The organism is Acinetobacter sp. TAC-1 (assembly GCF_029025845.1).
In the GTDB taxonomy this organism is placed as follows: Bacteria; Pseudomonadota; Gammaproteobacteria; order Pseudomonadales; family Moraxellaceae; genus Acinetobacter; species Acinetobacter guillouiae.
In genome coordinates, this window is record NZ_CP118892.1 from 4,320,882 (window position 1) to 4,378,552 (window position 57,671).

The 57,671-nt window shown below is 38.7% G+C and carries 56 protein-coding genes and 4 tRNA genes (2 of these 60 cut by a window edge); 19 read left to right on the forward strand and 41 right to left on the reverse strand.

From position 1 onward, the window contains the following. The 3 genes from PYV58_RS20205 to PYV58_RS20215 form a co-directional block, all read right to left on the reverse strand. A protein-coding gene (locus PYV58_RS20205; RefSeq protein ID WP_034618042.1) for a PKD domain-containing protein crosses the window boundary here: on the reverse strand, positions 1-1,836 show its 5' portion. It extends 201 nt beyond the left edge of the window; only the first 1,836 of its 2,037 coding nucleotides appear in the window; it begins with the start codon at positions 1,834-1,836; the stop codon falls past the left edge of the window. 401 nt (positions 1,837-2,237) lie between these two features. Beyond that, a complete protein-coding gene (locus PYV58_RS20210; RefSeq protein WP_034618043.1) occupies positions 2,238-2,957 on the reverse strand; it encodes a metallophosphoesterase in 720 nt (239 codons plus the stop codon). A gap of 14 nt (positions 2,958-2,971) precedes the next feature. After that, positions 2,972-4,408, reverse strand: coding sequence for an SEL1-like repeat protein (locus PYV58_RS20215; RefSeq protein ID WP_034618044.1), 1,437 nt, complete (start codon positions 4,406-4,408; stop codon positions 2,972-2,974). Positions 4,409-4,577: 169 nt separating this feature from the next. On the opposite strand from PYV58_RS20215, the gene PYV58_RS20220 reads away from it, so the two are divergent. Next, entirely contained in the window at positions 4,578-5,447 is an 870-nt protein-coding gene (locus tag PYV58_RS20220) for an EamA family transporter (RefSeq protein ID WP_034618045.1), read from the forward strand. 257 nt (positions 5,448-5,704) lie between these two features. On the opposite strand, the gene PYV58_RS20225 is transcribed toward PYV58_RS20220, so the two are convergent. From PYV58_RS20225 to truB, 4 genes are all read right to left on the reverse strand, one after another. Further along, entirely contained in the window at positions 5,705-5,887 is a 183-nt protein-coding gene (locus PYV58_RS20225) for a hypothetical protein (protein ID WP_275059650.1), read from the reverse strand. A 186-nt stretch (positions 5,888-6,073) separates the two neighbouring features. Next, positions 6,074-6,535, reverse strand: a complete 462-nt coding sequence (locus tag PYV58_RS20230) for a hemerythrin domain-containing protein (RefSeq protein WP_034617436.1) — start codon at positions 6,533-6,535, stop codon at positions 6,074-6,076. Between the two features lie 163 nt (positions 6,536-6,698). Continuing rightward, on the reverse strand, positions 6,699-7,466 hold the full coding sequence (locus PYV58_RS20235) for a TSUP family transporter (protein ID WP_004718268.1): 768 nt from the start codon (positions 7,464-7,466) through the stop codon (positions 6,699-6,701). A 126-nt stretch (positions 7,467-7,592) separates the two neighbouring features. Continuing rightward, the gene (truB, locus tag PYV58_RS20240; protein ID WP_034617440.1) at positions 7,593-8,498 is read right to left on the reverse strand and encodes a tRNA pseudouridine(55) synthase TruB; all 906 of its coding nucleotides are present in this window, start codon (positions 8,496-8,498) and stop codon (positions 7,593-7,595) included. 138 nt (positions 8,499-8,636) lie between these two features. On the opposite strand from truB, the gene PYV58_RS20245 reads away from it, so the two are divergent. The 3 genes from PYV58_RS20245 (at position 8,637) to PYV58_RS20255 (ending at position 12,266) form a co-directional block, all read left to right on the forward strand. Further along, the gene (locus tag PYV58_RS20245; protein WP_034617442.1) at positions 8,637-9,671 is read left to right on the forward strand and encodes a lipase secretion chaperone; all 1,035 of its coding nucleotides are present in this window, start codon (positions 8,637-8,639) and stop codon (positions 9,669-9,671) included. A 388-nt stretch (positions 9,672-10,059) separates the two neighbouring features. Beyond that, on the forward strand, positions 10,060-11,034 hold the full coding sequence (locus tag PYV58_RS20250; protein ID WP_004818656.1) for a triacylglycerol lipase: 975 nt from the start codon (positions 10,060-10,062) through the stop codon (positions 11,032-11,034). Positions 11,035-11,297: 263 nt separating this feature from the next. Further along, entirely contained in the window at positions 11,298-12,266 is a 969-nt protein-coding gene (locus PYV58_RS20255; RefSeq protein WP_034617444.1) for a triacylglycerol lipase, read from the forward strand. A 58-nt stretch (positions 12,267-12,324) separates the two neighbouring features. Here PYV58_RS20255 and rplS read toward each other — a convergent pair whose 3' ends face one another. From rplS to ispH, 12 genes are all read right to left on the reverse strand, one after another. Beyond that, the gene (gene rplS / locus PYV58_RS20260; protein WP_004718278.1) at positions 12,325-12,696 is read right to left on the reverse strand and encodes a 50S ribosomal protein L19; all 372 of its coding nucleotides are present in this window, start codon (positions 12,694-12,696) and stop codon (positions 12,325-12,327) included. Between the two features lie 272 nt (positions 12,697-12,968). After that, positions 12,969-13,709: a tRNA (guanosine(37)-N1)-methyltransferase TrmD gene (gene trmD / locus PYV58_RS20265; protein WP_004818651.1), complete on the reverse strand. Its 741-nt coding sequence runs from the start codon at positions 13,707-13,709 to the stop codon at positions 12,969-12,971. A 42-nt stretch (positions 13,710-13,751) separates the two neighbouring features. Continuing rightward, positions 13,752-14,300: a ribosome maturation factor RimM gene (gene rimM, locus PYV58_RS20270; protein WP_004718282.1), complete on the reverse strand. Its 549-nt coding sequence runs from the start codon at positions 14,298-14,300 to the stop codon at positions 13,752-13,754. Between the two features lie 27 nt (positions 14,301-14,327). Then, complete coding sequence (rpsP, locus tag PYV58_RS20275) at positions 14,328-14,585, reverse strand: 30S ribosomal protein S16 (protein ID WP_004718284.1); 258 nt, start codon at positions 14,583-14,585, stop codon at positions 14,328-14,330. Positions 14,586-14,730: 145 nt separating this feature from the next. After that, a complete protein-coding gene (locus PYV58_RS20280; protein ID WP_034617462.1) occupies positions 14,731-15,159 on the reverse strand; it encodes a type IV pilin protein in 429 nt (142 codons plus the stop codon). Positions 15,160-15,164: 5 nt separating this feature from the next. Next, a complete protein-coding gene (locus PYV58_RS20285; RefSeq protein ID WP_034617465.1) occupies positions 15,165-15,698 on the reverse strand; it encodes a prepilin-type N-terminal cleavage/methylation domain-containing protein in 534 nt (177 codons plus the stop codon). Further along, on the reverse strand, positions 15,676-19,614 hold the full coding sequence (locus tag PYV58_RS20290) for a PilC/PilY family type IV pilus protein (protein ID WP_034617447.1): 3,939 nt from the start codon (positions 19,612-19,614) through the stop codon (positions 15,676-15,678). Before PYV58_RS20290 ends, PYV58_RS20285 begins: the two co-directional genes overlap by 23 nt. Before the next feature lie 16 nt (positions 19,615-19,630). After that, a complete protein-coding gene (locus PYV58_RS20295) occupies positions 19,631-20,410 on the reverse strand; it encodes a pilus assembly PilX N-terminal domain-containing protein (protein ID WP_034617450.1) in 780 nt (259 codons plus the stop codon). Beyond that, on the reverse strand, positions 20,394-21,314 hold the full coding sequence (locus tag PYV58_RS20300; RefSeq protein ID WP_227504278.1) for a PilW family protein: 921 nt from the start codon (positions 21,312-21,314) through the stop codon (positions 20,394-20,396). Before PYV58_RS20300 ends, PYV58_RS20295 begins: the two co-directional genes overlap by 17 nt. Then, positions 21,314-21,835, reverse strand: a complete 522-nt coding sequence (pilV, locus tag PYV58_RS20305; protein WP_034617453.1) for a type IV pilus modification protein PilV — start codon at positions 21,833-21,835, stop codon at positions 21,314-21,316. Before pilV ends, PYV58_RS20300 begins: the two co-directional genes overlap by 1 nt. Then, a complete protein-coding gene (locus tag PYV58_RS20310) occupies positions 21,832-22,341 on the reverse strand; it encodes a prepilin-type N-terminal cleavage/methylation domain-containing protein (protein ID WP_051671103.1) in 510 nt (169 codons plus the stop codon). The genes pilV and PYV58_RS20310 overlap by 4 nt, the downstream gene beginning before the upstream one ends. A 141-nt stretch (positions 22,342-22,482) precedes the next feature. Then, positions 22,483-23,433: a 4-hydroxy-3-methylbut-2-enyl diphosphate reductase gene (gene ispH, locus PYV58_RS20315; RefSeq protein ID WP_275059651.1), complete on the reverse strand. Its 951-nt coding sequence runs from the start codon at positions 23,431-23,433 to the stop codon at positions 22,483-22,485. Between the two features lie 134 nt (positions 23,434-23,567). On the opposite strand from ispH, the gene gmk reads away from it, so the two are divergent. From gmk to bfr, 6 genes are all read left to right on the forward strand, one after another. After that, positions 23,568-24,188, forward strand: coding sequence for a guanylate kinase (gene gmk, locus PYV58_RS20320; protein WP_034617459.1), 621 nt, complete (start codon positions 23,568-23,570; stop codon positions 24,186-24,188). Between the two features lie 121 nt (positions 24,189-24,309). Further along, entirely contained in the window at positions 24,310-24,591 is a 282-nt protein-coding gene (gene rpoZ, locus PYV58_RS20325; protein ID WP_004718302.1) for a DNA-directed RNA polymerase subunit omega, read from the forward strand. A gap of 480 nt (positions 24,592-25,071) precedes the next feature. After that, a complete protein-coding gene (locus PYV58_RS20330) occupies positions 25,072-27,183 on the forward strand; it encodes an HD domain-containing protein (RefSeq protein ID WP_004718304.1) in 2,112 nt (703 codons plus the stop codon). Between the two features lie 93 nt (positions 27,184-27,276). Further along, the gene (locus tag PYV58_RS20335) at positions 27,277-27,660 is read left to right on the forward strand and encodes a RidA family protein (RefSeq protein ID WP_004718306.1); all 384 of its coding nucleotides are present in this window, start codon (positions 27,277-27,279) and stop codon (positions 27,658-27,660) included. 187 nt (positions 27,661-27,847) lie between these two features. Next, positions 27,848-28,042, forward strand: a complete 195-nt coding sequence (locus PYV58_RS20340; protein WP_004718308.1) for a bacterioferritin-associated ferredoxin — start codon at positions 27,848-27,850, stop codon at positions 28,040-28,042. A 317-nt stretch (positions 28,043-28,359) separates the two neighbouring features. Continuing rightward, entirely contained in the window at positions 28,360-28,824 is a 465-nt protein-coding gene (gene bfr / locus PYV58_RS20345) for a bacterioferritin (protein WP_004818630.1), read from the forward strand. Positions 28,825-28,935: 111 nt separating this feature from the next. Here bfr and PYV58_RS20350 read toward each other — a convergent pair whose 3' ends face one another. From PYV58_RS20350 to tpiA, 16 genes are all read right to left on the reverse strand, one after another. Further along, the gene (locus PYV58_RS20350) at positions 28,936-30,585 is read right to left on the reverse strand and encodes an O-antigen ligase family protein (protein ID WP_034617719.1); all 1,650 of its coding nucleotides are present in this window, start codon (positions 30,583-30,585) and stop codon (positions 28,936-28,938) included. A gap of 54 nt (positions 30,586-30,639) precedes the next feature. Beyond that, the gene (locus tag PYV58_RS20355) at positions 30,640-30,987 is read right to left on the reverse strand and encodes a prepilin-type N-terminal cleavage/methylation domain-containing protein (protein ID WP_034617716.1); all 348 of its coding nucleotides are present in this window, start codon (positions 30,985-30,987) and stop codon (positions 30,640-30,642) included. Between the two features lie 1,042 nt (positions 30,988-32,029). Beyond that, positions 32,030-32,407: a prepilin-type N-terminal cleavage/methylation domain-containing protein gene (locus tag PYV58_RS20360; protein ID WP_034617713.1), complete on the reverse strand. Its 378-nt coding sequence runs from the start codon at positions 32,405-32,407 to the stop codon at positions 32,030-32,032. A 201-nt stretch (positions 32,408-32,608) separates the two neighbouring features. Continuing rightward, positions 32,609-33,175, reverse strand: a complete 567-nt coding sequence (locus PYV58_RS20365) for a TPM domain-containing protein (protein WP_034617710.1) — start codon at positions 33,173-33,175, stop codon at positions 32,609-32,611. Beyond that, entirely contained in the window at positions 33,169-34,296 is a 1,128-nt protein-coding gene (locus PYV58_RS20370) for a TPM domain-containing protein (protein ID WP_034617707.1), read from the reverse strand. The genes PYV58_RS20365 and PYV58_RS20370 overlap by 7 nt, the downstream gene beginning before the upstream one ends. An 82-nt stretch (positions 34,297-34,378) precedes the next feature. Further along, complete coding sequence (locus tag PYV58_RS20375) at positions 34,379-34,969, reverse strand: LemA family protein (protein WP_034617704.1); 591 nt, start codon at positions 34,967-34,969, stop codon at positions 34,379-34,381. Positions 34,970-35,304: 335 nt separating this feature from the next. Beyond that, positions 35,305-35,700, reverse strand: coding sequence for a ribosome-binding factor A (locus PYV58_RS20380; protein ID WP_004718330.1), 396 nt, complete (start codon positions 35,698-35,700; stop codon positions 35,305-35,307). Continuing rightward, positions 35,700-38,408: a translation initiation factor IF-2 gene (gene infB, locus PYV58_RS20385; RefSeq protein ID WP_004718332.1), complete on the reverse strand. Its 2,709-nt coding sequence runs from the start codon at positions 38,406-38,408 to the stop codon at positions 35,700-35,702. The genes PYV58_RS20380 and infB overlap by 1 nt, the downstream gene beginning before the upstream one ends. A 10-nt stretch (positions 38,409-38,418) precedes the next feature. Beyond that, positions 38,419-39,903 carry a transcription termination factor NusA gene (gene nusA / locus PYV58_RS20390; RefSeq protein ID WP_004718337.1) on the reverse strand — a complete coding sequence of 495 codons (1,485 nt, stop codon included), beginning with the start codon at positions 39,901-39,903 and terminating at the stop codon, positions 38,419-38,421. A gap of 34 nt (positions 39,904-39,937) precedes the next feature. After that, the gene (gene rimP / locus PYV58_RS20395; RefSeq protein ID WP_004818614.1) at positions 39,938-40,462 is read right to left on the reverse strand and encodes a ribosome maturation factor RimP; all 525 of its coding nucleotides are present in this window, start codon (positions 40,460-40,462) and stop codon (positions 39,938-39,940) included. Between the two features lie 202 nt (positions 40,463-40,664). Beyond that, a tRNA-Met gene (locus PYV58_RS20400) sits at positions 40,665-40,741 on the reverse strand. Positions 40,742-40,841: 100 nt separating this feature from the next. Beyond that, positions 40,842-40,918, reverse strand: a tRNA-Met gene (locus tag PYV58_RS20405). A gap of 76 nt (positions 40,919-40,994) precedes the next feature. Continuing rightward, positions 40,995-41,071, reverse strand: a tRNA-Met gene (locus tag PYV58_RS20410). Between the two features lie 43 nt (positions 41,072-41,114). After that, a tRNA-Leu gene (locus PYV58_RS20415) sits at positions 41,115-41,199 on the reverse strand. A gap of 53 nt (positions 41,200-41,252) precedes the next feature. Continuing rightward, complete coding sequence (gene secG / locus PYV58_RS20420; RefSeq protein WP_034613616.1) at positions 41,253-41,594, reverse strand: preprotein translocase subunit SecG; 342 nt, start codon at positions 41,592-41,594, stop codon at positions 41,253-41,255. Positions 41,595-41,603: 9 nt separating this feature from the next. Next, positions 41,604-42,398 (reverse strand): triose-phosphate isomerase, encoded by a 795-nt coding sequence (tpiA, locus tag PYV58_RS20425; RefSeq protein WP_034613615.1) that lies wholly within the window; start codon positions 42,396-42,398, stop codon positions 41,604-41,606. A gap of 277 nt (positions 42,399-42,675) precedes the next feature. On the opposite strand from tpiA, the gene pilB reads away from it, so the two are divergent. Genes pilB through coaE form a run of 4 tightly spaced genes read left to right on the forward strand, consistent with a single transcriptional unit; the run spans position 42,676 to position 47,158 of the window. Continuing rightward, on the forward strand, positions 42,676-44,388 hold the full coding sequence (gene pilB / locus PYV58_RS20430; protein ID WP_275059652.1) for a type IV-A pilus assembly ATPase PilB: 1,713 nt from the start codon (positions 42,676-42,678) through the stop codon (positions 44,386-44,388). Between the two features lie 27 nt (positions 44,389-44,415). After that, positions 44,416-45,645: a type II secretion system F family protein gene (locus PYV58_RS20435; protein ID WP_034613611.1), complete on the forward strand. Its 1,230-nt coding sequence runs from the start codon at positions 44,416-44,418 to the stop codon at positions 45,643-45,645. A 5-nt stretch (positions 45,646-45,650) separates the two neighbouring features. Then, on the forward strand, positions 45,651-46,532 hold the full coding sequence (locus tag PYV58_RS20440) for an A24 family peptidase (RefSeq protein ID WP_171077762.1): 882 nt from the start codon (positions 45,651-45,653) through the stop codon (positions 46,530-46,532). A 26-nt stretch (positions 46,533-46,558) separates the two neighbouring features. Further along, a complete protein-coding gene (gene coaE / locus PYV58_RS20445; RefSeq protein WP_034613606.1) occupies positions 46,559-47,158 on the forward strand; it encodes a dephospho-CoA kinase in 600 nt (199 codons plus the stop codon). A gap of 68 nt (positions 47,159-47,226) precedes the next feature. On the opposite strand, the gene PYV58_RS20450 is transcribed toward coaE, so the two are convergent. The 3 genes from PYV58_RS20450 to PYV58_RS20460 form a co-directional block, all read right to left on the reverse strand. Further along, on the reverse strand, positions 47,227-48,138 hold the full coding sequence (locus PYV58_RS20450) for a DMT family transporter (protein WP_034613603.1): 912 nt from the start codon (positions 48,136-48,138) through the stop codon (positions 47,227-47,229). Positions 48,139-48,176: 38 nt separating this feature from the next. After that, entirely contained in the window at positions 48,177-48,932 is a 756-nt protein-coding gene (gene rlmB, locus PYV58_RS20455) for a 23S rRNA (guanosine(2251)-2'-O)-methyltransferase RlmB (protein WP_004818598.1), read from the reverse strand. A 160-nt stretch (positions 48,933-49,092) separates the two neighbouring features. Next, complete coding sequence (locus PYV58_RS20460; RefSeq protein WP_004718357.1) at positions 49,093-49,416, reverse strand: pyrimidine/purine nucleoside phosphorylase; 324 nt, start codon at positions 49,414-49,416, stop codon at positions 49,093-49,095. A 530-nt stretch (positions 49,417-49,946) separates the two neighbouring features. On the opposite strand from PYV58_RS20460, the gene recN reads away from it, so the two are divergent. From recN to PYV58_RS20480, 4 genes are all read left to right on the forward strand, one after another. After that, a complete protein-coding gene (recN, locus tag PYV58_RS20465; RefSeq protein ID WP_034613600.1) occupies positions 49,947-51,608 on the forward strand; it encodes a DNA repair protein RecN in 1,662 nt (553 codons plus the stop codon). Positions 51,609-51,927: 319 nt separating this feature from the next. Further along, a complete protein-coding gene (locus PYV58_RS20470; RefSeq protein ID WP_004718361.1) occupies positions 51,928-52,482 on the forward strand; it encodes a YqgE/AlgH family protein in 555 nt (184 codons plus the stop codon). Then, entirely contained in the window at positions 52,475-52,918 is a 444-nt protein-coding gene (ruvX, locus tag PYV58_RS20475) for a Holliday junction resolvase RuvX (RefSeq protein WP_004818593.1), read from the forward strand. Before PYV58_RS20470 ends, ruvX begins: the two co-directional genes overlap by 8 nt. A gap of 14 nt (positions 52,919-52,932) precedes the next feature. After that, positions 52,933-53,646, forward strand: coding sequence for an SDR family oxidoreductase (locus tag PYV58_RS20480; protein ID WP_034613597.1), 714 nt, complete (start codon positions 52,933-52,935; stop codon positions 53,644-53,646). Between the two features lie 54 nt (positions 53,647-53,700). Here PYV58_RS20480 and PYV58_RS20485 read toward each other — a convergent pair whose 3' ends face one another. The 3 genes from PYV58_RS20485 to PYV58_RS20495 are packed head-to-tail and all read right to left on the reverse strand — an operon-like array spanning position 53,701 to position 57,056. Beyond that, the gene (locus tag PYV58_RS20485) at positions 53,701-54,711 is read right to left on the reverse strand and encodes an HlyD family secretion protein (protein WP_034613594.1); all 1,011 of its coding nucleotides are present in this window, start codon (positions 54,709-54,711) and stop codon (positions 53,701-53,703) included. A 51-nt stretch (positions 54,712-54,762) separates the two neighbouring features. Then, positions 54,763-54,969, reverse strand: a complete 207-nt coding sequence (locus tag PYV58_RS20490) for a DUF1656 domain-containing protein (protein ID WP_004818586.1) — start codon at positions 54,967-54,969, stop codon at positions 54,763-54,765. Positions 54,970-54,971: 2 nt separating this feature from the next. Next, positions 54,972-57,056: an FUSC family protein gene (locus tag PYV58_RS20495; RefSeq protein WP_034613591.1), complete on the reverse strand. Its 2,085-nt coding sequence runs from the start codon at positions 57,054-57,056 to the stop codon at positions 54,972-54,974. A 545-nt stretch (positions 57,057-57,601) separates the two neighbouring features. On the opposite strand from PYV58_RS20495, the gene PYV58_RS20500 reads away from it, so the two are divergent. Continuing rightward, positions 57,602-57,671, forward strand: partial view of an IclR family transcriptional regulator C-terminal domain-containing protein gene (locus PYV58_RS20500; RefSeq protein ID WP_004818582.1) — the start only. It continues 719 nt past the right edge of the window; 70 of the gene's 789 nt are visible here — the first part of the coding sequence; it begins with the start codon at positions 57,602-57,604; its stop codon lies off the right edge, out of view.

The window sequence follows — 57,671 nt, forward strand, 5'->3', positions numbered from 1 at the left end:
TGCACTATAGGTTAAGATCTCATTGCTACCATTTATGTTATATACCGTGATTTCTATATTGCATGACTTTCCAATTAATTCAGGAACAACTTCCCAATTCCCATTGGGCTCAGTGCTCCCATTTAAAGGATCCTCAATCATACTGGTACAGACAATCGGGAAACTCAAGCCTTGATTGCTGACATAAACAACTTCACGATCTGCCAAGATAATATTAACATTGCCTGTTAAACCTGAAGTTTGCTGTCCTTTATAACGCACCCATTGATTGCTCTCAAAAATTAAAGCCGTTTGTGCAGACCAATCCAACTGCCCGTCTGGGTCTTTTATACCTGTGAGGAAACGACCGCCATCTTGCGATATTGAAAAATCCAACTGGTCATTTATTTTGCCAAAACATGCCACGGACGTCCCATTGGGTAGTGTACATTTTACAAAATGATCTGTGGCTGATTTTCCAAGATCAATAATCACATTACCTGATGTTGTCGAAGTTTTTTCACCTAGCATCAAGCCTGTTAGATCTTTTGCAGTCCAATAAATTGAACCACTCGAAGGCATATTCACCACCGTCAATCCTTCTTTAGGAATACTGTTTGATTTGATTAAGGATGAACCATCATTTAAGCTGATTCTTGCAATCACATTGCATGGAATCCCCTCACCATTGGATTGACACTGCACAAAGACTGAACCTGCATTTTCAAATTTCAAATCCCAGTTCCATGTTGAAAAATGCTTCACTGTAGCATGTACTGCAAGGCCTGTAGGTGATTGATTTGACGTCGTCACCTGCCCAATACCCTCTTCAATCCACAAGCCACTCGCTTCATCAAAATACCACATTGGAATTTGTGTACCTGCTTTCATCTGTTGATTATTGATACTCTTTCTCGGCAGGTTCATTTGAAGGTCTGCTGTTTTACCAGCTGCAAGTTGTAATTCCTGACCACCCGCATCTTTAAATGTGGCTGTAATCATTCCCGCACTGATCAAATCCACAATATTGCCTTGTGCATCGCGTGCTACACCATTGGCAGGCATTGCATTTAAATCACGATTGGTAATATCCCATGGAGTAAATTCAACAGTCACAGCGCCGGTAGCAAGACTGCCATCTGCTTTTACAAAAGCGTTGGCGGGGATGCTAATACTTGCACCCAAATTTAAGGATTGAATCACTTGAGCGTCAGAGATCTCTGCCACAGGGACAACTTGTTTAATGGCCAATAAATTTGCTGAGATTGCTTTTAAATTGGCAACATCATAGACAATTGCCTGCGTGATAAAGCCTTCTTTTTCAAATTTAGCCACCACTTTTTGTGTGTTTTGAGGAAGTATTAGATTCAAAGTCGCATGACCATTTTGATCTGTTTTAACACTTTGCCCCTGTATTGTAATATTTGTATTTGGAATCGAAGCGCCATCAACCGTTTGAGCTGAGACTAAAACCTCGCGGTTTATCGTTGTTGGTCCCTGTTTTACTTCTATTTTCTGTGTAGTTGAATCAGTCCGACCTGCTAGGTCTGTTATCGTCAGGCTCACGGTATATTGACCAACTTTTGTATAACTATGTTCAACTGTAGCACCTGTTCCGCTTGAACCATCTCCAAAGTTCCAAGCATAGCTAGCAATTGCACTGGCTTCTTTTGTTTGGTCAACCGTACTTTTCGTTCCATCAAATTTGACAACTTCACCGATATTTGGCGCTGTTGGACTATATTCAAATTTGGCTGTAAGACCCTGTTCAAATTGAGTTGAAGAGTTACAAGCCAACAAAAGTAAGCTTAGCCATGCAAAAAGAAACCATTTTATATAATTTTTCGATCTCATCATTGTCGTCACCTTATTGTTATTTAATTCGCGATATCCATCACGATAACTTATATTACTGTGAATTAATTATTAATAATAGCTGTTTTATTTTAAAAATATTTTAATATCTTTCTCAATCAAACACCGTTGATACTTGCTGTATCAAAGCAAGTGATAACAAAAAATTTGATTGAATATCGATAAATGAAAAAATACTTTTGATTAGAAATAAATTTTTTATTTACATTTCATAATCTTATATTTATGTATTTAATGATTGATGCTTTTATATCTATGTATTTTTTAATTAAAGACTTATTTTTTCTACAACACAGATCAAATTTAAGTAATAGCCATATAAAATTCACTACAATGAATGGTCTGAACGCTTAAAAATATTTAAACAATAGAAAGAAATTAAATCATGACTGAAGGACAAATACTTGTTTTTCTATCGGGCGGTGATGATCTATTTCAACAAGGCTTAAATCACTTCCAAAACAAGCACCCGTATCTAGAAAATAGCAATTATGCTTCTTGGTGACAAAATCAACCACGGTATGACCTAGAAAAACCTGTTCTACACCGACAACCGTTGAATAACGCATAAAGCGCTTATTTTTAATTCGCCCCCTGCCCCATAACGCCAATTCGCGACTTTTAGAACGTGTGGCAACTTTAAACGCATCCCAATCATTTAGATCTATATCGGCATGCACAAAGCCATACTTCTTATTTTGATAAATGACTTCTAATAGTATGGGTAAAGTGTTTAATTGATCGATGACTTGTTGCTGCTGATCCGAACTTAATGCATAAAACCATTCTCCACCATGATGCACATGCATATCTTTCATCATCGGATCGATCTGCGACAATAAGCACATTTCTTCATGATTGCCTAAAACAGCTTTAAACCAAGGCTCTGCAAGCAGATGCAAACATTTCAAACTGTCAGGACCACGATCAACAATATCCCCTACAGCAATCAATAGATCCTTTTCAAAGTTAAATTGAACCCGTTCAAGCTGTTGCATCAACAAATCATAACAACCATGTATATCACCTACCACAAACAAGCGACCTGTCTCATGGGTATAGGTCGCTACATGCGCGAGCTTGTGTTGCGATAATTCAGACATAGACTGATCTTTGATTAAAACTCAATTGAAGCTGCTTCAATATGCTGGTTTTCTTTGGCTAAATCCAAATATTTGCTGGCAGTTTTTTTATTTTTACGTACCCCTATCCCATCTTTATAAATTTTAAATAATTCAAAATAAGAGTCAATATCGCCATGATCGGCAGCTTGTTTAAACAAATCTGCACTTTGGGTCAGATCAGCCTCTACACACTTACCTTCCTGATACATTTGTGCCAATAAGAAGAAAGCACGTGGAACTTTCAACTCTTTGGCCTTGTTTAACCAGAATAATGCCCCATCCGCATTGTTTTGACGTTGCTCAAAAATCGACATACACAGCATGGCCTGAACATGGCCTTTCTCTGCGGCTGAATTTAATAATGGGAGGTGATGTTCATGTTCTAAAGGCAGTAACATCGACAATTCAAACTGTGCATCTGGATGGTTTTGCATTGCGGCGCGTTCTAACCAAGAAATGCCTTGATCAAGATTTTTCTCAGTTCCCATACCATAACGTAAACACTGTGCTAAAGAATATTGAGCTGGAACATTGCCTGAAACAGCAGCATGCGATAATAAATCAAAAGCGAGTGCTGCATATTCTTTCTGTTTTTGCTCAGTTTTGGCATTTTCCGAATTTTTTAACAGTGTCACTGCAGCTAAATAAGCCGATTCGATATGTCCATTTTTTGCAGCTTTAAGTAAAAACTCTTGCACAACTGCCGCATCCGCTTTAGCACTTTGTTGTTCAATAAGTGCACGAACATAGCAGCCAAATGGATCATTATGTTCTTGCGCGATATCGGCATATTTTAAAGCAGCAGCAAGATTGTTCTGTTTTAAATAACTAAACGCCAATAAAGCACAGGAAAAATGGTCTTTTTCAGCAATTTTTAACAATTCATTTTGTACTTTGATCGAATCAAACCCTGAAAACTCTACAAAAAACTTCAGGCTGTTTTGATGCTGGTTTTTTAAATAATTATTTAAAAGTAATAAGTACGCAGACTGTGGATCCTGTGACAATTGTTGTTGTGCATAAACAAAAATTGCTTCTGGATGATTCAGTTGAACTGCCTGTTGCAAATGCATTAGGGCTTGTGCTTTTGTCAATTGATCTGTTGCATTGTTCAAGCCAAGATAAGCAAGTTCTAAATGAGCCAATGCATGATTAAGCTTTGCTGCATGTTGAAAAAAAAGAAGAGCTGACTGCACACTTTGATTTACATAACGGCCTAAAACATGCCACTGTCCTAACAAAGTACTTGCAGGTGCAAAATTCTGATTAGAGGCATTGACCAACAAATCAACACGCGCTTGAGCGTCTTGCTCATTTTGAGCAAGACCTTGTTGTTCTAATTTAAGTACATCGATATACCAAGTTTCTGCTTGTGAAAGTTCTGTCGCATTTAAGCCTAAATTTTCAGTTTTATTGGTGTTTCCTGACATCTTTTATTCCTAACACATGTGCCATTGCAAGTATAATCATTCCCATCTTACAGAGGACTCGGCTGAATCTCAAAGGGAAATGTTGAATCAATATTCATCTATTCGCGAAATACTCAAATAAATCCGAGAAAGTGCTAAAATCTGTGCAATATTTTTCTTCACCTTAGATATGCCAAACTCTCAACTCACTGCTGTGCTCTTCATGGTTTTATCTATAGTGGCTTATCAGATCAGTGCCTCATTTGCGAAACAGTTATTTGAGGTTTTAGATCCGATTACCGTCGTGACCTTAAGATTATGTTTTGCGTCTATTTTAATTATTTTAATGTTCCGTTCATGGAAAATTATCAAGCGTTTACCTTATCTAAGATGGAATGAGCTACTTTACTATAGTGGTTCAGTCTGTTTGATGAACGTGCTGTTCTATGCCTCTTTAGGCAAACTACCTCAAGGTATTGCTGTTGGACTAGAGTTTTTAGGGCCACTGACTTTGGCACTGCTCTCGATTAAACAAAAAACTGACTATATTTGGGTGTTTCTTGCCATCATTGGTATTGCTTTGATGGTGCCTTGGCAAGATGCGACCGCACATAATTTTTCCTATCTTGGTGCTGCTTTTGCTTTGGGTGCAGGTGTCTGTTGGGCAAGTTATATTTATTTTGGGCAAAAAGTTGTACGACAAAATATTGGTATGCATGCACTGAGTATTGCAATCGTCTTATCTGCCTTGGTTATGCTGCCAATCAGTGCTGTACATAACCCAGATGCCTTGCTGCAAACACAGTACTGGGGCAAAGCTTTGCTGATTGCACTTTTAGCAACAGCAATTCCGTATGCCTTAGATCTGCTTGCTTTAAAACAATTAAGCAAAATGAGCTATGGTACTTTATCGAGTCTATCTCCTGCACTTGCCGCAATTTCAGGTATGGTATTACTGAATGAACATATTACTGCTTGGCAAACCGTTGCTTTAATCTGCATTATGATTGCGTCGGTAGGGGTAACATTTAGAGCGGCGAAAAGCTCAAATACCCACTAAAACATGATCAATACTGACCCACTGCCAGTTATATAGAATCCCGACCATATTTACGCGATCTTAAGGAAGAGAAAAAGATCAGCGTAAATATATGATATAGCCAACCTGTCAAAAAACTCAGACACAAAAAGATAATTCCTCTTAATCAATATTGTTAATTAAATCAATATTCTGTAAAAATAAATTGCTTAATTATAAAAAGCTTGCAATGCCACACCTTACATTCAAAGTTTAAATACCTTTGCGTAGGCGATGCCTCACTTTTCAGAGATGAAAAGATGACAAAAATCTTCTGTTTGGCGAGGGGTACGTCCTGTACCCCCGCCCAACGGCGACATCCATGTCGCCTCGCGGTAGAATAACCATCTAGAATTCAAAAGTACAAAAATGGATTGATAGCCAACAGTTTTTAAAAGTTCATAGAAAAACATAAGTTTCATTTATGATCAATGACTTGATGCAAATCACTTGTATGAATAATTAGGTAGTTTGACTATAGAAACCTCTTTAACTAAAAAAAGTAAATATCGTTCAGCTATCTGCTCATCATTCTCTGGGTACTTTATAGCTTCAATTCTATTCAGTTTGCCTTCGTAGACAAGTCAACGAAATACCAGCCAATAGACTTAGCCAACCAAACGAATGATGTCTTTTGCTTTATACTTTTTATATTCGGATAAGTACTTCTTTGCTAGGATTAATTTTTGATTTTCATCTAAAATCTTTAGCGCTTTTTGAAAAAAAGAATGCTCTTCTTGATGAATATGATGCGCGATGATTTCAGATAATCGTTTCGCCAAAACCAACCAGCGAGAGTGGCTAAAATCTGTTTGTTCTAGTGATTGTAATATTTCATCCATCTCATGATGTTCAGCCAGTGCCAAACGGGTAATATTTAAACCTGAATCCGTCATCATTAACGGAATATAAAAATAGCGATCTTCCGCAATCGCATGGGCAAATAATTCATTTTTTAATAAATTAAAAATTTTCCTTCGTTCAGGACTATCGCCTGAGGTATGCGTTAATTGTTCTGACAAATCCTTCTGAATGATATGGCTTTCTCTCAAAGCCTCAAATATATTCATCTAAATCCCTCTTTTTATAATCCTATTTGATATTTACCTTCCATTGCTTCGGTCTGTGATTTTTCGATCAAGAACCAACAATCTTAGAAGACAAATCAAAAAAAAGCCTTACAAAATTTAAGCTTTTTTGTATCAAAAAAAATTAACCAGAGAATCTAGCAAATTACGCGACAAACATTTGATAGGCCAAGCGACAAATCAAAATGCTGACCAAAATCAAAAATAGAATACGAATAAAACCACTGCCATATTTCAATGCCATTTTCACACCAACCAATGAACCACACACATTGGCAACAGCCATCAGCAGGCCCAATTGAAATAACACATGTCCAGTGGGAATAAAGAAACTCAGCGCGGCAAAGTTGGTCATGAAATTGCCAATTTTGGAAAGCGCCGATGCGTGCAAGAAGTCAACTTTCAGATAACGAATAAAATAAAAGATGAAAAAACTACCTGTACCTGGCCCAAATATTCCATCATAAAAGCCAATCAATAAACCGCCAACACCCGCGATCAATAACATTTTACGCGTGATTTCTTGTTGAAAATGGACTTGTCCAAATTGCTTCTTAAAAAATGTATAGATTGCGATCACAATCAGCATAAACAATACAAATGGCCGCAAAATTTCCTGAGGGATCAGTGAGACACAAGCAGCGCCACCAAATGAGCTAATAAAGGCAGTGATACCAATCACTGCCAACAGCTTCCACTGAATTTTGACTTGTTTTAAATATGAAAAAGCAGCCGAAGCCGTTCCACAAATCGAAGCCAGTTTATTGGTTCCAAAAACTGTGGCGGTAGGATAATGCGGTAAAGCACCCATTAATGCAGGAATTTGAATCAGTCCGCCACCTCCAACAGCGGCATCAATTGCCCCTGCACAAAAGGCAAAGAATACTAAACTGAGGATGATATCAAATTCCATAACATTCACTTATCTTTTAAAGGCGTCTATTAACGCTGGGAGACTTAACCGTGCTCTGGCTTAATCCTGCTTTGGCTTAATCAGGCTTAGATTTAAACTGAGTTATTTTCTAACAATGAAACCAAATTAAAGATTTAGCACCCGTTTAGGCACTAAACGCTTTTTATCGGTAATTTCAGCCAAGCCTAAACATTTATCACCATCAAAAACCAAGACTTCAGCTTCGGCAACATGCTCAATATTGCTTTCCATACCGCGGCTAAAATATTCCGCACGTCCTTCAGGTACCTGAACTTTAGGAAAATGATCAATTGGTGCATAGACAGGCAGCAACAAGGCTTCACGCGCTTGTTCAGTCAAGCTTTCCAAATGTTCAATGGTATATTCTGGTATCAAATCAAAATGACCAGTTTGAGTTCGATTTAAGTATGTTAAATGCCCGTAAGTTCCCAATGCTTTGGCAATGTCTTCACCCAAAACTCGAATATATGTTCCTTTAGAACAAGTAATATCCAAGGTCAGGCTGTGCTGATTAAACGCAATCAGCTCAATGGCAAAAATATGAATTGGGCGTGCCTCACGTTCAATCTCAATTCCCTGACGCGCCAACTCATATAGAGGACGGCCTTGTTTTTTTAAGGCTGAATACATTGGCGGAACTTGTTGAATATCTCCGGTAAATTGCGCCAAAACCTGTTGAATACTGTCTTGGCTTAATTCAGGTACGGCCTTTTCAAGTAAAACCTCGCCTTCAACATCACCCGTGGTCGTACTATGCCCGAGCTGAACTGTCGTTTGGTAACGCTTGGTCGAATCTAACAGATAGTGTGAAAATTTAGTCGCTTCACCTAAACAGATTGGTAAAAGTCCAGATGCCAAAGGATCAAGCGCCCCTGTATGCCCTGCCTTTTGAGCGCGGTACAACCATCGCACTTTTTGTAGCGCCGCATTTGAACTTATGCCTAAAGGCTTATTCAATAAAAAAACACCACTGATATGGCGACGCGGTATTTTTTGAGCTTTTGAAGACATATTGGTCTGGATACGGAGAATAATGCGCTATTTTAGCAAAAACCATTCGTCTATTTTTACAAATTTTCTGTTTGAAATTTCGAATTCTATGGCAAATTATTTTTTCAATAAAAAATCTAAAAATAGTAGGAATATTAGATGGATCTATCTAAAAAAATGATTGGGATCATCCTTGGTAGTCTCTTGATCATTCTTTTAGCCGTAATTTTTTGGCTAAAACCCAATACAGAATCGACTGAAACACCGCCAGCTTCAGAAAAAGCACATGAACAACAGATGGGGCAATTGGCTTCAACTCAACTTCCAGCATCCGAAGCACTGAGCTTTGCCAGCAAAAGCCAACAAGACACGCAAATTAATTGCCAAATCCGTGCAGATGCCTCCAATCGTTTAATTGTCAATGAACAGACCAAAGATTGCTTTGAATATTTCATCACCCAATATGGTGAAAAAAGCATTGAGCAAATCAAAACCGATTTTCTCAGCTATACCAAAATCAGCTATAAAGAGCCTCTACTATCGCAGTTAGATGATCTCTGGACACGTTATATTGATTACAGAAGTAAATTAGGCGATTTACAAGCACCCACCGCAGATAAAGAAAGCGCAAAGTATTATCAGCAGATCTTAGTCAATACTCAAAACTTAAGAAAAAAATTCTTCTCGGATTATGAAATTCAAGGCTTATTTGGCACACAAGATACCTATGACCGATATACGGTAGACCGCTTAGAAATTATGGATAATCAAAAATTATCTGCGGCTGAAAAAGCGCAAAAACTCAAAGAACTTTTTGAGCAACTCCCTGAGGACTGGAAAGAGAATTTACAACAACTCAATCAACTTGAAGACTTAAGAAAGTTGACAGCGGAGATTAAGGCACGTGGTGGTTCTGCACAAGAGATCCGTCAAATGCGCACCAATCTGGTGGGACCCGAGGCGACACAACGCTTAGAAACGCTTGATGTACAACGAAATGATTGGAAAGGCAAAGTTAATCAATACCTTGCTGAGCGTGACAATATCCTCAAAAGTAATCTGAGTGATTCAGCCAAACAGCGTGCTGTAGAACAATTGAAATCACAACAATTTGCAAATCAACAAGAGCAACTCAGATTACAAACTTTTGAAACTGTGCATGATCAAGGAGGCAAATTACCCTTTGCAAATTAGCCATAAAATACATAGCACATCGCTAAAATGATGAAAAAAGCGAAAACAAAAATATTTAGATTATGCGTTATAGCACGTTTTATGGCTTGAGTTTGCAAGCCATACTCAAGTATCTCTGTAGATTTATGACTCAGGGATACCTACAAGTCTACTGATACAAAGTGGGAAATAATATTAACAACCACCTATAAGGAGGACGCACACAAACTAAAAACTTGCTCGGGATTGACACGATTTTAATGCAACTTGCACCTTTGGTTTAGAGCAATAACGATAATGATGGTATGCCAATCGCTTGAGACCATAAGGGTTGTAAGCAAATTTTAGCTTGCAACATAGACTTCATGTCAATCAACAATTCACTTAAAAACAACAAGAGTATTTTAATATGAAATTTAAGATCAATATTTTCGCCATGAGTTTAATCATTGGATTAAGTTCGATGACCGCATCTGCATCTGGCTTACAAACTGTAAATCCACGTTATGTCAGTTCAAACTATGCAAAAACCAAATATCCGATTGTATTTAATCATGGGATGTTCGGTTTCACCCGTCTAGGGCCTTCATCCTTTGGCATAGATTACTTCTATCAGATCCTCCCTGATTTAGCTCGCAATGGCGCAAAAGTTTATGCGACACAAGTCTCCCCATTGGAATCGACACAGCTTCGTGGTGAACAGCTCTTACAGCAAGTCGATGAAGTCATCGCACTGACTGGCTCACCCAAAGTCAATCTGATTGGACATAGTCATGGTGGTCCAACAATTCGCTATATTGAAATCGTTGCACCCACAAAAGTTGCTTCTTTAACTGCTGTTGCAGGGGCAATTAAAGGTTCTAAGATCGCGGATGATATTTTAAGTAACCGAGGCGCAAATACGCTTCTGACAGTTTTTAGTCAATATATCTTAGCACCTGTGATTACACTTCTCGAAGGTAATCCATCCCTCCCCCTCAGTCTAAATAACTCTTTACAAAGTGTGAGCGAACAAGGGGCTGCTGAATTTAATGCAAAATTTCCAAGCGCTGCGATTCCCAAAGACTGTGGTAATGGTCAAAAAGTAACAGCCAATGGTGTTTATCATTATTCTTGGACGGGTACAGCTCAATTCACCAACATTTTTGATGTTATGGATGGCGTCATTTCTACACTCGCGCCTTTGTCTTATAAAAATCTAGACAATGATGGCATGATGAATCGTTGCAATACTCATTATGGGCAAGTGATTCGAGACAATTACCGTCAAACACACATGGATGAAATCAATCATGTTTTAGGGCTACGTGGATTATTTTTTGCGCCGAATCCACTTGCTCAATATCGTCAACATGCCAATCGTCTGAAATTACAAGGCTTGTAAATATTGCCGATGAGAGGCGATAAAATGTACTGTTCATTCAGTATATTTTATAGTTGAATAGTAAATGATTCTGGATTCAAATTTTATATTGAACATCGTATTGAATTTCGAATTCCAGAATCTGATTTGATATGAGATTTAAAAAAACAAAGAAGTTAAAGTTTGCGTTCCTGCAAACATGATCAGAATCGAGGCTTTACACTCAATACATTTAAAATTGAGGTATGTAAATCGCCCAATAATAAAATAGATGGAGTTTTAACATGAAATATGGACGTATTATCGCGAGTCTACTGCTGGCGAGTACATTATCAACCGCATATGCATCTAATAATGCGCAAAAAGTGACTGTCAGTAAAGTAAACTCGGACTATGCAAAAACCAAATATCCTGTGGTATTTGTGCACGGTATGGCTGGGTTTATTCGTGCTGGCGATGTTTTAGGACTAGACTACTGGTATCAAATTTTACCAGATTTGGCTCGCAACGGCGCCAATACATGGGCTACGCGAGTATCACCCTTTAATTCTACTGAAGTCCGTGGTGAGCAATTGGCTCAGCAAGTGGAAGAGATTCTGGCAATTACCGGCAGTCAAAAAGTCAATCTGATCGGACATTCGCATGGTGGTCCAACCAGCCGCTATGTCGCAGGCATCATGCCTATGCAAATTGCATCTGTGACTGCTGTTGGTTCACCACAAAAAGGTAGCCCTGTTGCAAACGTTATCTTAAGTATAGAAGGCACGCCACTTCAAGGTCCATTGGTGAGTGTGGTCAATTTATTTTCAAAAGCAATTGTCTGGGCGCAAGGTCTTAACCCGAAAGAACTTCCTCATGATGCGTTGGCAGGTGGGAAAAGCCTCACCATTGAAGGTTCTGCACTATTTAACAGTAAATTCCCGATGGGCGTTGGTACCACGGCTTGTGGTGAAGGGGCTTATCAAGAAAAAGGGATTCAATTCTATTCATTTACAGGCAATACCGCCGTTACAAATCTTCTCGACTTGGATTCTGCCCTACTTGGCACAAGCCTCTTAATTAACGCAGGTCGTGATAATGATGGCTTAGTCTCAAGATGTAGTGCTAAATTCGGTAAAACGATTCGTGATGATTATCGTTGGAATCACTTAGATGAGGTCAATCAAATTTTAGGATTGCGTGCAATTTTTGCACCAGATCCAGTACAAGTCTATCGTGAACATACCAATCGCCTAAAACTACAAGGACTTTAGCAAGAAACAAAAAATGCGCCAAATGGCGCATTTTTTTAGCTGTAAAGCAAAGTTAAAATTAACCTTGTTTACGTGCTGGTAATTTTTCACGAATACGCGCAGCTTTACCAGACAATTCACGTAGGTAATAAAGCTTAGCACGACGAACGTCACCACGACGTTTCACTTCGATTTTAGCAACGATTGGAGAGTGAGTTTGGAATACACGCTCAACACCAACACCGCTAGAAATTTTACGTACTGTGAACGCAGAGTTCAAGCCACGGTTTTTCTTCGCAATAACTACGCCTTCAAAAGCCTGAAGACGCTCACGATCACCTTCTTTTACTTTTACTTGAACGATAACTGTGTCACCAGGAGCAAAAGTTGGGAGGTCAGTTTTTAACTGTTGGTTTTCAATTGCTTGAACTAAAGGATGTTTACCACTCATTGTGGGAATCTCCGTTTTGCGGGACAGAAGAGGTCTGCACAACCGCTGGGGATAGAGGCTAAATCGCGTATCAACCCGTTTATCTTTCCCTTTATTGCTGATGTTATTCAGATCAATAAAGAGCCTAATATAAGTACTTAATCATAAGTATTTTCTCGAAGCCGACTTCTTATGGAACTCACATTCCGCAGGCCAACAATGATGAATTGTTGTATTACTAATAAGAAGTACAGCTTCTGACGTGCGTTGAAACAAACATGATCAATGCTTGCCTACCCTCGCTCATCTTTTAGCCATTTTTTTTGCTGCTTGGTCAACTCAACTTTTTCCACCAACTCAGGTCGGCGTTCTAAAGTGCGTTGATAGCGTTGCAAAAACCGCCATTTCTCAATATTGGCATGGTGCCCTGACTTAAGTACTTCAGGAACATCCAAACCTTCAAAATGATCTGGCTTGGTATATTGTGGGCAATCTAAAAGACCATCCACAAATGAGTCCTGCACTGCTGATTGTTCATCTGACATGGTATTCGGCAAACGTCGAATAATACTATCCAATAAAACCATCGCAGGGAGTTCACCGCCTGATAATACGTAATCTCCAATCGACCATTCCTGATCAACATATTTTTGGATCAAACGCTCATCAACGCCCTCATAACGTCCACACAGCACAATTAATCCGTCATATTCAACAAATTGTTGTACTGCAGGTTCATTTAAGGTCTGCCCTTGTGGTGACATATACACCACAGGAACATGAACTGCACCTGCTTGCTTTGCAAGCTCTTTTGCATGGTGGATTGCTTTTGCCAAAGGCTCAGCCATCATCACCATACCAGGACCACCACCAAATGGACGTTCATCCACTCGTTTGTAGTTACCCTCAGCAAATTCTCGTGGATTGATACAATGAACTTGTACAATGTCACGCTTTGCCGCTCGCCCGCTAATTCCGTACGCTGTAATCGCTTCAAACATTTCAGGAAAAAGCGTAATGACTGCAAAAAACATCGCAGACTCCTCTATTTTCCTGCTGCGCCAATCCTTATCGGATTAGAAATCTACGCCCCAATTGACATAGATACGACCAGCTTCGAGATCAACGCGTTGTACCACATCTTTATGCCATGGAATCATTCGCTCTTCGCCATCGATGCTATCAGCTGTTGCACGAACAACCATGACATCATTGGCGCCTGTTTCAAACAATTCGTGGATTTGACCAAGATTTACTTCCTGTTCTTCTTCATTCAGACCTAATACGATTAGACCTTTTAAATCAGACCAGTAATACTCGTCCACGCCTGCTTGAGGCAGTTGCGATTTTGAAATCCAAACATTCGCGCCAACTAAGCTGTCTGCTGCAGTGCGATCACTCACACTTTTCAACGAAACAACCAAGCCTTTACCATGTGGTTTCCAACGTTTTACGTCTACAATTTGCCAACCTGCTTTGGTCTCAATGTACCAAGGAAGGTAGTCAAATATGTTGCTCATAGGTTCTGTATTGGAATAGACCCAGAGCCACCCATTTAATCCATATGCTGAACGTAGCTGTCCAATCTGAATACGATCTTCGGGCACATTCTGTGCTGGTGTCATGGGCTTACTGCCTAATTAAAGGTTTAATTATGCAGTAGCTGCAGCTTTCTTAGCTTGAGCAGCTAAAGAAGCAACACGTTCAGACGGTTGAGCGCCTTGAGCAACCCAGTGAGCAAAACGGTCAGCATCTAAACGAAGTTTTTCTGCTTTACCTTGAGCTGTAGGGTTAAAGAAACCAATACGTTCGATGAAACGACCGTCACGCGCATTGCGGCTATCAGTTACGATTACTTGATAGAACGGACGTTTTTTAGCACCACCGCGTGCTAGACGAATTACAACCATGATAGAACCTTATAGTTTTTACGGATTATCCTTGCACCGACCATCGATACATTTCAAACCCCTTTCATAGAGGGCAATATTTTACGTTATCTTTGTCATGAAAGAAAGATCAAATTTTATTTATCCACAATTTTGAATTTGATTTTTATTTACCGTCCCAATTTGTGGTTGCTGATGGGGTGCAAGTGGTACCTTTGCTCCAACATTTTTGGCCTTGGCTATCTAATCCGACATCACCATTTCCGGCTTGCTGAGAACCTGCTATTGGAGCAGCATTTAAAGACCAAGTTAAATTATCTTTAGAAACTTCTAATTTAACTTTATATTTTGCTTCTCCAACACTTGGATAATCTTCTTCAAATGCTCCATTTTCCAATTTGGCATCTTTAAATGTCCCTTTCGCCATTTTATAATTGGATAAATTTCGGGCAATTTGAAGCATTTCACTTTGAGCATCAACTCTATTGGTCTTAATTATATAGTCTTGATATGCTGGATATGCTATCGCAGCCAAAATCCCTAAAATTACGACAACAATCAATAGCTCAATTAAAGTAAAACCTTTTAATTTCATACTTTTCACCATGATGTAATATCACTACCTGTACATGCTGTAAAAGTTACACTGTCTTTCGTCTTACAACGAACTCCCTCACTCGTCATGAGTAAATTATAATTTTTAACATCTGTACTTTCTGCCTTTATTGCCCAACCAAATCCTGATGTAGCTGAACTTTTGAGCGACAAAGTCGGATCAGTCAAATCTTTGAGTGTAATTTTGTACTTAACCATATCCCCAGTTGATCCAACAGGTGTTGAAATCTCGTCTGACGAGTTAGAGTTATATAAATCTTTTAAATCAAAATTTTGATAGGTGAGATTCTTAGATTTAAATATCTCCAACTGATTTGCAATTTTCTGCATTTCCTGCTGCGCTTGTGCGGCTGCAGCTCTTCTAACGTGATCCTGATAGTTTGGATAAATAATAGCAGCTAAAATTGCAATGATAACAATAACAACCATCATTTCTATCAATGTGAAGCCATGATTATTTCTGTGACAAGTTTGACTTGTCACATTCTCATATTGATTAGTTATTCTTAGCTTCAACATATTTCTCATACCATCGAATAGGGTTTAAGATTTTATTACATTCCCATTTTCCTTTGCCTTGTTGTAAGCCCAGCAAAGTTAAGGCTCCACAATTATTACCCGTATTACTCCCACCACTAGTATCATCTGGACCAAAAGTAATACCTTGTATACCTGGTCCTAAGACATTTTGATTCTTGCCATCTACAATCTGAAAACCAGTGCTCTTTTCAAGACTCCAATCAACCACGCCTTTTGAATCCAAACAGGCTCCATATGGTAAGCAGAACTGTTGAGTATTACTTTCACCAATAATTCGAGGTTGACAAGGATTCTGTCGATCAACAATACCCGTACCTTCAGGGTCATAAATTGGAACAATTAGTCTTCCCGTCATCGCTACTGGTTCTTCTTCAAATGCTTTCACACCTCCCGCAGTTCGTCCAGATACTGGATTTCCATTCTGATCACTAGAGAGTGAGCGATACCATCCCTGCATACCTGTTTTAGCGTATGGGAAAAAAATCGAAGAAATGATACCTGTGATATTTTGCGGATTTTCCTTAAGATATTTCAAAGTAATATCAACTGATTTTAAGTCAATATCTTTATATGCGCCGGTTTTAGGATCTTTGGTACCTGTAATCAATCCACTATCTGCAATATCACGATCAATCAATCCATAAACTTTATTTGTTGGGCGCCCAGTTAACTCATTTAAAGGCAACATGAGTTCACGACCTTTATTCGGTGAAACATCCAATGGTGTACTACGATCACCAGACGCAATACCAACCATAACAAATGTTGAGCCTGCCTCATCATGTACAGTTAACGTTGGTGGTTGATAAAAACGAGATTGATCTCCATTTGTAATACTTGTTCCATCGGCTTTTGTTGCAAGATTTGCTAAACGAACAACTCTTTTCCCAAAGGATGCGACTGGAGTATTTTTGGCATTATTTAAATCAATACGAAATACTTGCCCACCTAAATCACCAAAATAGAGGTGATCAACTAAGCCATCCCCATCTCGATCCAAAGTACTGATTCTACTAACAATACTATGGGTCATATTTGCATTATTCGTATTAGCACCTGAATTACTTGCCCACCAAATTCTTTCGCCAGTTTTTGCATTGATAATATAAACTGCATTACCATCTGCCTGTGCTTTATTGTTACATGATGTAGATGGATAATCTGTATTGGAATTTGATGAGTTCAATTTAAATCTTGGATTTTCATAGCACATATCATAACCACCCCCCACAATCATCACTCGGGTAATTTGGTTGTTATAACGAATATTGGCTAGTACAGGTTTAGACCAAGTTTGCCCCATGCGAGTGTAGTCACCTGCCCCACCAAGAATACGGAAAAGTAATTTAGGTGCGCTTGGGTTAAGGACATCTAAGCCATAATAGCTTGTTCCTCCCATACGCATACCACCATACACATTCATCTTATTTGCAACGACCGATGTATCCGTATCGCTTCCGCTAGTCACCTTATAGTCTGAATCAGCAATCCATGCCCCATTAATCCCTTGTGTCACACCGTTTACATCAGATTCACCCTTTCTTAAAGCTTTTGATAAAGTACTGTCTTGTAAAATTTCAGCAGGGACAAATACCATCTGCTCTTCACCAGTCAATGAATTGACGATACGTAAGGCACCTTCCATACTGCCATAAAGTACAGACTGATCACGTGTAGACTTTAAATTACCATCTGCATCTAATGTTCCCTTATAAGTCATTTGTACTGGAAAAGAATGAATACTTGCCCCCATAGATGTAAAAGCATCTTTAGGGGTATCTAAGCTATTTGGAAGCTGTGTAGAACTTAGACTTAAGTTATAACCTAGATAATTTAATAACTTTAATTGAATATCTAATGTTAAATTTTTCAATCGACTATCTGTCTTAAACTTATCCAATAAACTAGTTGGGGTTGTTACAGACTGAGTCACTAAAAATAAATCTGAATTTTTATCTGTCGAAGTAATTACACCACCTGATGCCACAGTTTTAATATCTGAATAAAGTGGTCTATAACCATTAGGGCTCGCAAGTGTTGGCAATTTAATTTTTGAATAAACCCCACCCGCTGTAATACCATCGCCATCTGTGAGTGAAGTACTGTTCCAAATATCTTGAGAGCTTGGGTTGAGCAATCCATTGCTTTGAAAAACAAAATTGCTTCCAGATTTCAAAGCTCCTCCTTGAATATTGTATTTTTTTAAGTTTCCTGTCCAAGTAATATTTTGAGTCCCAGGTTTTGGCTCTAAAGCTCTCAAATAACCATACGGTTGGAAAGATTGTGGACTTAAGGCATCCACAGGAACAGAAATTGCTCCTGTTGATAGTGGGCTAATTGGATTTTTCCCTAAGTTATCAATAAACTGGATTACACTATTGGTAATCTCACTAGATTCTTTTGCAATGAAAAATCCGCCATTACCATAACCTGGGTTGGGCGTCTTATAGCTAGGTGCTGTTGGAGAACATTGATCATCTGAAGTCCGATCATTTTGCGTACGGGAACTCAGTCTGCAAGCATTTTCTACATAACCATTACTTAAGTTATTCATCGTTTCACCAAACCCTACAAAAGCAGTTTGAATAGACACACCTGTTGGATTCTGTGCTTTATCAAATAATTTTTTTGCAAACTCCCCCATACAACGCCAGCCTCCTGGATTATTCCCGTCATAACCCTCGGGTAAGCCTCCATTACAACTAAAGTTATTTCCAAATGAGTCCAAAGCATTAGACATTAAGGTACTCGCTTGGTTCTCAGATGTAGAATTGGCCGCACCATCCGAAAGAATATAAACCCCTTGTCCATCACAGCTTTGACGATCAGCAACAGCAGGAAGTGGAGAGTCATATTTTGTATTATCAGCGACTTTTGTATTATCAGCAGATTTTGTAAATCCACTATCTGTATTTGAGAGTAAATAATTACCTGTTTTTCTATAACAAGTCCCTGAATATCGATCTAAAGTACAAGACTGACTACTCATACCACTTATTGCAGAGCTAGACAATTGACCACTTATCCAGCCACTCCAACTACTGCATGAACCACCATCAGAGTCCCAGCCTACACACTGTCTATAGTTGCTAGAATTATAGTAAAAATAAACTGGTGCATTATTTAAATTTACTGATTGTAATGTTTTAGTTCCCATTAAATATGCTGCTGCTTCTGCATACGCATGGGCAGTAGGTGTACCGTTGTAAGCTTTCAGATCTTTAAGCGCATTTTTTAATTCAGCTCTTTGAGAAGAATTCAGTGCACCCAACTCTTTAGCAGGCACTAAAATTTGACCGCTACGACCATCTCCATTGGCAGAATAATTCCCTAAACCAACACGAACCTGTCTTAAAGAAGCATCCTCACTATTTAAGAAAGCAAACATTCCATCTTTTAAACGAGTCAATCGGTCTAAACATTGATAACCTGTTATCTTCCCGCTCGAATTTGTAATTTGCTCACAGCCTGAAACCTCATCTTTAACCGCACTAGTTGCTGAATTAGGAGATACATAACAAAAATTACGATCATAACTAGGCACAGTTCCTGAACTAATACGATACGCTGTATTATTAGAAAGATTTGATAAAGTTGTAGTCAAGGTTGCTAAAGACGTTTGGTTATAACTGATTCCACAGTTTAAGCCGTAATCATCTCGATAGCTAAACCCCTTTCCACTTGCGGGTCCCATACTCCCCGATGTATCCAACATCATGACTAATGTCTTTTTTCCTGCAGTAGGTGCAGCATAAATTTGTAAATCATTCGCTTTGGTGACAGAAGACACTATCAGGAATGTACCGACAAACGTTGTAAATCCAACCATGCCTAAATTTAATTTTTTTTGCTTGCCTGCATAACTCAATGAAGCCGTAAGCTTTTTAGATTTCATTTTACATTCCTCATCATTATACTGGTGCTTTAACCATTTTTATAAATGTTTGCAAATTAAACTCTTGGACTTGACTGTTAACTGGAACACCAAGATTTACGAGACATTGTGCTGTTGTTTGTTTAGCACTAGATTCCGCATCTAAATTATCATTCACATTTTCTTTTAAACATGCTTGAGCCGCAGACAAGTTTTTAGCATAAATGGGCATCACTGCTACTGTCGTCATACGAATACGTTTTTGCTCAGTTACCCCTTGTGGAATTGTTTGTCCGCCACTTACATTAATATTTCTTGCGAGTAAAGCCAAAGGCGGTAAATCAGTGGTATCTGTTGGAATTTTAATAGAAACCTGTGTAACTACCCCTCGTCTTGCACTACCAAAGTCAGTGGTTAAATTACAAAAACTATCTGTACTTCCCTCAACTAACTCAACACCAGTACTCGTATTTCTAAGCACAGCCATGGATGTAACTGAACCAAATCGAGTACTCGCTTTAGGTTTATAACAAAAAACATATTCTTTATCAGGTTCTGTATCTGCATCTTTCAAAGCCTTACCAATAACACTTGAAAGATTCACCTGCTTATTTAAATCCTCTAAAAAAACTTGGTTGATTGGTGTATCTGCAGTTTGACTTGAAAGCTGACCAATTTGCGCATTTGTTGCAATATTCAATGTCGTCATAGAGGTCCTAATCGCCATCACTCCAACTATTGTTAAAAATAACAACATCATCATAACAACGATAATCGTTGACCCTTTCTGCTTGCTTAGGTTAGTTCGATGTTTCATAAATCTTCTCTCCTAAGCCATTTCTTAATGCAATATTTGTTGTATATAAACGTCGTAAATATTTGGTACTTTTATCCGTCAAAGTCACGTCACCATCAGGGAAATTAAAACTTTCTTTAGATGGATCTATATTTTTATTTGTTATTGGATCTTTAGAGCGCACCAAAACCATCATTCTAATGGAGACAACTCTAGGGATATTTGGAGAGGACGCTGCCTTTACTGCTGTCTTAAATTGCTCAATAGTGTAATAACTAAAATTGTTTCCAGCTTTTGCTCCGATGTAAAATCTAACAAGATCCACTCTTGGCATAATCACTTCACCATTATTTGAATCACTTAATCCGGCAATAGAAGGGACACTATTTCCTGGGGTATTTGCATCACAAGCCAATGCCAAGTTACCATTATCTGTCCTTAAGAAATAACGTTGAATAACATACTCACTAGTCTGTACTTCTCTACCTTCACAGTTCATCATTTTATTGGGTGCTTGAAACATAATCGTGAGTTGATCACTACTAGAGCTCGTCCCAGTAGGACCTCCTGATTTTGTTAACAATCCTGCACTTACATCTTTTAATTGTAGATTTGCTTTACCTAAAGCTGGGTCTCCACTGGTAAAAATAATTCCGCCATTGGGTGTTGTTGTATCTAACACTGGATTATTTACATTTCCAAAATTCGCGAGACGGATATCTCTAGCAATATAATCGACACCGAACACCCCGCTATCTTGCAACTCTGCACTTGCTTCTTGCATTTTTGCCGTAATTAAACCACCAGTGAACAATTGCAAAGCTGCAGCGCTAATAATAAGACCAATAGCAAGAGCAACGATCAATTCAATTAGTGTGAAACCCTTCTGAGGTCCCATTATTTCGTGCTTTGTCATGAATCTCATTAATATGCCTCCATCATTAGGCATTTTGCAGTAAACACATACGTTCCTGTGCTACTCATACAAGCACTATAATCACTTGCTTTTAACTTCGATGCAGTTTCATCCCAAGCAGCGAATAAGCATTGCCTTTTAATTGTACTGCCTACCCCTGGGCAATCTGTCATTGTAATACTAATCCCGATTCTTGATGCTGCATCGGCAGCCAAATATGAATCATAATCAGCCATTTCTGCTGGTGTACATGTGGCATTAAAACATTTTTTTTTCGGAGACTTTTCTCCCACACCAATATACCCTTTTACAGCAGCAGGATAACTAGATTGACCATTAGGATTAGCCCGAATACTTTCTGTTAAGCCTCTCAAAATTAGTGTTGCTTGAGATCTTGTAAGCGCTTCACTAGTCGCATCTACAGCCCTTAACTGTAAAGCAGTAAATCCCAAAACCCCGATCGCAAGTAAAACCAGGGCAACCAGAACTTCAACGAGCCCCACACCCAATTGATTCTTCTTATTCTTCATGAGCATGCTCCATTCTTTTCAGAGGATACAATTCCGATAACGGACACTGTTATTTCGGTGAGTTCCTTATTACCGCATATTGTTATTTTTCTTGCCTTTAGGTTTGTACTTGGCACATTATCAAGTGATGACCCAATAGCACTAAAAACAACATATAAGTCACCACCAACACTAACAGCCTTATCAATATTGGCTAAAATGACACGTTTTGCATCAATGAAATTTGAAACATTGGCTGTACTAACTCCTGCTTTGGTTAAACAGAGTGTCTTTGTTATTTCCTGATTCGAGCCATCTTTATTTGGGCAAACGATCACAGACATTTTCATTGATGATGCACGGCTCTTCCCTTCTTTTAGTGCTGTCATTAACTCTTCATTGCTTTTATTCGCCTGATAGGTTGCTAAGAGCTTTGAAAAAGAAGGCGCTGCAATCGATGCTATAACCGCCAAAACAACAATCGTCACCATCAACTCAATTAAGGTGAATCCTCGATTTTTTTGCATTGCCCCCCCCATTGCAACAAAACGCTACCCTATTAAAAATCATAACTTAAATACTTACAAAACCAATACAAGTTGGATAAAAGGCATAAAAAAGCAGATAACTGAAATCTCAGCTATCTGCTTAAAAAATAAAGTTTAAATTTAAGCTTGAGTTACATGAATCCGTAGCTCTTTTGGTAGGCTAAATGTGATATTTTCCTCACGACCATTTAACTCTTGTGGTGCTGTCGCGCCCCAGTCCTGTAAGCGTTGAATCACTTGCTTAATTAAAATCTCAGGTGCAGATGCCCCAGCTGTAACACCGATCTTATGGTTCGAGTTAAACCATTCCTGTTTTAACTCATCTGCATTATCGATCAGATAGGCATGTTTTCCCATCCGTTCAGCCAACTCACGTAAACGATTCGAATTCGACGAGTTTGGAGAGCCAACCACCAACACCACATCACATTGTGATGCTAAATCACGTACAGCATCTTGGCGGTTTTGCGTGGCATAACAAATATCATCTTTACGAGGCCCTTGAATTTGAGGGAATTTATTTCGCAAAGCATCAATTACTTTGGCCGTATCATCTATAGATAAAGTTGTTTGGGTCACAAATGCTATTTTTTCAGGATGATGTACTGTTAATGAAGTTACATCTTCTTCATCTTCAACCAGATAAATTTCACCACCATTCTTTTTGTCATATTGTCCCATGGTCCCTTCAACTTCAGGGTGGCCTTCATGACCAATCAAAATTGCTTCGGTTCCTTCACGTGCATATTTCGTGACCTCAATATGTACTTTAGTGACCAATGGACAAGTTGCATCAAATACTTTTAAACCACGACGTTCAGCTTCTTGTTGAACCGCCTTTGATACGCCATGTGCACTAAAAATAACAATATTATCGTCAGGCACTTCATCTAACTCATCCACAAAAATTGCGCCGCGCTGACGTAAATCGTCAACCACAAATTTGTTATGAACCACTTCATGACGGACATAAATAGGTGGATTAAAACATTCAAGCGCACGATTGACGATGGCAATTGCACGATCTACACCTGCACAAAATCCACGCGGATTAGCCAATACAATTTCCATAAAACCCTCAATGCTCACTTCAATGGTTGGATATATTTTATCGATTAAACACAAACAATGTGTAAAAACAGTTTTGTTTGTCTTCGCTCTACTCTAAAATAGAGAAGATATTTTATCATATCAGGAAAAATATCATGTCGGGTCTATTGTTTGTCGTTTCTGCGGCATCAGGAACAGGCAAAACATCTCTCGTTAAAGCGCTACTTGAGCGTGTGAGCAATTTACACGTTTCTGTTTCACATACGACTCGTGGTCAGCGACCTGGCGAACTCGACGGTGTTCATTATCATTTTACCTCTAAAGAAAACTTTCTTGATCAAGTCAATCAAGGTGGTTTTATTGAGTATGCAGAAGTTTTTGGCAATTATTATGGTACTGCACAAGCAACTGTAAAAGACCAATTGGCGAAAGGCCATGATGTGCTACTTGAGATCGATTGGCAAGGTGCTGAGCAAGTTCGTAAACTTTTTCCTGAATCTAAACAAATTTTCATTCTTCCTCCAACGCAGTTTGATTTACGTCAACGTCTTTCAAATCGTGGCACGGACTCTGTTGAAGTTATTGAACATCGTTTAAGTTGTGCTGTAGAAGACATGCAACAATATGTCAACTTTGAATACATCATCATCAATGATGATTTCAATAAAGCGTTACATGATTTGGAATCTGTTATTAATGCCAATCGCTTAAAAATAGATCAACAGGCAAATCGTCATCAGGCTTTAATTACCAAACTGATTACACCACAATCTTAGATCTAAGTACTTATGATCTAAATGCTTTCTAAATAAGCTTCGATTAAAACTTGAGTCTATGATGAAAGCATTTTATACTGCACAGTCTATTTAAAAAATTTGTATTCAAACGAGAATTCTTATGGCACGCGTAACCGTTGAAGATTGTTTAGACCATGTAGACAACCGCTTTGAGCTTGTACTAGTGGCAAGCAAGCGCGCGCGTCAATTGGCACGCCAAGGCATTGAACCAACTGTTGAGTGGGACAATGACAAGCCGACTGTTGTTGCATTACGTGAAATTGCGATTGGTCATGTGACTAAAGATATCTTGAAGCAACGTGATCAAGATTACCAAACGTCTAGTCTTGACCTTGCTTTATCAGCAAACAATCTTAATCTTGAAGGTTTTTCTTTTCAATAAGCCAGGGTCTGTTGACAGTTCGTCTATGTTTGCGACTACGTGTGTTTTTTAGGCGATACGAGGCACGAGATATGAGATTTAGTCATTCTAAATAAATAGCTCGTAACGACGTAGCGGCAAAAAACACACTAGTCCTGAAAGGTTGTGGCTAAAATTATCTCAGTCTGCGTTATGAAACTCGAAAATAGTCTCGCTATTCTTTTCGCTTCATGCCTTGCCTGCTCAATTTTAGCCTACAACGCAAGCCATTTATGAAATATCAACAGCCCCAGTGCCTTTGAAAAAAGCCTAGTTTTTCAACTAGGCTTTTTTATTTCAATTATTTTGCAAAAAGTTTTGCCAATCAATCGACAAAATTCAAAATATTTGTTAAAAAAAATAGATATATTTGATGTCTAGAAATTGACAAGCGGCTCAATATGCTTTTCATTAAAGCATTAGGAAAAATATTTCAAATTTGTAATTTAAGATAGGTGTTCTATGCCAGGCCAACAGGTCAGCCAATCCAAGCAACAGTTGAATGTAATTATCGACGCGTACTTAAAACCAAGTGATGTCGAGCGAGTACTTGTGGCTTGTGATTATGCTGATATTGCGCATGATGGTATTACACGTAAAAGTGGTGAACCCTATATTTTACACCCGATTGCGGTGAGTTGTATCTTGGCACATATGCGTATGGATGCCGAAACGCTCATGGCAGCCTTATTGCACGATGTGATTGAAGATACAGATTTTACCAAAGAAGATATCACTGAAAAATTTGGTAAAACCGTGGCTGAATTGGTTGATGGGGTTACCAAACTCAGTCACTCCAGCGATAAAGAATATAATAAAGCTGCGTCTTTCCGTAAAATTCTTCAAGCCACCTTACAAGACCCGCGTGTCATTATTATCAAACTCGCTGATCGTTATCATAATATGACGACTCTAGGCGCTTTACGACCAGATAAACGTGCACGCATCGCGCAAGAAACTTTTGATATCTTTGTTCCTATGGCACGACTTGTAGGAATGAATGAGATGGCAGATAACTTAGAGCATCTGTGCTATCAAAACCTAGATCTCGATATGTACAATGATGTACAAGAAAATTTACTCAAAACCAAACCAGAGCGCTGTAAATATCAATCAGTTTGGGAACAAAATTTAGCTGAGTTGCTCAATAACTATAATATTCAAGGGCGCATCAAAAAGAAAAACAACAATATCGAACTGTTACGCCACTTTGTAAAAAATGAAATCGACTTACAAGAACTCACCCATAGCCATGCTTTTGAAATTGTTTTACAAAGCATCGCGGATTGTGACCGCTTGGTCGATGCCTTACGTGAAAATTTCCAAGTCATCGACTATGAAGACCATATCCGTCGCCCATTACCAGGCGGAAATCAGTCTTTAATGATCAAACTCAAAGGTGAACGTACCACGTTATCCTTAACCATTCAAACCGAGTTGATGCGTAAAGCTGCGCGCTTTGGTGTGGTCCTCGGTGAAAATGCGCCACAAGCTTGTCGCTCTGCGATTCAAGCATCGATGAAGAATTTAGATCTTCTTGTCGGTGGTGAATGTGCAAAAACCACATTTAGCGATCTACTTGATTATTTACATCAAGAAAAGATCTGGGTCTACACCCCACATGGACAGCTACATGAATTACCACAAGGCGCCACAGCAGTAGATTTTGCTTATTCAGCGAGTTTATTTTTAGGCAACCATGCGGTAGGTGCTAAAATTAATGGTGAAATCAAACCGCTTTCAACACCTTTAGTCAGTGGTCAGGTGGTTGAAGTCATTACCGATGTATTGGCAACCCCAAACCCAGACTGGTTAAGCTTCATTAACACCCAAAAAGCGCGTCGTGCGATTCAAAACATCTTGCGTGATCAAGATCCAGATGAACAACGCCTAGTGGGGCAACAAGCGCTCAACCGTGCTTTAAAACTGTTTAATCGCTCGACCAAAGACTTATCCGAAGCGGATTGGAAAGATCTATTAGAGTGGCGCCATGTGCCCGATAAAGACACTTTATTTGAGCAAATTGCAGTGGGAGACCTACTACCACAACTGGTCGCCAACCATTTATTTGCCCAATCTAAAGCCACTGAAGAACATGCTTCAAATCGCCTCATCCAAGGTACAGATGGTGTCGATGTAAAATATGCACACTGTTGTAACCCAGTATTGGGAGATCCGATTCAAGGACATTTATCCCGTCGTGGCTTAATTGTGCATCGTGCACGCTGTCATAACTTATTGCATGAACAACATTTACATCCTGAAAATATCATGTCTTTACAGTGGACATCGGAAGAAGAAGACGATGTGAACTTTAATGCTTATTTGAGTATTGATCTTATTTTAACCGATGAACAAATTTCAGAATTGATTTACTTATGTCGTAAAGCAAAAACTGGGGTTGAATCAGTACGCTCTCATGAAGATAAAACCTATGTGAATATCGTGGTGAATAATCGTAAACAAATTGCGCAAATCATTCGTGAATTACGTATGCAATTTGGTTTTCCTCGTATTAGTCGAATGTCTATGCCAGTTTCAATTAATGAGACGCTAAAAGCAAAAGCGTGCTAAATTAAGACCTGTAATGTTTATCGATAATCTTCGATGCACTTTGCATGCCATTCATGCTTTATGATGAAATGATTTGAAATCAAGGAGAAATCAATGTCCCGCCAAGTGATCCATACTGAAAATGCCCCTGCTGCAATTGGTACTTATTCACAAGCCATTTTAGTAGACAACACATTATATCTTTCAGGGCAAATTGGCTTAGATCCATATAGCATGGAATTGGTTGAAGGCATTGAAGCACAAATTCGACGTGTTTTTGATAATTTAAAAGCAGTCTGTGAAGCTGCAGGCGGCTCTTTAGCAGATATTGCAAAGCTCAATATTTTTCTTACCGATTTATCCAACTTTCAATTGGTCAACCAGATCATGGGCGAATACTTTGCTCAACCTTATCCTGCACGTGCAGCATTAGGTGTTGCCTCTTTACCTAAAAATGCATTGGTTGAAATGGATGGTATTGTGATTATTCCTCAATAATAGCAGCCAAAACTAATTGTTTGATTTTAAATAATTTAAAAAATAAAATTAAATACTACCGATCAGGTGGTATTTTTTTATTCAAAAAGCCAATAAAGATTAATGAGATTTCAAATGAATTTCATTGACAAATGATAACAATTATCAATAATATTAGATATCGCATTTAACCTTAGGGTTGAGTTTCATGTACGTTTGTTTATGTCGTGGTATTACAGATCAAGATATCAAAGATGCAATGGCAAATGGTGCAGAGAGCTACCGTGAAGTACGTGAATTATTAGACTTAGGCACGTGCTGTGGTCGCTGTGCCCCTGAAGCAAAAAGCATTATCAATGAAGAGCTATCGCTGATTGCAGCACGTATTTCTGTTGCCGCGTAGTTTTGATTTAAAAATTCAAACATAAAAATAAGTTCAGATTTATAACGACAATAAATAAGTTTTTTAATGATCCCCAGATCATTCTCCTCCCCCGCTTCGACTCAAAGCGGGTTCGTTTTTTCAATCAATCTCTTTTAGCCAAAACGACATCCCTATTGTTTTTGATTGCGATTTTCATTTGCCGTTCCATAAACTACTCGTAACCCTGCAGAAAGTTGATTAATATAGAGCCATATCAAATTACCTTAATCATTAAATTTCAATGACTCAGTTTAAATTCACGTTAAGGTAAAAAATTAGAATGGAGTTTTAACCATATGCAAGGCAATCGAGACGTAATTAATCAACTCAATCAAGTGCTTTATCATCATTTGACTGCGATTAACCAATACTTTTTACACTCGCGTATGTTTAATGATTGGGGGATCGAAAAACTTGGTTCGGCTGAATACAAAGAATCTATTCGCCAAATGAAGCACGCGGATAAGATCATTGAACGTATTCTTTTCTTAGAAGGCTTACCGAACCTTCAACATTTAGGCAAATTGTACATTGGTCAACATACAGTTGAAGTTTTAAACTGTGATGTACGTAAAGTAAAAGAAAACATTGATGCATTAAAAACAGCAGTTGCACTCGCAGAAAGCAACTTAGATTATGTGACTCGTGATCTTGTTCAAGAAATTCTTGAGAAAGAAGAAGAGTTTTGGGATTGGACAACCACCCAACTGGATCTAAGCGAAAGTGTTGGTATCGAAAATTATATTCAAAGCCAACTATAATTTTGAAAGATCACAAAAAATCCCCCAACTGATTGGGGGATTTTTTATTTTATTTCGAAATGTGACGATGCAAAATTTACAATCATCAAAATTCACTTTTATGAAATAGTATTATTTTCCTACAACAGAAACAGGTAATAGATCCTGATATGATTTCTCTTGCCCATGTAGTGTCTTCAGAATCCATAACTGATGTTCAGCTTCAACTTTTTTACCATTAAAAGCCAAAACCTGTGCATATTTCTGAATATCATATGCTGACGCTAAGTTTGCCACCATACGCCCCATATATTGCAACTGCTGATCTGACATTTTGCTATATGGATTTAGACCAATCCACCATACACGTTCTTTAAATTGTGTCAGTAACAAAATATCCTGATTCATCACTGCTTGCTGTGAAGCACTTAATGCTGTTTTCTTATTTACAAATACACTTTGTTGACGGTATAAAATATAGTCTCGATAAATCACTCCCACCAAGACCAAACCAATCACAATAATACTTACTGTAACCGAAGACTTTAAGTTCACTGTAGGCAAACGAGGATACTGAGCTTGGATGATCCCCAATAAGAAACCTAAAGGAAGCAAGAAATATGCATAATGAATTGGATATTCCAATAGAGCATGAATCAAAATGGCACAGACCATTAATCCTGCTGCAATTGAAACTGCATCTTTAATGCCTTTATTTAACCAATACAACCAACATGCCATATAAACAATAATCAATCCACCAATTGGAATCCCATTCCAAATCAGTAAATCCAAAATCACGTTATGTGCAGTTTTATACCATTCATGTGATGGGTATAAATCAAAAGCGGCGATTTGTGCCATACCCGTTTGATTCCAGCCATAACCAAACCATGGCTTTTCTGAAATCGCGACTAAGGCTTGGTTCCACATATCTAACCGCAGATAACCTGAGGTAGCTCGCTCAACCACTGAAGATGTTTGTGTTACTTCTTGGGTTGATACAGATGCAATCCACTGATTCAGCATTGGCAAGCATGTAATCAACGTAATAAACACACCAGACCATGCGAGTAATTTTACAAACCCAAAGCGTTTAGTTTGACCAAATTGCTTGATTGTTAAATAAATCAATGTGAACAAACACACCACCCAAGCAGTCCGTGATTGGGTCAATGCAATGGTCAATAGAAAAATAAAAGTTGATGGTCCGAGTATGTAATTTGGCAGTATCTTCTTTTCATAAAAATATAAACATGCAAATACCCCCATACACATAAACGTCGCCAGATTATTTGGCTGGGCAAAGTTTGCATAGGGACGATTGCCATTTAGCAAATTAACCAATGGTCTGAAATATTCGTTTACGCCTAACCACTGGGTCATTGCAATAAAACTTGAAAGCATCGCACCCGTAAAAACCACAAGGCTAAATACTTTAAAGACTTGTTCTCTTTGACCCTTTTCACCTACTGCCAGGTTATAACCTACAATCAGCATCAGCCAGAACATCGCAATATAGGCGGTGCAAAGCAATGCATTACTTAAATACAAAATCTCGCCAAAGCCCCATTGAATCAATGGGATTGCCAATACAGGCAATATAAGCAGTTGCGGTTTCGGTATTTTTAAGTCTTTGTGAATAAAAGCACTGAGTAGCGTTAGGGCCGATAGAAAAGTAAGTGCTTCACTACCAAAGGTTGTCCAAGGCATTTTATGGATAGGCAAAAGCCACGCAAGTAAAAGCAATACGGCTGAAAGAATGTAAGGAATGGCTTTCATAGGAAAAGTGAAAAGAAAAACTGAGCCTATTATAGCGTTTCTAACATTTTTTGTTTAAGGAATGATTGTACAGTTTGCGCCTTTGCTTAAGTCGCAACGAATATCAACTGCTGTCGAATTTTTACTTTTTGCTTCAATTATAAGACTTGTTGTTAACTCATTCCATGATGAAGCATCTGTAATACTAGAACAAGAATGATAAATCGGCTTTTGCGGATGTGTCTCTGAAGTTTGGTCATATAATAAATAATATGTATCATTAGCATACGACTTGGTTTCAGCTAAACATGCTTTAATCTGAGCATTTTTAACATAAGTTAAATAACTTGGAATACCAATGGAAGCGAGAACTCCAATAATTGCTATAACTATCATTAATTCTATAAGAGTAAAACCTTTCATAGTCAGCGCTTTCAACTTAAATATTTTTATCATTATTATTTTATATTAAGTAAAAAATTATCGTTAAATTAATTTTAAGATAGTAAATTAAGAACATAAAATGACAAATTTGGTCATAAATTATTTTCTTTGTAGTTGATTACATTCAACCTTATACGTACAAAAATTCAAACATAATTAACATCTATATAACTTAAGTTTAACCGCCAAAATTATAATTTTATCTATCTTAGATAAACTATTTTATTGCTAGTTAAAAATCATCTTACTTCAGAGACCTATCGCTAAAACAGATTCAACACTATTATTTAAAATAAATGAGCTCACCTATAATACAACCAACGAATATTCTTACAAGCAAACTTTGCTCAATCAAGAAAGTATAAAGATAAACCTGACTAGAACATTCAATGAATCTCTAAATGTAAATTAGAGATTACGATTGTATCACTATGACTATTCAATACAACTTCACAGTAAAAATTCTATTTTAATTAGAGCTATGAGGTTTGTGCAAAGCCTTATCAAGTTACTAAAAAAATTGGATTACACCAGATAATATGGCTATTTATAGCAATAGATAAACAATATATATTGCTAATAATCAAGTTAATGATCATCGTTAATTTTAAACAGTTGATCAATATTTAATACTTAATTTTTAATCACACTTTCCTATAAAATTCAAATTCAGATTTATATTTTTTCTCAAAGCATAATTTTGAGCAGTTTTTCATTAAAATCTGTTGAATATCCCATAAATCAGATTGTGCTACTATTTTTTCCATATCTAATTATATTCACTACAATTAGTAAAATCTAACATGTGAAGTTTATTCATCACCATCATTTGAACAAATCACTTAAGATCAAAATATTTTGATTAGTCAATTTACTTTTCCAATAATGAAATTAGTTCTCAAACCAAATATTTTTCATCTATTTCCATAACTTCGAACAAAAAATAAAAAAGCCCAACAAAATATGTCGGGCTTTAAAAAAATACTAACTTTAAGTCAATACTTATTTTCAAATATTAATATTATGGCTTAGCAGCAGCAATAGAACAAGAAGCACCTTTTGTTAAATCACAAGTGATTTCACCACCAGTACCTTCTTTTGCAGTTGTTTTAATCGCAGCTAAAGTTGTAGCATTTGTGATGCTATCACCACCTGTTACAGCATTACAGTTTTTAGAATTTGTATCATCAAATTTTGGCTGAGTGCCTGAACGGTTAGGATCTACAGCCCAAGTATATAAAATATTTGCATAACCTTTAACCTCTGACATACATGCACCATCACGAGATTTTTTCGTATAGTCTTGATAAGCAGGAATCGCAATCGCAGCAAGGATACCAATAATCGCAACAACGATCATTAATTCGATAAGAGTAAAACCCTTTTGAACTGATTTCATAACATTTCTCCAATGTTTTAAAAATTTTTATAGCTTTTAGAGCAATTTATATGGCTGTTCTTTTTTGTGGAAAAAATCAACAACCAATCGAGACTCTTTGATTTTAGAGAGAATGTAACGCTTTACAAGTTTTTTTTTGCCGCTTATATTTTTACGTAATTATACGTAAAAAAGTGACATTTATTGTCACCAAAAACCAGACTAATTCACAATGATTGGATTATTTGCTAACTCATTAACATTGGCAACTTGACCATATTGGTTACCATAAAATAAATTTAAAATTTGACCAATTTCTAAGACACCACTGGTAACTGCAGTTCGATAATTTTTATTTTTTAACTCTGAAATCATCACATCGCAAATCTGTTGCCATATTTGTTCTGATGTTGCTTGATAAATACCACGATCTATCACAATTTCGACTGTCTTTTCACACAAGTTTAAATACAGTAACACGCCACTATTATACTCAGTATCCCAAACGCCCAATTCAGCAAACAATTGCTGCGCTCTTAAACGTGTATTTTGATGATATGCCTGATGACTTGGAATATGTCCCTCAATTACCACTTGTATTTCACCAACATGACCTTGTTCAGCTTGCGTCACAGTTTGTGCAATGGCTTGTTGATCTTGCTTTGAAAAATAGCGTTTTGACGCAGGCATATATAAAACGTGTTTTAACCAACGTTTTAAGCTAGGTTGTACCTGTTCCTGTAACTTCGGTTCAGTTACAATTGCTGTTGTATCTGTTTTTGTTACCATGAGCCTGATGCTCCTCCACCGCCAAAACCGCCACCGCCGCCACTATAACCCCCACCACCGCCAAAACCGCCCCCTCCACTACTTCCACCACGCCCACCGCCTGATAGAAACATTTGGAAAATGAGTTGTGCCAGTGATGTAATCAACAAGAAGAATATACCAAAACCCAAAACCAGACTCATCACAATCCCTGAGCCATAAATAAGACCTGCAGCGGTTGCGGTCACACCCGCAACTGCTGCACTTAAACGATTACCCACAATAAATGATGCAAAGATACCAATCACCAAAATCACCATCGCAGTGGTTAAAGTTCGATCCTTGGCCTCTTGTTCTTGCAATGCTTGAGTTTGACGCGCTTTTAGCTCATCTGCGGCTTGTTTGGCAATTTCAGGGTCAAGATTTAAAATACGCTCAATCTCATTGACACCTGCCTGTAAGCCCTGAGCATATTGTCCTTGTTTAAAATCGGGTGTAATTTGATTGCGTATAATTCGACTGACCATAATGTCAGGAAGTACACCTTCTAAACCATAACCTGTTGCAATATGGATTTTTTGATCATTGATTGCGACTACAATCAATAAACCATTGTCTTGTTTTGCTGAGCCTAACTTCCATTGCTCAGCAACACGCATTGCGAAATCAAAAATACCTTCTTGCCCCGTGGTTGGGACAATGATGATACCGATTTGCGCTTTGCCTTGGCGATATATATCACGAATTTGTTGTTCTAAATTTTGCTTTTCAGCTGCAGATAGAACCTTGGCTTGATCAACGACAGGCTGATTCAGTGTGGGAATATTTCGAGTAGTTTCACCCTCTGCCATATCATTGGCAACTTGGGGTAGATTTTGTGAGGTACTTTGAGGTAATTGCTGTGTAGTTGGCGTTTGATTCGTTTGGTTTTGAGTATCTGGTGGTTTTGAACCAATCACATTGGGTAAATTGGCATTAGGAACCACTTTGCCCAAAACAATCGCATCTTGTGCCTCTTGCTCATCTGTGGCTGTCGCAGTTTCAGCCCAGACACTTGATTGAACAGAAAGCATCAGTCCAAGAAATACAAGTAATATTGTACTCATGTTTTTTATTACTGATTTTTCTCGCCATTCAATCATAGGTCACCTTTTATTTAACAATGAATATTCTTAGCCTATCTTTTTCAGCATGCTTTAAAGACAGTGAAATGGAATCACATCATTAATTAAAATTAACTGTTGGCGCTTTAGATGCACCCGCTTCAGCACTAAAGTTTGGTTTGGCTTTCATACCAATCACTTTAGCGGTCATTGCTTGAGGGAATTGACGCACATAAGTATTGTAGTCTTGGACAGATTCTACATAACGTGTACGCGCAGTACTGATACGGTTTTCCGTACCTTCCAATTGAACCTGTAAATCACGGAATTGTTCATTGGCTTTTAAATCTGGATAATTTTCTGTCACCGCTAAAAGTCGCGATAACGCACCCGTCATTTGTGATTGTGCTTCTTGGTATTTTTTAAACAGTTCAGGATCATTCAATACTTCTTTGTCTACTTTTAAACCTGCAACATGGGCACGTGCCTCAGTCACTTCAGTTAAAACTTTTTCTTCATGCGTTGCATAACCTTTAACGACATTGACCAGGTTAGGCACTAAATCTGCTCGACGTTGATATTGATTTTCAACTTCTGACCATGCCGCATTCACAGATTCATCTTTGGCTTGCAAAGTGTTATAGCCACAACCTGAAAAAGCCAAAGTACTTGCCAATGTAAGTGCAACTAAACCTTTTTTCATTGAATTCATTGCCAATTCCTCAGAGATATTTATTTGTATTTGTTGATATCTCTGCATTCTATACAGTTTAAGGCAAAGTTTTGTTTAATTTCTGCTACCCAGCCAAAGACCAGACTATTAAATTTTTGAATGTTTGATAGGCATTGACAAAAAATGCCTTAAAGTGAAACCATTTTGAATGTTGAAAATAATCTAAACGTGTCTCAATTAATTTCGGATTGTGATAGCCAATATCTTGAGCGCGCCGATACAGTAGATCTACCGTATCATCTACCAAGTTATAATTCAGCATAAAAAAGACATAAAAAAGCCACCCTAAGGTGGCTTCTTAATTTTAATTACTTTTATTCTTCGTCTTTTTGCTCAGGTAAATCTTTCACTGCTTCTGCGATTAAACCAAACATATAGTTACCATAGGCATTGGTTTTATCATAATGAAAGCGCAAACGCGGAGTTACACGCGTTTTAATACGACGACCTAATTCATGGCGTAAAAAACCAGATGCTTTATTTAAAACATCTAAAGTTTCTTTATTCGCCGCTTCACTTTGCTCATCGCCAAGTTCACGCCCCATAACAGTAACGTAAACTTCCGCATAACCCAGATCTGGACTGACTTTCACTGCAGAGATGGTCACCAGACCACCTAAGCGTGGATCTTTCAGCTCTTGGCGGATCAGTTCTGACAACTCACGTTGTACTGTATCTGCCATACGCTTAAGACGTTGACTACCCGCCATTAAAGACTCCGTTTAATCAACTGAACATCATACACTTCGATTTTATCAAGTGCTTTGATGTCTTTATAACCTTTTACTGCAAGACCACATTCCATACCGGCACGAACTTCTTCAACCACTTCTTTATAGCGGCGAAGAGATTCAAGCTCACCTTGGAATACCACAACATCATCACGTAGTACACGGATTGGTTTATTACGATGTAATACACCTTCGAGTACCATACAACCCGCAGCAGCACCAAACTTACTTGAATGGAATACTTCACGAACTTCTGCAACACCCAGAATTGTTTCTCGATGTTCAGGAGCAAGTTTTCCGCTCATTGCTGCTTTCACATCATCAATAAGTTGATAGATAATTGAGTAGTAACGAATGTCGATACCATCTGCATCTGCTTTTTGACGTGCGGTATTGTCTGCACGTACGTTAAAGCCAAGAAGTACCGCTTCTGAAGATTCAGCAAGGGTCACATCAGACTCAGTGATTGCACCAACGCCTGAACCAATGACGCGTACTTTAACTTCGTCAGTTGCAAGATCAGCAAGTGCAACATGTAGCGCTTCCAAGGTACCACGTACATCAGTTTTAAGAACAACATTTACAATTGGCACATCTTTTTTGCCCATTGATGCCATGATGTTCTCAAGACGCATCGCGCTTTGACGTTCAAGACGTTTTTGACGCTCACGGTCCATACGCGCATCGGCAACTTCACGTGCTTTTTTCTCGTCATTAACAACAAGAACTTCATCACCCGCCATTGGCGCTTCTGGAAGACCTAAAATTTCAACTGGAATTGAAGGACCTGCAGATTGAATACGTTGACCATTCTCATCGGTCATCGCACGAACACGGCCGTAAGATGCACCTGCAAGAACCAAGTCACCTACTTTCAGTGTACCGTTTTGAACAAGGATAGACGTTACCGCACCACGGCTATTGTCTACACGTGCTTCAATTACAACACCTTGAGCAGCACCTTCTTCAGACGCTTTCAATTCTAACATTTCAGCTTGAATTGAAATCAAATCTAGAAGTTCGTCGATACCTTGACCAGAATGTGCTGAAACCATTGCAACTGGTACATCACCACCCCATTGTTCGGGCACGATTTCTTTGGTTGTCAATTCATTCAATACGCGATCTGGATCAGCTGATTCTTTATCCATTTTATTGATTGCAACAATAATTGGAGTACCCGCAGCACGCGCATGGTCAATTGCTTCCGCAGTTTGTGGCATTACACCATCATCCGCTGCAACAACAAGTACCACGATATCAGTCGCTTTAGCACCACGTGAACGCATTGCAGTAAATGCAGCATGTCCAGGCGTATCAAGGAAAGTAATAATTCCTTTATCCGTTTTAACGTGATAAGCACCAATATGCTGTGTAATCCCGCCCGCTTCGCCTTGTGCAACTTTGGCACGACGAATACGATCAAGTAACGATGTCTTACCATGGTCAACGTGACCCATGATCGTCACAACTGGCGCACGTGTTGTTTGTGCACCACGCGCTTCTTCAGCTGCTTCAAGTAGGTTATCCTCAGCTTGTGTATCAGATACACGTACTGGGTTGTGACCCATTTCTTCAACAATCAATGCTGCAATTTCTTGCTCAATGGCTTGGTTCTGAGTAACAAGCTCACCCATTTTCATGAGTGATTTAATCACTTCACGAACTTTAACTGCCATTTTTGCTGCAAGATCTGCAACAACAATGGTTTCACCAATTTCAACGTCATAAACTTGCTTTTTGACTGGTTTTTCAAAACCATGTTTATTGGCTTGACTGGTTTTTAAACCACGTTTATGCGGATTATGGCTGAAAGATTGCTCTTCCTGACCACGACGACCGCCTTTTTTAGGAGAACGTGTATTTGCAGTATTGGTACCACGTTTGATTTCACGGTCTTCTTTTGCAAATGAATCTTCATATGCTTGACCAACCAAACCAGCAGCCAACGGTGAATCATCAACGACACGAATCGTTGTCGTTGTTTCATCAGAAGAATACTTAGACGCCATTTGACGCATTTGCTCAAGGGTACGTTGTTGAGCTTCTTCTGCTGACTTACGACGAGCTGCTTCTTCAGTCGCTTTCAGTTGAGCTGCTTGAGCTTCACGAGCACGTTTCTGCTCAGGAGTTTCAATGGTTTTTACGGTTGCTTTGGTAATCGGCTTATTGGTCGATTTACGCTTTACAACAACAGCTGCTTTTGGTGTTTCTTTCGCAGCAGTTTGCTGTTTTGCAGCAGCACGCATTTTTTCTAAATTCGCTTTCGCTGAACTTTCAGTTTTTTCAACTCCACTCACTACAGTATTTTGCTGTACTTTTTGAGTTGACGTGACTTGAGCATTTGCTTGAGCTTTCGCCAAAGCTTCCGCTTTGATTTGTTCAGGGTCTGGCTTAGTAAACGTATGTTTCTTACGAACTTCTACGTTAATTGTCTTCGCTTTACCTGAAGTACTCGCAACTTTAGCTGTACTTGTCGTTTTACGTTTCAACGTGATTTGTCCTGCTTGTCCCGTATCTTGACCATGCGCTTTTTTCAAATGGTTCACGAGAACATCTTGCTGTTCAGTAGAAATTTTATCTTCAGCCTGTTTTTGTGGCAATCCAGCTTCACGCACCTGATCAAGGAGCTTTGCAACAGGAAGTCCTACGCTGACCGCTAACTCTTGAATTGACTTATCCGTCATGTATTACCTCCTAGTTAAACCATGATTCACGTGCTTTCATAATCAATTGACCTGCTTTCTCAGCGCCTAAACCATCGATATCAGAGATATCATCCGTTGCTTGGTCAGCTAAGTCATCGATTGTTACCACACCACGTGCTGCTAAAGCATGCGCAATTTCAGAAGTCATTCCTTCCATCGCAACAAGTTCTGGACTTGGGTCCTGAATATCTTCTTGTTGCTTTAACGCATCAGCTAAAGCTGCTTCTTTTGCACGACTTTGTAGCAATTCAACTGTATCTGCATCCAATTCGATTTCATCGAAAGTTTCCGCAGGTACATAAGCGATTTCCTCAAGTGAGGTAAAGCCCATCTCTACTAAAGCCATTGCAAGATCTTCTTCAATATCAAGACGAGTTACAAACATGTCTAAATACTGTTGAGCTTCATTTTGTTGACGAGCACGGTACTCATCTTCAAGCATCATATCTAATTTATAGCCCGTAAGCTCTGATGCTAAACGGACGTTTTGACCTTGTGAACCAATTGCTCGCGCAAGTTGATCGCTGGTTGCAAAAATAATGTCTGCTGTACGCGCATCTTCATCAATCACAATCCCAGATACATCCGCAGGCTCTAAAGCGCTGGCGATATATTGAGCAGGATCATCAGACCACACCACAACATCAATACGTTCACCATTTAACTCAGATTGTACCGCTTGGATACGTGTACCACGCATACCAATACATGCACCGACTGGATCAATACGATGATCGTTGGTTTTAACCGCAATTTTTGCACGTACACCTGGTTGACGCGCTGCTGCTTTAATTTCAATGATTTCTTCAGAAATTTCAGGAATTTCTTTTTTCATTAATGCAATCAGCATTTCAGGTTTAGCACGTGACAACAAGAGTTGTGCACCACGACCTTCACGGTTCACATTGTAAAGAATTGCATTCATACGCTGTTTAGGGCGCAGAATTTCTTTAGGAATCATTTCTTCACGCGCTAAATACGCTTCTGCATTATCACCCAAGTCAATGATGAAGCCATCTTTGGTTTGTTTTTTCACTTCACCATAGATCAATTCACCGACTTTAGCTTCATAAGCATCCGCCACTAAAGCACGTTCAGCTTCGCGAATTTTTTGCACAATGACTTGTTTAGCAATCTGCGCGGCAATACGACCAAAATCAATTGATGGTACTTCTAACTCACGGATATCACCAATTGACCATTGAGCAGGATCAACATCAGAAATCGCATCTTGACATGCTGGCATTTCATGATCTTCATCAGCAACAACTTCCCATTGACGGAAAGTGCTGTAATCACCTGTTTTACGGTCAATTTCTACACGTAACTGAGCTTCTTCCGAATTCGTTCCTTCGTAGAATTTCTTTTTCGTCGCTGCAACTAAAGCCTGTTCAAGCGCTTCAAAAATTGCTTCACGACTTACACCTTTCTCATTACTAACCGTTTCAACGACGGTGAGAATTTCACGAGCCATAAGTCACCTATTTATTCAGATTTCTATTTCTGGATTAATCCTGAAAGATCAAATTCGCTTTGTCTATATTGTTGCTATCGATCTCAAGTACTTGCTGGTTTTCAACTTCGACTTGAATGAATTCATTTTCTAAATCTACAGCAATTAATTTTGCTTGGAATTTACGGCGATTTTCAACTGCAGCAATCAAACGCAATGCAACCTGTTGTCCGATGTATTTTTCTAACTGTGCCAACTGGAAGAATGGTCGATCCCAACCTGGTGATGATACTTCTAAAGCATATTCACCTGAAATTGGATCATGTACATCTAATATTGCACCGACTTGCTGAGTCACACGTACACAATCTTGTACGCCAATACCACGACCCAATTCTGCTTCACCATCTTCATTGATTGTTGGTTCAGCATTTTCCACAACGTCTTTGTCGATATAAATACGCAATAAAGAACGCTTACCTTGAGGAATAAATTCGATTCCCCAAAGTTCTACATCACAAGCTTGCACTGCAGGAGTGATTAGATCTTGAAGTGCTTGAGTTTTATTTGATAGCTTCATTTACTCTCGTCATATTTGTGCGATTCAATCGCTCATCGGACTAATTCAAACTTACTATAGTGAAGCATGTCTTTTTGACCAATTGATGTCCACACTACACGATAGCCAATAAAAAAGGGCGTAATCGCCCCTATTATCGCACAGTAAACCGAAGTTCACTATGCAAAAAAGACCCACCTATCTGTGAGCCCTTTTAGAAACTTGGTAGCGGGAGCTGGATTTGAACCAACGACCTTCGGGTTATGAGCCCGACGAGCTACCAGACTGCTCCATCCCGCATCAGCGTTGCAAAATTATACACAAGAAATTTATTTTTTTCAATCTATCATTAACTGATACATTGAATTTCTTGCTTGATTAAGTTGCACCTTAATCAAAATGGTAGCGGGAGCTGGATTTGAACCAACGACCTTCGGGTTATGAGCCCGACGAGCTACCAGACTGCTCCATCCCGCAACAACACTGCAAATTCACACATCATCTCAATTTTTCAACTTAGATGATCTTTAATTAAGTTGCATCTTAATTAAATTGGTAGCGGGAGCTGGATTTGAACCAACGACCTTCGGGTTATGAGCCCGACGAGCTACCAGACTGCTCCATCCCGCATCAATGTTTTTCAGCTGCTAACACCAACAATCTGGTTCATTGTTGGTGCGGAAGGGGGGACTTGAACCCCCACGCCCGAAAGCACTACCACCTCAAGGTAGCGTGTCTACCAATTCCACCACCACCGCAGCTGTGACGCATTCTAGTCGCATCATTCAGAAAAAGAAAGAACTAAATGGCATTATTCGCCAGTTTTTGGTGCAGTTGGTGAAGTTTCACCCGTATTGGCTGGTGCAGCTGGTGCCGTTTGAGAACTGGTCTGTACAGATTTTAAACCATACGCATCCGAAGTTTGTTTTTTAGCAAACACCGCCAAACTTAAACTGGTGATAAAAAACAAAGCCGTGAGAATCGCAGTTAAACGAGTTAAAAAGCTTGCAGAACCTGAAGCACCAAATACTGTTGCAGCACCACCGCCACCAAATGATGCACCTGCATCTGCACCCTTACCATGTTGAACGAGGATAAGCCCGATCATCAAAACGGCCAAGATGATATGTACAACCAGCACAAATGTATGCATGCTGAACTCCTATTCTTCTGTTTTAGCAAATGCTTGAGCAATTTTATAAAATGACTCAGCATTAAGTGATGCACCACCAACCAGCGCACCGTTGATATCTGGACAAGCAGCTAACTCTACTGCATTTTCAGGTTTGACACTACCGCCATACAAAATCGCGGTATGTTGAGCTTGGGCCGTAATTTGAGTTAAACCTTCGCGAATTTTTGCATGCATTGCCTGAGCATCTTGTGGAGAAGCTGTTTTACCTGTTCCAATCGCCCAAATGGGTTCATAGGCAATCACAATATTGTGCCATTGTTCTACTTTTACAACCGCTGCGAGATCGCAAATTTGTTGTAAGACCACCTGCTCGGCCTGCCCTGCTTCACGTTGTTCTAAGCTTTCACCTACACAATAAATCACTTGAAGCCCAGCATTTAAAGCATTTGATAATTTCGCTTTAATTTTTGCAACATCATCGCCAAAAATTTCTCGACGTTCTGAGTGCCCAATCAACACATAATCAATTTGGCTGTCTTTGAGTAGTTCAGCACTGACTTCGCCAGTATAAGCACCTGTGCCTGCCATTTGAGAAAGATCTTGTGCGACAACTTTGACTGGTGAATGTGCATCTTTAAGTAATTTTTGTACAGACATTAACGTAATAGAAATAGGCGCAACACCAATATGACATTGTTGTTCTGTAATCGGTGATTGTTGTAAATACTGATTTAAATCTTGAATGAGCTGTTGCGAATTCGCTTGCATTGGGTTCATTTTCCAATTGCCGACAACCCAAGGAGTAATAGTCGAACCCGACATACATCTAACCTTTTATCGAAAATGTGCACATTCTACACGGAATTTATATTTTTAAAGTATTTTTTCTTTATCAATTCAGTCATCTCATTTAAAGTCATGCTTTAATATAAAGCAAAGAAACATAAATCATTTCAAAGATAATGCTAAAAAGCCTGATTGGCTCAAGTTATTTTCAAATATGTTTCTATAAAAAATACGTTTAATTCTAGATATTTCTAAGGATCATCGTATAATTTTCGTATTCCAATTATAAAATGAAATTTAATGTGTTTTGGGGATGTCTATGCAAAATGGTTCACCTAAGTTCTCGGGGTATATCCGTCGCTTAGTCGACGAAGGTTTTTTATCTGCCCAGCAAATGAAAGATGCGCTGAGTAATGCTCAAAAAAATAAAGTGAGTATTGTCGCTTATCTTAGTGAGAAATTAAATATATCGCCACTGATCATTGCTGAAATGATCTCCGAAGAATTTGGAGAACCTATTTTTGATCTGGACAGCTTTAATCCTGACATGCTGCCCAAGGAGCTTATTGATTCAAATTTAGTTAGCAAACATAAAGTGATTCCTTTGCTGCAACGTGGCAATATTTTATATGTCGCCACCAGTGATCCGACCAATATAGAGGCGCTGGATGCCATTCGTTTTAACTGCGGTTTGAATATTGAACCAATCATTGTTGAACATCATAAATTAGAAAAATATTTAGAAAAGCACTTTACGGTAGAAGAAAGTTTTAATTTTGGTGATGAAGATTTTGATGTTGATATTATTGCAACTGATGATAACGAACCAACAAATATTGATGAAGATACTGCTGAAGATGAAGCACCTATTGTAAAATATATCAATAAACTCTTGGTCGATGCGATTCGTATGGGAGCATCAGATTTACACTTTGAACCTTATGAAAAAAGTTATCGGGTTCGTTATCGTGTAGATGGGGTACTGAGAACCATTACCAATCCCCCCTTACAATTAGCAAGTCGTTTGGCCTCGCGCTTAAAAGTGATGTCCAGAATGGACATTTCAGAAAAACGTGTTCCGCAAGATGGTCGCATTAAGTTAAAACTCTCAAAAACTAAAGCTATTGATTTTCGTGTGAACTCACTGCCGACATTATTTGGCGAAAAATTGGTACTGCGTATTCTTGATCCTTCCAGTGCCATGTTGGGTATTGATGCGTTAGGTTATGAAGAAAAACAAAAAGCATTATTTATGGAGGCCTTAGAAAAACCTCAAGGCATGTTACTGATTACAGGACCCACAGGTTCAGGTAAAACTGTTTCCCTCTATACAGGTTTAAATATCCTCAATACAGAAAGTTCAAATATTTCCACGGCTGAAGATCCAGTTGAAATTAATTTGGAAGGGATTAATCAGGTTAACGTTAATCTTAAAGCAGGACTTAGCTTTTCGGTCGCTTTGAAATCATTCCTACGTCAAGATCCAGACATTATCATGGTCGGGGAGATCCGAGACCTTGAAACTGCTGAAATTGCGATTAAAGCTGCTCAAACGGGTCATATGGTGATGTCTACCTTACATACCAACAGTGCACCTGAAACACTGACCCGTTTACGTAATATGGGTGTGCCTTCATTTAACATTGCCACTTCAGTCAATCTTGTGATTGCGCAACGATTGGCAAGACGTTTATGTAATCATTGTAAAGCACCTGTTGAAATCCCTAGACAGAGTCTGTTAGAAATGGGTTTTACTGAACAAGATTTAAGCAATCCCGATTTACAAATTTTCCGACCCGTAGGATGTAGTGAATGTCGTGAAGGCTATAAAGGTCGTGTCGGGATCTATGAAGTGATGAAAGTAACACCTGAAATTTCAAAAATTATCATGGAAGATGGCAATGCACTTCAAATTGCAGCTGCATCGGAGAAATTGGGGTTTGATAATCTAAGACGTTCGGGTTTAATTAAGGTCATCAATGGTTTAACCTCTTTACAAGAGATTAACCGTGTGACCAGTGAATAAATATAATTAATATTCAAGGAAATTATGATGGCAGCTAAAAAAGCTCAAATGATGCCTACATTTGCTTATGACGGGGTTGATCGTAAAGGGATCAAAGTTAAAGGGGAGTTACCTGCTCGAAATATGGCACTAGCCAAAGTTACCTTACGTAAACAAGGCATCACCATTAAAACCATTCGAGAAAAAAAGAAAAATTTTCTTGAAGGTTTAATGAAAAAAGGCATTTCCACTTTAGATATTACCATTTTTACTCGTCAACTCGCCACGATGATGAAAGCAGGTGTGCCATTAGTGCAAAGTTTTGAAATCGTTGCAGAAGGCTTAGAGAACCCCTCTATGCGTGAAGTGGTACTGGGAATCAAAGGTGAAGTTGAAGGAGGCAATACTTTTGCTGGCGCGCTAAGAAAATATCCACGACATTTTGACAGCTTATTTTGTTCATTGGTTGAATCTGGCGAACAATCTGGCGCCTTAGAGACTATGCTCGATCGTGTAGCAATCTACAAAGAAAAAAGTGAATTACTAAAACAAAAAATTAAAAAAGCCATGAAATATCCAATCTCTGTAATTGTTGTCGCGATTATTGTTACCATTATTTTAATGGTGAAAGTGGTGCCTGTATTTCAGGATTTATTTAGCTCTTTTGGTGCAGACTTACCCGCATTTACTCAGCTGGTCGTCAATATGTCCAATTGGATGCAAAAATATTGGTTTATTCTAATCCTATTTATAGCTGTTGTAATTACTGCTTTTTTGGAAGCAAAAAAACGCAGTAAGAAGTTTCAAAATTTTCTAGACCGAACAGCACTGAGACTGCCTATTTTTGGCGATCTAGTCTATAAAGCCATCATTGCACGTTATAGCCGCACCCTTGCCACAACATTTGCGGCTGGTGTACCGCTCATCGAAGCATTAGAATCAACAGCAGGTGCAACCAATAATGTGGTTTATGAACAAGCAGTAATGAAAATTCGTGAAGATGTAGCCACCGGGCAACAGCTTAATTTTGCCATGCGTGTCACCAATAGATTTCCTTCTATGGCCATTCAAATGGTCGCTATTGGGGAGGAATCTGGTGCATTGGATGCAATGTTGGATAAAGTTGCAACACATTTTGAAAATGAAGTCGACAATGCTGTGGATGGCTTAACCTCAATGATGGAGCCGTTAATTATGGCTATTTTAGGCATACTTGTGGGTGGCTTAGTCATTGCAATGTATCTTCCAATCTTCCAAATGGGATCAGTGATTAGTTGATAATGATGAACATGCTCAATGATTTATTAAATTTTCTGATTCAATCACCAATAGCACTCTATCTGACTGTTGGTATTTTAGGGTTATGTGTTGGTAGCTTTTTAAATGTAGTCATTTACCGTACTCCCAAGATGATGGAAAAAGAATGGCGACAGGAATGGCATGCAGAATGCCAATTACTGGCAGGCTCACAACAGATTGTGATTGATGAAGAAAAACTCAGTCTCAGTCAACCAGCCTCTACCTGTCCCAAATGTAAAACCCCAATTCGCTGGTATCAAAATATTCCCATCATCAGTTGGTTGGTTTTAAGAGGCAAATGCGCTTCGTGTCAAAACCCAATTAGTATTCGTTACCCATTGGTTGAGCTTTTAACTGCAGTGTGTTCATTAACAGTGCTTGCTGTTTATGGCCCCACTTTAGAAATGGTTTTTGGTGTGCTACTGACTTGGGTACTGATCACACTTACATTTATTGATTTTGACACTCAGTTACTTCCAGACCGCTTTACCTTAACCTTGGCGGCAATGGGTTTAGGCATTAACTCATTCCATTTATATACAACACCAAATGCGGCAATTTGGGGTTATATTATTGGTTTCCTGTGTCTTTGGATTGTCTACTATCTATTTAAAATAGTGACAGGCAAAGAAGGCATGGGCTATGGTGACTTTAAGCTGCTTGCTGCACTTGGCGCTTGGATGGGGCCATTGATGTTACCGTTAATTATCCTACTGTCTTCTGTAGTGGGTGCGATCATTGGTATTATTTTACTTAAGATTCGTAAAGAAAATGTCCCTTTTGCCTTTGGTCCTTATATTGCAATTGCAGGATGGATTGCATTTTTATGGGGTGAGCAAATTATGAAAGTATATTTGGGTCAATAATTTCAGCACAGTATTAGGAATAAGCAATGACGTTTATCTTGGGTTTAACAGGTGGAATTGGTAGCGGTAAATCCGCAGCAAGTCAGTGGTTTGAAACCCAAGGAATTACAGTTGTTGATGCTGATATTGTTGCAAGAGAAATTGTTGAAAAAGGACAACCAGCACTTCAACAAATTAAAGAGGTTTTTGGGGATTGGGTATTATTAAACACTGGGGAGCTTGATCGTCGTGCATTGAGAGAACATATTTTTAAAGACCCATTAGCACGACAACAACTTGAATCAATTACCCATCCTGCGATTCGCGCTGAGATTATTCAACAATTACAAGCAGCAACCAGTCCTTATGTGATTTTGGTTTCACCGCTACTGTTTGAAACCAATCAACATGAACTCACCCAACGCACGCTATTGATTGATGCCAGTGAGGACATGCAAATCTTACGTGCTGCACAACGAGATGGCCAATCCATCGAACAAATTCAAAACATTATTGCAGCTCAAATGCCGCGTAACAAAAAACAAAAATTAGCAGATGATATTGTGCTCAATGATGGGCATATTGATCATCTATATGCGAGATTAGAGTCTTTACATCAACAGTATCTAAAACAGGCACAGCAGTAAATTGTGTGTCTCATCATTTTAAAATAGATTTTTATCAATCAATTTTGTATCAATTTAACCTGTTTGATTTATTTCTTCTTATCTAACTGCTGCTTCAAACTGTCTTTATGTGTAAACCAACGCCAAGGCTGTAAAGCACCAATGCCCATACCAATCAAACCACACAGCATTGCAAGGCTTATCGGTTCATTTAACAAGGGTACGGCGATAATTGCAGCAATAAAGGGCGCAAGTGTGACGATACTGCCTGTTTTAAAAGCACCTAATCGTTTAATTGCTTCGACATAGGCCAAAGTCGCAATGATCACCACAAAAATACCGTGAAACAACGTTTGCATGACCAAATGTGGTGTAGACACTTGATCTAAATGTTTAGGCAAAAACAACAAATAAATTGGGACATAAACGATCGCCGACCAAATCGCAACACCTGCCATGGCGTGCCATGCGGAAAGTTGCCATTGACGCAGTAATACAGTAAAAGTCCCCCACCAAATTGCACTGATAAAAAACAGTAAATCACCAATACCAAAAGCAACGCTTGTTTCGCTATACATCAAAAAACTCATCACAGAAATCGCAGAGAGCATGATGATTAAACTGATCCATATATGTTTATCAAATGGTTGGCGATACAGTAAAAAACCAGCTAAAGCTGTACACAATGGAATACAACCATTTAAAAAAATGGCAGCATGTGCCGCAGGGACAAAGTGAAATGCAGTATATGATGTCAAACAATAGGCAACACCGCCAATCATCGCCAAAATAAAGGGTTGTTTGTTAAAGAGAAAAGCCGTGTCTTTTTTATAGATTAAAATCGGCATCAGAATACAAAATGCCAAAGAAAAGCGTAATGCGGTGATATCCCATGGACTGATATGCCAAATTGCATTCAGTCTTGAGGTAATCGTAAAACCTCCCCAAATACACATTGTAATGGCGACATATATGTAGCCTTGAGTACGGGAGGTCATCATGTTGCTTCTCTAATCTTACCGATATAACTTAAATTAAATCATTCACTTTGTTGACGTTGACGGCATGCCTCATACAACGCCATACCAGTAGCCACACTTACATTTAAGCTTTGTAAGTTTCCAGCCATTGGAATAAATACGGTTTGGTCACATTGCGATTGGGTGATTGGACGCAATCCAGTATCCTCTGCGCCCATCACCACACATACTGGTGTTCCTGTAAAATCAAACTTCTGAATAGGCAGCGCCTTTTCATCGAGCATAGTACCAACCACACGGACATTATAATTTTCTTTGATTTGTCCAAGCGTACGCGCCAAATTGGTCACTTGAATAAACTTCACTTTTTCAGCCCCACCTGCTGCAACTTTACGTGCAGTCGGGGTTAATGTTGCTGCACGGTCACGCGGAACAATCACTGCTTCCACACCCATAGCTGCCGCTGTACGGATACATGCACCTAGATTATGCGGATCCGTGATATGGTCTAAAGCCAACAATAAAGGTTGTTGGGTTGACTCTAAAAGCTGATCTAAATCTTTTTCATTTAATACAGGATGTGGGCGAACAGCTGCGACCACTCCTTGGTGAAAAGGTTGACCTGCCAACTTTTCCAAGCTGTCACGACTTGCTTTTTGGACACTGATTCCAAAAGGCTCTGCAAGTTGGAGAATGCGCTGTAACCGCTGATCATCACGACCTTTTAAGGTAAATAAGGTTAAAACACGTTCAGGTTCTAACTCCAATAATGACTCCACTGAATGAACGCCATAATAATATTCGGACTTCGCCATGAACAACCTCATTAACAACATGATGATAGAAATGAAAAATCCTGCAAAGCCAACTTTACAGGATTCTATTTGATGCTTTAGTCTAACCGATTTCGCTTAAAAATTCTTTGCCTAATTTAAAAACAACAGCATAGGTCTACTTTAAGCAAAGCTTTTTTAATTAGCCTTCTAAATGGCAAACGTAGTCTAAAACGTCATCCGTTTCAATTTTAAAACGACTATTGCCAGGCACATAGAATGACTGACCTGCGCGGAACAACTCACTTTCTTCACTGTCTGCGATTTTAACGCGACATTCACCAGAAATAATTTCCATACGTTCAGGCACATGTGTTTCAAATGTTAAAGCTTCTTCTGTTGGAAGAATGACCCCTAAAGTCTTTTTGGTTCCGTCTTCAAACTGCACAGTGTGGCTAATACATAAACCGCCAAAATATACATTAGATTTTTTAACTACTGATACATGATCATACTGAGCTGACATGCGTATTCTCCAGATAATGCGCATTTATAAAAATTATGTTCGATGTAGTTTAATGTTGCTCCGCAAACTAATCAATCTATGTTTTTAAGCTTAAGCTATTTCTATTTTTGCTCTGCTTTATCAATCCGCTTAGATCAAAGCTTAAGCTTCTCTAACAATAAAGACCCAAAACCACAATACATGTCACCAAAAATACCAACCCTGTGGATGATCAATTTATTCCCTACTTAGACTGAAGAAATGTCTTGTTTCAATATTGGCTGATAAAAGATGCGGATCAATAGATTCAAATGTCTATTGCATAAAATCAGTCATAAAAAATCTAGATAACTGCTTCATTTTTTATTTAATTCAATAAGATTTATCTATTTTGATGTTTTTACTGGCAACTTAAGCAAAGGAAATTACATTTTCATATTAAAATTATTTAGAATGCTTAAAATTACTTCGTATTAGAATACGTTCTGACTTGTGACCACACCAAAACTTCACTATCTTAGAACTTCACCGTTCGCAGCTTGGATGCGTTTATGCTGACACACTTAAATCTGATCAATTTTGCTTTAGCTGATAACCTTGCTATTGATATCGAGCAAGGGTTCAACGTGCTTACAGGTGAAACAGGTGCGGGTAAATCATTATTATTAGATGCATTGTCAGCCTGTTTAGGTGAACGTACCGATACCAATTATGTGCGTTATGGTGCTGAAAAAGCCGATATTACCGCCGTTTTTAGCTATCAAGCACAGAGCCCGGAAGCCAATTGGCTCAACACTCATGAATTAGATGATGAATCTGGTGAAATCCATTTAAGACGGGTGATCTTTGCAACAGGACGCAGCAAAGCATGGATCAATGGTCGTCCCAGCAGCCTCGCTGAATTAAAAGAACTTGGCCGCCTTTTGGTGCAACTATACAGCCAACATAGCCAACAACAACTGCTTGAACCGCCCTACCCGAAGCATTGGTTAGATCGGTATAGTAATTTTTATCAGCCAGCCCAAGATGTGCGTGATGCGTACAGCACTTGGCAAAAAAATATTCGTACACACCAAGCAGCGATTGATGCACAAGCTAATCGCCTGCAACGTATTGACACTTTAAAATTACAACTTGAAGAACTCGAAGATGTCATTCGTATTGATTATAAAGAAATCGAACAAGAATTTGATCGTTTAAGTCACCATGAACACATCATGCAAGACTGTGGCTATAGCTTAAATGTTCTTGATGAATCTGAACAAAATATTACTCAAGAAATTTCTTCAATTATTCGACGTTTAGAATCGCATGCTGGACGAAGTGAACTGCTGTCTGAAATTTACAATTCATTGATCAACGCACAAAGTGAAATTGATGACGCAACGGCAAATTTACGTCAGTTTATAGACCGTCAAAGTTTTGATCCTGAACGTATGGATGAGTTAAATACACAACTCGAAGTCTTTCATCGCTTGGCACGTAAATACCGTATTCAACCCGATGAACTCAAACAACAATATGAAACATGGCAAAATGAATTAGAGCAACTACATCAACTTGAAGATCCTGAAACCCTCGCTGAGCAAGTTGAACAATCTCATCAAGTGTTTGTTGAGAAAGCACAACATTTAGATCAGATTCGTCGTAATGCCGCTGAACCTTTAGCCAAGCAACTGACTGAGCAAGTCAAACAACTGGCGCTACCAGAAGCGCATTTTGAATTTAAATTTGAACCATTGGAACAGGCTTCTGCGGAAGGTTTAAGCTTTATTCAATTACTCTTTACTGCCAATAAAGGGATTCCACCTCAACCGCTGGCACGTGTTGCTTCTGGTGGTGAACTGTCACGTATTGCATTGGTCATGCAAGTGATGAATGCCGAAAAAACCGAAGCAGAAGTTTTAGTGTTTGATGAAATTGATGTCGGAATCAGTGGTGGTACCGCTGAAATTGTCGGACGTTTATTGGCAGGCTTGGGGCAACACGTTCAAATTTTATGTATTACTCACCAAGCTCAGGTTGCGGCCCAGTCCGATCAACACCTATTGGTGAAAAAGCTGCAAACAGATCCTGCAAGTAGTACCATCGTTGCACTAGAAGAAGAGCAACTTATTTTAGAATTGGCTCGTATGACAGGTGGTATTGAAATTGGTGAAACCACCTTGCAACATGCAAAACAATTAAGACAATTGAAATTTCAGCCGTCTTAATACCTCAATCTAGTGTATAAAAAAGAATACCCATATAAAAAACCAGTCAGCACGCGACTGGTTTTTTATTCCTATTTTGGAATAGAAGCACTTTCATATATTCACTCGCCCTATTGTCTTCGCTTTTATAAAGATGCACATTTTTATTTGGACACCATTTTGTTTATATTTTAAACATATTAATGAAAAACTTGGGCTGTTTTTGCAGGCTTTTAAAATATTCACAACCTATTGATATTAATTGTGCTATTTATATAGGTATAGATTTTATTTGAACAATTAAAATTATTTAAGCGGATTGAAAAGGAGTTGCATATCGGTGCCTAAACAATATCTTTCTCATCGCTGCTTGATTGCACCACCTGATCTTGCTGATGATTTCTTTGCCAATACGGTAATCTATCTTGCCCGTCATGATGAAGATGGTGCGCAAGGTATTATTATCAATCGACCTTCAGGTATTCAAGTCAAAGAACTTTTGAATGACTTAGAAATTGAAGCAGATAATGTGCATCCGCATGAAGTCTTACAAGGTGGTCCATTACGCCCAGAAGCGGGTTTTGTGATCCATACAGGACAACCAACCTGGCACTCTTCGATTGCCGTAGGTGAAAACCTGTGTATTACCACCAGCAAAGATATTTTAGATGCGATTGCACACAATGAAGGTGTAGGTCGTTATCAAATTGCATTGGGCTATGCCAGCTGGACTAAAAATCAACTTGAAGATGAAATTACCCGTGGCGATTGGTTGATTTGTGATTCAGACATGGATTTGGTGTTTAATTTGCCTTATACCGACCGTTGGGATGCGGCTTATCGTAAAATAGGGATTGATCGTACTTGGTTATCTTCTGAGATTGGACATGCCTGATTTAAATTCCCCACAACTGATTATTGCATTTGATTTTGGTACACAAAAAACGGGAATGGCTGTAGGCTCCTCCATCATTGAAAGTGCAACACCGCTTGCACTTTTTCCAATGAAAGATGGTATCCCCAATTGGGATGAATTGCTTAAGATCATCAAACAGCATCAACCGAATTTATTTCTGGTCGGCTTACCATTAAATATGGATGATTCCGAGTCAGAATTATCCACACGCGCACGCAAATTTGCACGACGTTTACGTCATCAAACCAATATTGAAACCCTAATGGTCGATGAGCGCTTAACCACACGTGAAGCACGAGATGAACTCGATCATTACCACGCGCAAGGGCGAGCAAAGAAATTAGCAGCGGATAGTATTGCAGCGGCTTTATTTATTGAAAGTTGGTATCGAAACCCAGAAGGCATTACCCCTTAAACTGAGCAATAAAAATGTCAAAAACCTATGTTATCTATGGTGTAAGCAAAGGCTTGGGGCAAGCTATTTTACACGCAGTACCTCAAACACAAGATCTGGTTTATGGTATTTCACGTTCTCAGCCACAGTGCGACCTTGCTCATTTCAAATGGATCTCTGCTGATTTATCAAAACCTGAGCACGCTCGAGATTTAGTTAAAAATCAAATTCAAAATCAGCCTATAGATTATCTGATTTACAATGTCGGGATCTGGGAAACAAAAGCCTTTCAAGCAGATTATGACTTTGAACAATGTACTGATATTGAAATATCAAATTTAATTCATACCAATATTCAATCCTGTATTTTGGCAATTCAATCCTTGATTGAGAATCTTAGATTGTCTCCAAATGCAAAAATTATCTTGATTGGTTCAACCTGGGGACTAGATAATCATAACGGCAAAGAAGTGGTCTTTTCAGCCAGCAAATTTGCCCTCAGAGGCATTGTCCACGCTCTCCGAGAAAGCTTGCGTAAAGACCAGATTGGAGTGAGTATATTAAATTTAGGCTACTTAGCGACTGAATTTGATCTGAATACATCTGTAGATGAAGTTTTACAACAGAGTGGTCATGAGTTAATTCCCTTACAGGATGTTATTCTTGCCATCAAATTTATCTTATCCACCAGTCAAGCCAGCTGTGTTAAGGAAATTAATATGCCCGCGATGGCAGACCTAAATCTATAAAAAAAACCCATTTTTCAATGGGCTTTAAGATCGAAGTTTAATGATGGATACTGGTTATTTTTTTGCTTTTTCCAAAATATGTACTGTCACGGTACGCCCTGCCACAAAGGCCAATGAATCATGGGGCACTTCATCTAAAATAATTTTCACAGGTACCCGTTGAGCCAAACGTACCCAGCTGAATGTTGGATTTACATTGGCCAATAAGCCTGACGAAGTGGTCCGTTCACGATCCTCAATCCCAGACGCAATCCCTTGAACATGGCCTTTATATTTCAAAGAATCGCCCATGAGTTGTACTGTTGCAGGATCACCTAGATGTATTTTATTGAGTTTGGTTTCTTCAAAATATCCCACAACATAGAGCTGTTTACGATCAAGTAAAGCGGCAACAGCTTGCCCAACTTTGACATAATTTCCTGCGCGCAAATCAAAATTTGATAATGTTCCATCTGCAGGTGCAATCACTTCTGAACGTTGCATATTCAATTGCGCCAAATGCACACTACTGGTTGCTGCTTCAATCAAAGCTTTTTGTTGTTTGATATTGGCTTCTGCTTGTTGTACCGCAGCTTGCAATTGCTGATGCTCTGCATGAGATTGATCTCGTGTAGCAAACATTTGATCTTGTTCTTGTTTAGAGATCGCACCATTCATCAGGTCTGCATATCGACGTGCATTTTTATCTGCAAGATTGATATTGGCTTTTGATTTCACAATATTGGCTTTTGCCTCAGCAAGCCCCGCTTCTGCTTCAGCCAGTCCTGACTGGGCTTTTGCAAGATCTGATTTTGCTTGTTCCACGTCTAAAGTTTGGCGTGCTAAATCAATTTTAAAAAGCACCTGCCCTTTTTTCACGGTTTGGTTATCTTGAACCATCACCTCTGTGACTAAACCAGCAATATCAGAAGACACTTGAATAACATCGCCACGGACACGCCCATCACGTGTCCAAGGTTCTGCATTGTAGTAATTCCAGATATGCAGCGCACAAAATATCGCAATAATCACCACGATACCCAATGATATTGGCCGGATTGCCTTACGTATGTCAAACGTATTCATTTCAATTTTCCAATCATTAAACTTAAAAATAAATCAGCTCTATTGCAGCAGCTAAGTCGTCATCTGAATAAATACCCAATGAATCGACCATAATAAAATCAGATAGATACAGATATTAAAAATTCCAGGTAATGCAATCCATTCTTTTTCAACTAAGCGATCTGTACCAATACACACCACTTTCCAGATGATGAATGCCAGAATTGCTTGAATTAAAAATATTGGGACATAAACACCATAAATGTTGAGCTCCCCCATATTTATGCTCCCAATAAAACAGTTGAAAGTTGTGCATCAACCAGATGAATATGACAAATACTATTACGAATATTATTCACAGAAATTTCTATACGCTGTCGGATATCTTGATCACCTACCGCTTGCGCATCTTGTAAGACTTGATCAAATTGCTGAATCAATGCTTGTCGTAAGTTATCATCAGGCTGAGTTACTGCTTTTTCGCTTAACCACTGGTTAAGTAGGCCTTGTAATTTAACAATTGCACTGGTCGTCGTAGATTCAGGCGACAATTTTTGGACCAGCTCCTGCAAACGAGTTAAATCAATTACGGCACTCGACTCAATCAAAGCATTATTAATTTCGATTTTGAGCTGTTCTGACTGAATCAATTTGGTATTTAACACGCCAATACGATCAAGCATACTGCGTAAATGAATTCTAAAGCCCGTTCCATAAGACATCGCAATACTTTCCCGCATAGCTTTATAGTGTAAAGCCAACATCCGTTTTACCGTCATCTCAGGGGACATTGAACGTACCATTTGCATGATACAAACCGTGATAATCGGCCCAATCACGGTTGCAATCGAAGCATCAAAAAAGGTGATCTGATCCATCAAATAACGGTTTTGCAGATTTAACCCCATAATCGTACTCATAATCAGCGGTAAGCCCAGTGCATGCAACGGCGGATGTAAATACAACATCACACAGAACATAATAAAGGGGGCTAATACAACGGCTAACTCCCAAAATGCGGTGATATGCGGAAAAATCCCATATGCATAAATAAAAACCAAAATAGCGGCATAAATACTGGAGCGGATAAATATTTTTAGCGCAGGTACAGGGTCATCTAAAAAGGTCAAAATACATGCTGTAATTGCGGCCATTTCTGCCACCATAAAGCCTATTTTCCAGCCACTTAAAATCCAAAATGCACAGGCAATGTTGGTGGTTAAAAATGCCGATATCCCGCCACGTACCGCAACGCCATAATCACGATGTAAACTGGGATAGGTTGTGGTTAAAGGTACAATGGATTCCGGTAAGCTATGATTACCTTGCTGCATGCATTGCCAAATAAACTTCACTGCACGAACATTTTGAATAAAATGGCGAATATCCATTTTTAGACTGCCCAAAATCACCTGTTGTTTAGCAGTTGCATGTTCAGTGATGGTTTGAAATTCTTGATCAAAATGTTCAGGTAAGTGCTTAAGCTCATCTTCAAGAATGGCATTCTCACCTTCTAAAAAATCATCAATCTTTTGGTGAAACTCAAGCAGATACGAACGATAAGTTAAATCAATTTGATCCAGTTGCTTGATCCGTTCTGACATTGCGACCAAGTTTGCCACTAACATCGTCACTTGATGTAGCAACTCTTGGAGTGGTTTGGTCATGCCCTTAAATTTTGAAGTTTCATAACTTAGATGCACAGCCATACTATGAATATCTGTTGTATCACGCGTGATATTGGTCAATAGCTGAGTATAATTATCTGTATGTGCGGGATCAGACAAAATTGAGTCAAAAGCCTGTTTAGTGTCTTGCATGGTTTTAGTGACACGGAGTTCGACCACAGGCCCAATATGCATAGGAAATATAGTGGCAGAGACCACAGCACTACACACCACACCCAATGAGATTTCCAAGAAACGACCCACAGCCATGTCGAAAATAGACACCGTCTCGATATAATAAATCGAGTTAAAACAAATAATCACTGCGGTATAACCCGCTAACATCACCACATAACTGCGTGGTGATCGGTCAATTAAAGACAGATATAGACAGATCCCCACCCAAGCTGCCAGTACAAAGGTAAATAACCAAGGGGTATTAACCAAATGAGGCATCACTGCGATAGCAAAAATTGCTCCGATCAAGGTTCCTAAAATTCGATAGATACTTTTTGATGCCATCATGCCCGAATAAGGATTGGCAATCACAAAGACTGTACCAATCGCCCAAATCGGATAGCTCAGGTTGAGCTCAAATGCGATATAGAGTGCCAGCATTCCTGCAATGAAAGTTTTGCTCGCAAAAATCCAATCGAGTTTATTGGGTCTAAAAGCCAATAAGGGTTTGATCAGTAACATGCAAGCAACTCACTATAAATTCAATTTCATTGATTTTCTCTGTCATCTCTAGCTCTCTAAGATCTAGCAAGCTGATATTCACCACTTTTATGAGGCTTTGTTGTACACATCACATTTTCTTTTCTTAGCGACCAAAAAACCGTACTGCTTAGTCAAATAAACAGTGTGGTTTTAAAAAAGATGTGAATAGAAGAACAAATTTAGGCATTTGCTCAAATACAACGATTGAGTAGAGAAGGACTCAATTTATGATAAAAATTTATACTTCTAGAAAAGTATAAATTCACCATTGGATATTCATATCAGCAATAATCTCAAAAAAAACACAAATAATCAATAAAAATATCTCATCTTGATAATACAACTAAATATAATTTACTTTGATGTTCAAATGTAGTGCTTTTTCTCAAAATAACCACTAAAGTTAAAAATGTAGAATCATTTGCATTTACAATGCAAATTCCACTGTTTTTTCTTGAACAATTTGTTATAAAGTAACATTCATTATTATTTTTTTTGATTCTCACTAATTGAGTAGGTCATCAATGGCACTTTCCAGTTTTGGCAAAATTCTCACCGTATTGGATTTATTTTCGGTGTCTCGCCCAGTAATTA

Excerpts from the sequence above, each read along its gene's own strand:
- PYV58_RS20210 (WP_034618043.1), bottom strand. The coding sequence starts at position 2,957 with ATGTCTGAATTATCGCAACACAAGCTCGCGCATGTAGCGACCTATACC.
- PYV58_RS20215 (WP_034618044.1), bottom strand. The coding sequence starts at position 4,408 with ATGTCAGGAAACACCAATAAAACTGAAAATTTAGGCTTAAATGCGACA.
- PYV58_RS20220 (WP_034618045.1), top strand. The coding sequence starts at position 4,578 with ATGCCAAACTCTCAACTCACTGCTGTGCTCTTCATGGTTTTATCTATA.
- PYV58_RS20225 (WP_275059650.1), bottom strand. The coding sequence starts at position 5,887 with ATGAAACTTATGTTTTTCTATGAACTTTTAAAAACTGTTGGCTATCAA.
- PYV58_RS20230 (WP_034617436.1), bottom strand. The coding sequence starts at position 6,535 with ATGAATATATTTGAGGCTTTGAGAGAAAGCCATATCATTCAGAAGGAT.
- PYV58_RS20235 (WP_004718268.1), bottom strand. The coding sequence starts at position 7,466 with ATGGAATTTGATATCATCCTCAGTTTAGTATTCTTTGCCTTTTGTGCA.
- truB (WP_034617440.1), bottom strand. The coding sequence starts at position 8,498 with ATGTCTTCAAAAGCTCAAAAAATACCGCGTCGCCATATCAGTGGTGTT.
- PYV58_RS20245 (WP_034617442.1), top strand. The coding sequence starts at position 8,637 with ATGGATCTATCTAAAAAAATGATTGGGATCATCCTTGGTAGTCTCTTG.
- PYV58_RS20250 (WP_004818656.1), top strand. The coding sequence starts at position 10,060 with ATGAAATTTAAGATCAATATTTTCGCCATGAGTTTAATCATTGGATTA.
- PYV58_RS20255 (WP_034617444.1), top strand. The coding sequence starts at position 11,298 with ATGAAATATGGACGTATTATCGCGAGTCTACTGCTGGCGAGTACATTA.
- rplS (WP_004718278.1), bottom strand. The coding sequence starts at position 12,696 with ATGAGTGGTAAACATCCTTTAGTTCAAGCAATTGAAAACCAACAGTTA.
- trmD (WP_004818651.1), bottom strand. The coding sequence starts at position 13,709 with ATGTTTTTTGCAGTCATTACGCTTTTTCCTGAAATGTTTGAAGCGATT.
- rimM (WP_004718282.1), bottom strand. The coding sequence starts at position 14,300 with ATGACACCAGCACAGAATGTGCCCGAAGATCGTATTCAGATTGGACAG.
- rpsP (WP_004718284.1), bottom strand. The coding sequence starts at position 14,585 with ATGGTTGTAATTCGTCTAGCACGCGGTGGTGCTAAAAAACGTCCGTTC.
- PYV58_RS20280 (WP_034617462.1), bottom strand. The coding sequence starts at position 15,159 with ATGAAATTAAAAGGTTTTACTTTAATTGAGCTATTGATTGTTGTCGTA.
- PYV58_RS20285 (WP_034617465.1), bottom strand. The coding sequence starts at position 15,698 with ATGTTGAAGCTAAGAATAACTAATCAATATGAGAATGTGACAAGTCAA.
- PYV58_RS20290 (WP_034617447.1), bottom strand. The coding sequence starts at position 19,614 with ATGAAATCTAAAAAGCTTACGGCTTCATTGAGTTATGCAGGCAAGCAA.
- PYV58_RS20295 (WP_034617450.1), bottom strand. The coding sequence starts at position 20,410 with ATGAAACATCGAACTAACCTAAGCAAGCAGAAAGGGTCAACGATTATC.
- PYV58_RS20300 (WP_227504278.1), bottom strand. The coding sequence starts at position 21,314 with ATGAGATTCATGACAAAGCACGAAATAATGGGACCTCAGAAGGGTTTC.
- pilV (WP_034617453.1), bottom strand. The coding sequence starts at position 21,835 with ATGAAGAATAAGAAGAATCAATTGGGTGTGGGGCTCGTTGAAGTTCTG.
- PYV58_RS20310 (WP_051671103.1), bottom strand. The coding sequence starts at position 22,341 with ATGCAAAAAAATCGAGGATTCACCTTAATTGAGTTGATGGTGACGATT.
- ispH (WP_275059651.1), bottom strand. The coding sequence starts at position 23,433 with ATGGAAATTGTATTGGCTAATCCGCGTGGATTTTGTGCAGGTGTAGAT.
- gmk (WP_034617459.1), top strand. The coding sequence starts at position 23,568 with ATGTCGGGTCTATTGTTTGTCGTTTCTGCGGCATCAGGAACAGGCAAA.
- rpoZ (WP_004718302.1), top strand. The coding sequence starts at position 24,310 with ATGGCACGCGTAACCGTTGAAGATTGTTTAGACCATGTAGACAACCGC.
- PYV58_RS20330 (WP_004718304.1), top strand. The coding sequence starts at position 25,072 with ATGCCAGGCCAACAGGTCAGCCAATCCAAGCAACAGTTGAATGTAATT.
- PYV58_RS20335 (WP_004718306.1), top strand. The coding sequence starts at position 27,277 with ATGTCCCGCCAAGTGATCCATACTGAAAATGCCCCTGCTGCAATTGGT.
- PYV58_RS20340 (WP_004718308.1), top strand. The coding sequence starts at position 27,848 with ATGTACGTTTGTTTATGTCGTGGTATTACAGATCAAGATATCAAAGAT.
- bfr (WP_004818630.1), top strand. The coding sequence starts at position 28,360 with ATGCAAGGCAATCGAGACGTAATTAATCAACTCAATCAAGTGCTTTAT.
- PYV58_RS20350 (WP_034617719.1), bottom strand. The coding sequence starts at position 30,585 with ATGAAAGCCATTCCTTACATTCTTTCAGCCGTATTGCTTTTACTTGCG.
- PYV58_RS20355 (WP_034617716.1), bottom strand. The coding sequence starts at position 30,987 with ATGAAAGGTTTTACTCTTATAGAATTAATGATAGTTATAGCAATTATT.
- PYV58_RS20360 (WP_034617713.1), bottom strand. The coding sequence starts at position 32,407 with ATGAAATCAGTTCAAAAGGGTTTTACTCTTATCGAATTAATGATCGTT.
- PYV58_RS20365 (WP_034617710.1), bottom strand. The coding sequence starts at position 33,175 with ATGGTAACAAAAACAGATACAACAGCAATTGTAACTGAACCGAAGTTA.
- PYV58_RS20370 (WP_034617707.1), bottom strand. The coding sequence starts at position 34,296 with ATGATTGAATGGCGAGAAAAATCAGTAATAAAAAACATGAGTACAATA.
- PYV58_RS20375 (WP_034617704.1), bottom strand. The coding sequence starts at position 34,969 with ATGAATTCAATGAAAAAAGGTTTAGTTGCACTTACATTGGCAAGTACT.
- PYV58_RS20380 (WP_004718330.1), bottom strand. The coding sequence starts at position 35,700 with ATGGCGGGTAGTCAACGTCTTAAGCGTATGGCAGATACAGTACAACGT.
- infB (WP_004718332.1), bottom strand. The coding sequence starts at position 38,408 with ATGACGGATAAGTCAATTCAAGAGTTAGCGGTCAGCGTAGGACTTCCT.
- nusA (WP_004718337.1), bottom strand. The coding sequence starts at position 39,903 with ATGGCTCGTGAAATTCTCACCGTCGTTGAAACGGTTAGTAATGAGAAA.
- rimP (WP_004818614.1), bottom strand. The coding sequence starts at position 40,462 with ATGAAGCTATCAAATAAAACTCAAGCACTTCAAGATCTAATCACTCCT.
- secG (WP_034613616.1), bottom strand. The coding sequence starts at position 41,594 with ATGCATACATTTGTGCTGGTTGTACATATCATCTTGGCCGTTTTGATG.
- tpiA (WP_034613615.1), bottom strand. The coding sequence starts at position 42,398 with ATGTCGGGTTCGACTATTACTCCTTGGGTTGTCGGCAATTGGAAAATG.
- pilB (WP_275059652.1), top strand. The coding sequence starts at position 42,676 with ATGTCTATGCAAAATGGTTCACCTAAGTTCTCGGGGTATATCCGTCGC.
- PYV58_RS20435 (WP_034613611.1), top strand. The coding sequence starts at position 44,416 with ATGGCAGCTAAAAAAGCTCAAATGATGCCTACATTTGCTTATGACGGG.
- PYV58_RS20440 (WP_171077762.1), top strand. The coding sequence starts at position 45,651 with ATGAACATGCTCAATGATTTATTAAATTTTCTGATTCAATCACCAATA.
- coaE (WP_034613606.1), top strand. The coding sequence starts at position 46,559 with ATGACGTTTATCTTGGGTTTAACAGGTGGAATTGGTAGCGGTAAATCC.
- PYV58_RS20450 (WP_034613603.1), bottom strand. The coding sequence starts at position 48,138 with ATGATGACCTCCCGTACTCAAGGCTACATATATGTCGCCATTACAATG.
- rlmB (WP_004818598.1), bottom strand. The coding sequence starts at position 48,932 with ATGGCGAAGTCCGAATATTATTATGGCGTTCATTCAGTGGAGTCATTA.
- PYV58_RS20460 (WP_004718357.1), bottom strand. The coding sequence starts at position 49,416 with ATGTCAGCTCAGTATGATCATGTATCAGTAGTTAAAAAATCTAATGTA.
- recN (WP_034613600.1), top strand. The coding sequence starts at position 49,947 with ATGCTGACACACTTAAATCTGATCAATTTTGCTTTAGCTGATAACCTT.
- ruvX (WP_004818593.1), top strand. The coding sequence starts at position 52,475 with ATGCCTGATTTAAATTCCCCACAACTGATTATTGCATTTGATTTTGGT.
- PYV58_RS20480 (WP_034613597.1), top strand. The coding sequence starts at position 52,933 with ATGTCAAAAACCTATGTTATCTATGGTGTAAGCAAAGGCTTGGGGCAA.
- PYV58_RS20485 (WP_034613594.1), bottom strand. The coding sequence starts at position 54,711 with ATGAATACGTTTGACATACGTAAGGCAATCCGGCCAATATCATTGGGT.
- PYV58_RS20490 (WP_004818586.1), bottom strand. The coding sequence starts at position 54,969 with ATGGGGGAGCTCAACATTTATGGTGTTTATGTCCCAATATTTTTAATT.
- PYV58_RS20495 (WP_034613591.1), bottom strand. The coding sequence starts at position 57,056 with ATGTTACTGATCAAACCCTTATTGGCTTTTAGACCCAATAAACTCGAT.